The organism is Serratia sp. CY31944, from assembly GCF_052169175.1.
GTDB classification, from domain to species: Bacteria; Pseudomonadota; Gammaproteobacteria; order Enterobacterales; family Enterobacteriaceae; genus Serratia; species Serratia sarumanii.
The window spans coordinates 1-56,405 of the sequence record NZ_JBJNLG010000012.1 but is presented as its reverse complement, the minus strand read 5'-3'; the positions used below and the strand labels follow the sequence as shown (position 1 = coordinate 56,405).

Here is a 56,405-nt window from a genome sequence, read left to right as displayed (position 1 = left end):
CCGCGCCCCTCTCGCTAATCTGTTGATTCTGGGCTTTCTCGCCGGCGCTTTTATCGCCACCGGCTTTCTGCTGGATATTCACGTCATCGGCACCCTGCCGGCCGAATGGGGCTCTTTTGGCGCCCTGTTGGGTGCCGCGGTCTTTCCTATCGGGTTGATCCTGACCATTCTGGTCGGTGGCGAACTGCTGACCGGCAACATGATGACCTTGCCGATGGCCTGGTTTGCCCGCGAAATCCCCGCCATCGCCGTGCTGCGCAATTGGTTTTGGGTCACCCTGGCCAACCTGGCCGGCAGCCTGGCCGTCGCCTACTTCTTCGGCCATTTGCTGGGCCTGACCGAAGGCGCGTTCTTGCATAAGACGCTGGCGATCGCGCAGGCTAAAGTGGATGCGGACTTCCTGCACGCCTTTATTTCCGGCGTCGGCTGCAACTGGCTGGTGTGCCTGGCGGTATGGTTAGCCTTCGCCAGCAAGGATGTGCCGGGCAAAGTGATCGGCATGTGGTTCCCGGTCATGGCTTTTGTCGCCATCGGCTTCCAGCACGTGGTGGCGAATATGTTCATCATCCCGGCGGCCATCTTTGCCGGCGGCATGGGCTGGGAGCAGTATCTGCCCAATTTCGTCGCGGTATTTCTCGGCAACGCGCTGGGAGGCGCCGGCTTTGTCGGGCTGATGTATTTCCTCGCCTACCGCCCGGGGCTGCCGGCTAGCGAGCAAGCCTGACGCACCGCCATGAAAAAAGCCCCGGGATCGCTCCACGGGGCTTTTTTTTAAGGCGTATCAGCGAATCAGGCTTGCGCTTCGCGCTCGGCGATGTAAGCCAGCGCCATGTCGATGCGCTGCAGCGAACGCTTCTGGCCGATAGCATGCACGGTCACGTCCATGCCCGGCGACTGACCGGCGCCGGTCACCGCAACGCGCAGCGGCATGCCGACTTTACCCATGCCGACACCCAGCTCATCCGCCGTGCCCTGAATGGCGTCGTGCACGTTTTCCGGCGTCCAGACGGTGATGGCGGCCAGCTTGGCGCGCACCGCTTCCAGCGGCTGACGCGCAACCGGGCGCAGGTGCTTCTTGGCGGCGTCGGCATCGAACTCGCTGAAGTCTTCATAGAAGTAGCGGCAGGACTCCGCCATTTCTTTCAGCGTTTTGCAACGCTCGCCCAGCAGCTTGACGATGTCTTTCAGTTCCGGGCCGTTGCGGGTTTCAAGGCCCAGTTGCTCAACGTGCCACGCCAAATGCACCGCCACTTCTTCCGCCGGCATATGGTTGATGTAGTGGTGGTTCAGCCACTGCAGCTTCTCGGTGTTGAACGCGCTGGCGGATTTGTTGATCGCTTCCAGCGTGAAGAACTCTTTCATCTCATCGATGGAGAAGATCTCCTGATCGCCGTGGGACCAGCCCAGACGCACCAGGTAGTTCAGCAGCGCCTGGGGCAGATAGCCGTCGTCGCGGTACTGCATAACGCCCACGGCGCCGTGACGCTTGGACAGTTTTTTACCGTCGTCGCCGAGGATCATCGACACGTGCGCGTATTCCGGCACCGGCGCGCCCAGCGCTTTGAGAATGTTGATCTGGCGCGGGGTGTTGTTGATATGGTCTTCGCCGCGGATCACGTGGGTGATTTCCATGTCCCAGTCATCGACGACGACGCAGAAGTTATAGGTTGGCGAACCGTCGGTACGGCGGATGATCAGATCGTCCAGCTCCTGGTTGCTGAATTCGATCGGGCCGCGAATTTTGTCATCGAAGATCACCGAGCCTTCCTGCGGGTTGCGAAAGCGCACCACGTGCGGCTCGTCGTCGGTGTGGCTGCACTGGCTGTCGCGGCAGTGGCCGTCGTAACGCGGCTTCTCGCCGTTTTCCATCTGCTTCTCGCGCAGCGCTTCCAGACGTTCCTTGGAGCAATAGCATTTATAGGCAGTGCCCTGCTCCAGCATCTCGTCGATGACCGCGTTGTAACGATCGAAACGCTTGGTCTGGAAATACGGGCCTTCATCCCAATCCAGGTTCAACCAGTTCATGCCATCCATAATTGCGTCGATCGCGTCCTGGGTGGAGCGTTCCAGATCGGTATCTTCGATACGCAGAACGAACTCACCGCCCGCATGGCGGCTGAACAACCAGGAATAAAGTGCGGTACGCGCGCCGCCGACGTGAAGATAGCCGGTCGGGCTCGGTGCAAAACGGGTTTTGATTTTCATTGGGTTCACTGCCTTATTACGCAACGCGTGTCGGCGGTTGCCGACGATTGCTCGGAATTGAAAAAAGAGTGGACGACATTGTATCACCACGCGCTAATTCCTCAACGCCGACACGATATTGCGCCGGTCGATTTCGCGCGTTTTGCGGTGAGTTTCGCATAGCGTTGCGCAAAGAATCGGCGCCGTTGGCGATAATTATCGCGCCCTGCCTAAATTTGCGGCGAACGATTGAAATCATTTTAAAAACCGTTGACTCACTTTGAACTATCCCTATAATGCGACTCCAACAAGACGGGGCGATTAGCTCAGTTGGTAGAGCATCTCCTTTACACGGAGGGGGTCGGCGGTTCGAGCCCGTCATCGCCCACCATCTTGTTGAGAAAAATGAGAACGAATGAGGGTGATTAGCTCAGTTGGTAGAGCATCTCCTTTACACGGAGGGGGTCGGCGGTTCGAGCCCGTCATCACCCACCATCATTCTCTCGTTTAGCAGTGCCTGGAAGTCCTGAAGTGGGTGATTAGCTCAGTTGGTAGAGCATCTCCTTTACACGGAGGGGGTCGGCGGTTCGAGCCCGTCATCACCCACCACTTCTGCGGGTCGTTAGCTCAGTTGGTAGAGCAGTTGACTTTTAATCAATTGGTCGCAGGTTCGAATCCTGCACGACCCACCAATTCAGAGAAAAGCGCCTTTTGGCGCTTTTTTCGTTTCTGCGCCACCCAACTCTGACTTCATCTTCTTGCAGGCATGGCTTACCGAGTCGTGAAGGATGAAGAACCGTAGAGGTTCGAGCATCGCGCAGCGATACGACAACGCGCAGCGTTGCCCGCAGGGTGAGGCCAAAGGCCGAATCAATCCTGCACGACCCACCAATTCAGAGAAAAGCGCCTTTTGGCGCTTTTTTCGTTTCTGCCGATCGATATTCCTTTATTCTTCATTCACCACGCGCTGAGATACGAATGGTTATCATTTTGCCGGCTTGGATGGTAAATTAGCGGGCATCCACCACGCAGCCAATCCGCCGCCGGATTGATAAGCCTTAGTTCAAGGAAAGAAAGAGCCCGCTCATGACCCTATCCTTACGCCAGCTGTTCATTGCATTTATCGCCACTTCCAGCCTGCTGCTCAGCGGCTGCGGCCCGGACGACCAGAGCGACGGGCAGAAACCGTCCGCCCCCGCTGCCGACAGCAGTTGGCCGCGCACCATCGACAGCGTCAAAGGGAAATTCACGCTGGAAAAACCGCCGCAGCGCATCGTGTCCACCAGCGTCACCATCACCGGCACGCTGCTGGCTATCGACGCCCCGGTCGTCGCCAGCGCCGCCACCAGCCCAAATCCCCTGGTGGCCGATAAGCAAGGCTTCTTTACCCAGTGGAGCGAAGTGGCCAAACAGCGCCACGTCGAACGGCTGTACCAGGTGGAGCCCAATGCCGAAGCCGTCGCCGCCGCCGCACCGGATTTGATCGTCGTCGCCGCCACCGGCGGTGATTCGGCGTTGAAGCTGTATGACCAGCTGTCCGCCATTGCGCCGACGCTGGTGCTCGACTATGGCGACAAGAGCTGGCAGCAGCTGGCCAGCGAGCTCGGCGAGATCACCGGCCATGAAGCCGGCGCCAAACAGGCGGAGGATCGTTTCGAACAGCGCGTGGAGCAAGTGAAGCAGGCGATCGCGCTGCCGCCGCAGCCGACCACTCCGCTGGTGTATGCCGACAACGGCCGCGAGGCCATGCTGTGGACGCCGGGTTCCGCCCAGGGCAAGCTGCTGACGCAGCTCGGCTTCCAGCTGGCCACCCCGCCGGAAAGCGCCAAAGGCAACACCAGCATGGGTAAACGCCATGACATCATCCAGATCTCCGGCGAAAAAATGGCCGAGGGCCTGAACGGCAAAACGCTGATCCTGTTCGCCACCAACGAGCGCAAAGTGCAAGAGGTGCTGACCAACCCGTTCCTCAAACATCTGGAGCCGGTGGAACAGCGGCACGTCTATGCCGTCGGCAACGACACCTTCCGCCTCGATTACTACAGCGCCACCAACATGCTGAACCAAATCGAACGGCTGTTCAAAAAGCCCTGAACCACGCCGTCGGCGGGTCAGCATCCTGCCGACGTTTGCCATAAACAGGGCAACCGTTCACATTCAATCAATTGAAATATCAATAGTTATTAACATCGTCAACGCACCTGCGCCACCAACCGGCGGGTGCATGCGGGCGTAAACTCGTGCTACTATTAGCGCCCGCATGAACGCAAATAACAATGAGAATAAAAATCATACAGGAGTTACCGGTGTGAACGTACCCACTCCGACTGAGCGGACGCTTTCGTCCGCACCGCACGCAGCTTACGCCAGTGGCTTCAAACGCATCGCCGGGTTCGGTATCGGCTTGGCGCTGTTGCTGCTGTGCATCATTGCCAGCCTGATGCTGGGTTCCAAAGCCATCCCCTTCCACACCGTCTGGCTCAGCCTGCAGGGCGCCGCGAGCGGTTCCGACAGCACCATCATTCTCAACGCCCGGGTGCCCCGTACGCTGGCGGGCATCTTGGCCGGCATGGCGCTCGGCGCCGCCGGCGCGCTGATTCAGGCCTTGACGCGCAATCCGCTGGCCGATCCCGGCGTGCTCGGCATCAACGCCGGCGCCAGCTTCGCCGTGGTCATCGGCATCATGTTTTTCGGCGCCGCCACCACCGAAAGCTATATGGCCTACGCCTTTGTCGGCGCCGCCCTCACCACTCTGCTGGTCTACCTGATCGGCACGCTGGCGGGCGGGCGCATTAACCCGGTGCGGCTGACGCTGGCCGGCGTGGCGATCGGCGCGGTGCTGCTCGGCATCACCACCGGGCTGTCGCTGATCGATCCGCAAACCTTCGACCAACTGCGCTTCTGGCAGGCCGGCACGCTGGATATCCGCACGCTGTCCACGCTGCCGGTCACCGCCCCCGCCATTTTGCTCGGCTGCCTGCTGACGCTGCTCATCGCCCGGCCGCTGAATACCATCGGCATGGGGGAAGATCTGGCTATCGCGCTCGGCGCGCGCGTGGTGCTGACTCAGGTCATCGCGGTGATCGCCATCACGCTGCTGTGCGGCGCGGCAACCGCCACCGTCGGCCCAATCAGCTTCATCGGCCTGATGGTGCCGCACATCGCCCGCTGGTGGGTCGGCCCCGACCAGCGCTGGATCCTGCCCTACTCCATGCTGCTGGCGCCGATTTTACTGCTGTGCGCCGACGTGGTCGGCCGTCTGCTGGCGGCCGGTGAGCTGCGGGTTTCCATCGTGGCGGCCTTCATCGGCGCGCCGGTGCTGATCTGGCTGGTGCGCCGCAAGAAAACGCTGGGGGGGCTGTGATGAGTCTGCCCCACACGTTGCATATCGGCCGCCCGGACGGCGTCATCAACTGGCGCATGCCGCTGCGCCTGCTGCTGGTCAACCTTTCGCTGCTGGCGTTGTGCCTGGCGATGGCCGTTGCCGCGCTGTGCTACGGCACGCTGCAGCTCTCGCTGGAGCAGGTCTTTGCCGCGCTCAGCGGCGAGGCGCCGAAAAATCTGGTCACCGTGGTTACCCAATGGCGCTTGCCACGTATCGCCATGGCGCTGCTGTTAGGCGCCGCGCTCGGCATGAGCGGCGCCATCTTCCAGTCGATTATCCGCAACCCGCTCGGCAGCCCGGACGTGATTGGCTTTAACATGGGGGCTTACACCGGCGCGCTGATCGCCATCACCCTGTTCAACGGCGGCTATTACTACATCGCCGGCGGCGCGCTGGCCGGCGGCATTCTCGCCGCGCTGGCCATCTACCTGCTGGCCTGGCGGCAAGGCATCGCCGGCTTCCGGCTGATCATCGTCGGCATCGCCATCAGCGCGGTATTGGTCTCCACCAATACCTGGCTGATCATCACCGCCTCGCTGGAGCGCGCCATGGACGCCGCCATGTGGCAGGCCGGTTCGCTCAACGGCATGACCTGGCAGAAAGCCCAACCCGCCACGGCGTTCATCGTGCTGGCGGCCGCGGCCGCGCTGCTGATGGGCAAACGGCTGCAACTGCTGGAAATGGGCGACGATACGGCGCGCGCGCTGGGCGTGAACGCCGAAGGCAGCCGGCTGTGGCTGATGCTGTTCGGCGTCACCCTCACCGCCGCCGTCACCGCCACCGCCGGGCCGATTTCCTTTATCGCGCTGGCGGCGCCGCAGATCGCCCGCCGCCTGGCCGGCCAATCCTCGGTCACCCTGACGTCCTCGGCGCTGATGGGTGCGGCGCTGCTGCTCGGCGCCGACGTAGTGTCCCAACATCTTTTCGCACCGATCCAACTGCCGGTCGGGGTCGTGACCGTCTGCATCGGCGGCCTGTACCTGATTTGGCTGCTCATCCGTGAGGCCCGCAGATAATGAAGAATGACAATGCCATGAGCCACCGCCTGCACGCCTCGCATCTGAAGCTGGGCTACGACAATAAAATCATCGCTGACGATCTGAGCGTGGCGATCCCCGACGGCGCCTTCACGGTGATCGTCGGGCCGAACGCCTGCGGCAAATCGACGCTGCTGCGCGCCCTGTGCCGCCTGCTGAAACCCAGCGCCGGCGAGGTGATGCTGGACGGCAAGAACATCAGCAACTTCGCCACCAAGGCGCTGGCGCGCGAGCTTGGGCTGCTGCCGCAAACCTCGATCGCACCGGACAGCATTACCGTGGCGGATCTGGTGTCGCGCGGCCGCTACCCGCACCAGAGCCTGCTGAAACAGTGGACGCAAGCCGACAAACAGGCGGTGGAAGCCGCCATGGCGGCCACCAACGTCGGCCAGCTGGCGGACCGCAGCGTCGACGAGCTGTCCGGCGGGCAGCGCCAGCGCGTCTGGGTGGCGATGGCGTTGGCGCAGCAAACGCCGCTGCTGCTGCTGGATGAACCGACCACCTATCTGGACATCGCGCATCAGATCGAGCTGCTGGATCTGTTCCGCCAGCTCAACCGCGAGCACGGCCAAACCCTCATCGCGGTGCTGCACGATCTCAACCACGCCTGCCGCTATGCCGATCACATCATCGCTATGCGCGACGGCAAGATCGTGGCGGAGGGGAAACCGGCGGAGATCATCACCGCCGAGCTGGTGGAACGGGTATTCGGCATGCCGTGCATGATCATCGACGATCCGCTGTCCCACACGCCGCTGGTGATCCCGCGCGGCCGCTACCACTGCGACACGCCGCAGGCATGAAAAAGGCCGGGTTAGCCCGGCCTTCGTTTATCCATGACTAGGGAGCCAACAGCGCCCGCAATCCGTCGAGCAAACCGCCGCGCCAGCAGACGGCATCATGCCCGCCGGCGAATACGCGATAATCGACCCGATGCCCCGCCTCCACCAGCGCCCGATGCATTTGGCGATTGACCTGATGAATATCCCTCTCCCCTTCACCGGCTTCCTGAAAGACGCGCAGCGGCGTCGCGGCGCACAAGCCCTGCCGCACTTGTTCAGTCAACCAGCCGACGTCGGCGTCATACTCCTCAGCCGGGTTAATCATCGCTTCAATGTGCGGCCACCAGAAAGAACCCGACTGGGTCAATACGCAGCCGAAACGCTGCGGCCAATGCAACCCGGCATACAACGCCGCCAACCCGCCGTAACTCTGCCCCGCCACCACCGTGCGCTGCGGATCGTCGCTGTAAGGCGCACGCGCCGCCACCTGCGGCAGCAGCTCCTCTTGCACCGCCCGCCAGAAAGCCGCATTGCAGGCCAATTCTTCCGCACGCCGCGTCATGTCTATCACGTCGATAAACAGATAAAGCGCCGACGGCAGCCTTCCGTTAAGCGTCTCGGCGTCCAGTGCGGAAAAAATCGGTATGCCATGCAGCCAAAATTGCCCGTCCAGCAGTACGACTAACGGGCGGTCTTCCCCTGCGCCGGTGGCGTACAGCCAGATGTTGCGTCGGTTAGCCAATCGTTCGCTGTGCCAAAAGAAGTGCTGCAAACGCCCAGACGCGGCGGGCAATGCTTGCCCGGCGTCCAACGCCCGCCACGCTGATTGATCCGGCGCCGCCGGCAAATGTATCGCAGACAACGGGAAGCCGCGGCTGCTGCAGTGCGGCGCCACCGGATTGAGCGGATCATGGCGCATCAACGGAAACAACGAACACCACCACTGACGCTGCTGCTGCCGACGCTGAGCCGCATCGCCGGTAAAAGCGGGCGGCAGTTGCGCCGTCTCAATGGGTATAAAACTGTAACTGCCTCGCCAATCTTCGCGAACAGTGAACTGCCACCACCAAATATCGCTACCCGGCCGGCGTTCCAGACTCTGTGGCGAAGGGCTGTGATGGTCGGTCACGCAGTTGATATCGACATACACCTTTTTAATCGGCGAGCGCCGTTCATCGCCCCACGGGTCGCGCCAGAAAAAGGTAACGCGCACCTGCGCTGCGGGCAGCGATTCGACGAGCGGCGTTCCCAACTCCGCGACCTGACGCCACCAATCTTCTCCGCCGAGATCGGGCCTTTGCAGCAGGTTGAGCACCAGGCCATCGGCATGAAGCGAATGCATTTTTCCTTTTTCCCCTGTTCACCGCACCCGGCGTTTTTTGTTTTCTTGAATAATGCAAATGGTATTGAGAATCATTTGTATTTTCAATAAAATGTAACCAATTATAAATCAACGCGCCTGAGGTCAACAAGGCCACTTCGAAGCGTGGCTCTGCAAAACGGTAAGCGATTCGTCCACCGTTCATTTATGGCAAGGAACTGCGCAGCCCTTCTCGGCGGCGCCAAATGAAAAAAGACAGCAATAGCTTGATATAAAATTGTTTTTTAAGGGATGAAAAATGTCAGAACACCCCCAAAATACCGCCAATCAACCTCTGCGTCACCCAGTCGCCAAGCTCTTGCTGACCTCAGCCATGCTGCTGGCGCCGGGCGTACAGGCCGGAACCGACAACGTTGAGCGTGATATCACCGTCGTCGCCGGCGCACAGGAAAACGTCACCGCGCCGCTGCAGGGCATCGTCGCCAAAGAAAGCGCGGCGGGAACCAAAAGCGCCGCGCCGTTGGTAAAAACGCCGCAGGCCATCACCGTCGTCACGCGCGATCAAATGGATCAGCAGGATGCGGCTTCCGTCGCTCAGGCGCTGCGATACTCCAGCGGCGTCGTGGCGGAATACCGCGGCACCTCTAACCGCAGCGACGAAGTGATCGTACGCGGCTTTCGTTACGCCCCAAAATATCTGGACGGCCTGAGCTATCAAAGCGGCCAGATCGACCCCTGGCTGCTTGAACGCGTTGAGGTGGTGCGCGGCCCGGCTTCTGTGCTGTACGGCCAGGCCAACCCGGGTGGGCTGGTGGCGATGACCAGCAAGCGGCCCGTCGCCCAGGCTATTCGCAAACTGCAATTGAGCGCGGGCAACCTGCATCAAGGAGAGGCCGCTTTCGACTTCGGCGGCGCATTGGACGAAGATGCAAAACTGCTGTATCGCCTTAACGGCATCGCCGGCACCAAAGAGACCGGTATCAAAGATCACAAGGAAAAACGCTTCGCCATCGCACCGGCGCTGACCTATATCGCCAATGAAGACACGACGTTCACCCTGTTGACCAGCTATCAAAAGGAACCGGAGAACGGCTACCGCAACTTCCTGCCGACCTCCGGCGTGGCGATCAAAAGCAGCGCCGGCTATCTGCCGTATGATTTCAACGTCAGCGATCCCGGTTTCAATCAGGCTCGCCGCGAACAAACCTCGTTCGGCTATATCTTCGAGCACTATATTAACGACGTTTTCTCTTTCCAGCAGAACATGCGTTACACCACGGTGGATGAACGTTACAAATATCTGGTGTTCATGTCGCAAGCCAAAAACAGCACGCTGCTGCAGCGCCGTCCGCAAAAAGATATCGTCAAATCCCATGAGCTGGGGTTGGATAACCAACTGAAAGCGCAATTCAGCACCGGCGACGTCGAGCACAGCGTGTTGACCGGCCTTGACTACAAGTGGAGCAAGGTCAATACCCAAAACTGGCGCGGCGACAGCGCGGGCTATTTCCTCGACTGGACTCGGCCGGTTTACGGCATGCCGGTCAACGAAAGCGCATTGCCGAAGGTCACCGATAACCGCAAGGTGCTGGATCAACTCGGCGTTTATCTGCAGGATCAGATGAGCTACGGCGGTTGGAATTTGTTGTTGTCGCTGCGCAACGACTGGACCGAGCTGCGCACTCAGGACATGTTGAGATCCAGCGACAGTCAGCAAAACGACACCAAGCTGACTGGCCGCAGCGGCCTGCTGTACGCCTTTGACAACGGCATTGCCCCGTACATCAGCTACAGCACATCGTTTGAACCCAACCTCGATACCGGCGCGCCGGGCACCGATCCGTTCAAGCCCACCACCGGTGAACAAACCGAAATCGGCGTGAAATTCCAGCCGAAGAACAGCAACACGCTGCTGACGCTGGCGTTGTTCGATCTGACGCAGAAAAACGTCAGCTCCACCAACCCGGTAACCAAATACAAGGAGCAGATCGGCAAAGTGCGCTCCAAGGGGCTGGAAGCCGAAGTGCATTCACAGCTCACCCCGGCCATCGCGCTCATGGCGGCCTACACCTATACCGACATCGTTACCAAAGAAACCTATGTCGACGATCAGCGCGGCAAGACGCTGGTGATGGTGCCGACGCACGCCGCCTCCGCCTGGGGAACCTACAGCTTCCTGCAAGGGCCGCTGAAAGGCTTCTCCACCGGCGCTGGGGTACGCTACAACGGCGCCAGCCAAGGCGATGCGACCAACACCTACAAAGTGCCGGCCTTTACGCTGTATGACTGGATGGCGCGCTACGAATTGGCAGAAGTGGCTCCGAGCCTGGCAGGCGCCACGCTGCAGGTTAACGTCAACAACCTGACCGACAAGCATTACGTTTCGTCCTGCGGCGGCATGGACGCCTGTTTCTACGGCAGCGGCCGCACCGTCACCGCCACGGTCAGCTACAGCTGGTAAAACCTTTGGGCGCCGCATTGCCGCGGCGCCCTGCTTTATTTCTCCAGCGATACCTGCTTGAAGATGTGTTTGCCGAACGGGTCTATCTCGTAGCCTTTCACTTCCTTGCGCACCGGTTCGAAGATGGTCGAGTGCGCGATCATCAGCGCCGGCATCTGATCGTGCATCATCACCTGCGCCTGCTGGTACATCGCCACCCGCTTGGCATGATCGTTCTCTTCGCGCGCCTGCAGGATCAGCTGGTCGAACGGTTTATAGCACCATTTCGCCGAGTTCGAACCACCGAGCGAAGCGCAGGTGAACAGCGGCCCGAAGAAGTTGTCCGGATCGCCGTTGGCGGTGGTCCAGCCCATTAGCGCCGTCTGGTGCTCGCCGTTTTTAATCCGCTGCAAATATTCGCCCCACTCGAAGGTGACGATTTTGGCGCGCACGCCGATTTTGGCCCAGTCGGCCTGGATCATCTCCGCCATGCGTTTGGCGTTGGGATTATAGGGCCGCTGCACCGGCATCGCCCACAGATCGATGTCGAACCCCTGCCCCAGCCCGGCCTCCTGCAACAGCTGCTTCGCCCGCTCCGGCGAATACGGGTAATCTTCAAGCTGCGCGTTGCTGCCCCACTGGGTCGGCGGCAGCAGGTTCTTGGCAGGCTGGCCGGCGCCGTGGAACACCGCCTCGATGATCGCCGGCTTGTTGACCGCCAGCGCCAACGCCTGGCGCACCTTGACGTTATCCAACGGTTTCTTCTGGGTGTTGAACGCCAGGAAGCCGATATTCAAGCCGGATTTTTCCATCACCTGAAGGTTGCCGTCCTGCCGCATGCGCGCCAGATCCGCCGGATTGGGGAACGGCATCACCTGACACTCGTTCTTTTGCAGCTTGGCGTAACGCACCGTCGCATCCGGCGTGATCGAAAACACCAGCCGGTCGATCTTCGGTTTGCCTTCCCAGTAACGATCGAACGCCTTGTAGAGGATTTTCGCGTCTTTCTGATACTGCACCAGTTGGAACGGCCCAGTGCCGATCGGATCGTTGTCCACCCGCTGAGGCGTGCCGGCCTTCAGCATCGCGTCGGCATATTCCGCCGATAATATGGTGGCGAAGTACATGCCCAGATCGGCGACGAACGGCGCCTCGGCGCGGGAGAGCTCAAAGCGCACGGTGTTGTCGTCCACCTTGACGATCCGGTCGATCAGCGTGCCGAACTCCATCGACTCGAAGTTGGTGTAGGCACCGTTGGAGACCTTGTGATACGGGTTGTTGGCGTCCTTTTGCCGCATAAACGAGAAGATGACGTCATCGGCGTTGAAATCGCGGGTGGGCGTGAAATATTTATTGCTCTGGAATGCCACGCCCTTGCGCAGGTGGAAGGTATAGCGCTTGCCGTCCTCGCTCACCTCCCAGCTTTCCGCCAGGCTGGGTTGCAGCTCGACGGTGCCGGGTTTGAAGTCCACCAGCCGGTTGTAGATCGCCGCCGAACTGGCGTCCACCGTGGTGCCGGAGGTGAACAGCTGCGGGTTGAAGCCTTCCGGCGAGCCTTCGGAACAGTAGACCAGCGTATTGGCCCGCGCGCCGCCGGCAATCGCCAACGCCAGCAGCCCGATCGTTATTGCTTTTCTTTTCATTGCGCTATCCCCAGTGGTGAAAAAACAGCCCAACGGTTAGCAATAAATCATGCGGTTAGCGATGTAAAGGACAAATTCCGCGCATAAAAACGGGCAGGCGCGCATGCGGCCTGCCCGGTGAAACGGCGCGAGGATGGTGAAATTAAATCATCTGGCTGAAGTTCATCTGCGCCATCAGCTTATAGTTGTCGGCGTAGTCGACCGGAATGGCCACCACCACCGGCCCCTGGATCGCCATAGCCTTGCGCAGCATCGGCCGCAGATCGTCCACCGACTGCACGGCGAAACCGACCGCGCCGCAGGATTCCGCGTAGGCTTTGAAGTCGATCGGCCCAAACTCCACGCCGGATTTGCGCTGGTATTTGTTCACTTCCTGCATCTCCACCATGTTGTAGGCGTTATCGACCCAGATGACGTGCACGATGTTGTTTCTCAGCCGCACCGCGGTCTCCAGCTCCATGCTCGACTGCATGAACCCGCCGTCGCCGGAGATAGACACCACTTTATCGCCGGGGCGCACCAGCGCCGCGCCGATGGCCCACGGCAGCGCCACCCCCATGGTTTGCTGACCGTTGGAGATCAATAGCTGACGGGCGCGGAAGCTGTACAGGTAGCGGGCGATCCAGATGTGGAAGCTGCCCATGTCCACGCACAGGGTTACGTCGTCGCTGACGATGTCCTGCAGCTCCTTGACAATGCGCAGCGGGTGGATCGGCATGCCGCCGCGGCGGGCGGCGCGCTCCGCCAGTTCAGTGCGTTGGCGGCCGAGATCGGTGAGGATCAGCTCCACCTCCGGCGGCACGCAGACCGCCTCAGTGAACGTTTCGGTCATCATGTTCAGCGTGGCGCTGATGTTGCCCACCAGCTCGACGTCCGGCCGATAGCAGGTGTCAATATCCGCCGGCAGCACGTCGATGTGCACCAGTTTCAGCCGCCCGTGGCTGTTCCACATGCAGGGATCGTATTCGATCGGATCATAGCCGACGCTGACCACCAGATCGGCCTTCTGCAACAGCTGATCGGCCGGCTGGTTGTTGAACAGGCCGACGCGGCCGGCGAAACGGGCGAAGTGGTTGACGTCGATCACCCCCGCCGCCTGATAGGTGCCGACCACCGGCATATGGGTGCGGTACAGCAGATGGCGCACCGCCTCGCTGTTCTCCGGCCGGCTGGCCTGCAGGCCGAGCAGCAATACCGGGCATTTGGCCTGCCGGATCAGTTTCACCGCCGCCTGAATGTCGTCTGCCGCGGCGGCCCCCATGCGCGGCAAGCGGCAGCCGGCCAGCACCGGCGCGCTGACCGGTTCATTGACGATATCCATCGGCAGGCTGACGAACGACGCCCCCGGCCGGCCGAACTCGGCGCGGCGAAAGGCGTTGGCGATCACCTCGGAAATTGCCGAACCGGCATGCACTTCGGCGCAATACTTGGTCACCGGCCGGAACATGCTGACGGTATCCATGCTCTGGTGCGTCTGTTTCAGACTGTCGGCGCGCTTCACCGCCCCGCCGAAGGCCACCACCGCGTCCCCTTCCGAAGTGGCGGTGGCCAGCCCGGTGATCAGGTTGGAGCTGCCCGGCCCGGAGGTGACCAGCGCCACCCCGGCCTTACCGGTCAAGCGGCCGACCGCCGCCGCCATAAAGGCCGCGTTGGCCTCATGCCGCACCACCACCGTTTCAATCGATGGCGCGTCCTCCAGCGAGTCGAACACCCGGTCGATCTTGGCGCCCGGAATGCCGAAAACGTGTTTGACGCCCTGCGCTTCCAGGTTTTTCACCACCAAATCGGCGCCGCATTGCCAGTCATTGCCTGTTTTTTCCTGTGCCATGGTTCCACCTCCTAAGAAAACGATCGCCGGGGTTAGCCCTCGGCGGAACGAATCGCGCGATCCAAATCCTCTGGACAGAGATTGGCGCGCAAAAAATCCGCATCATGCGGTAACTGAAGATTGAGACGCGTGATGACGCCGAACTGCAGACGGCCATGATCGAGCTGGTAGTCCAGCACGTGGCCGCCGCCGCTACGGTCGTCGGTAACGAAGTGTTCGTGATAGCCGGCCACGCCGATGCCCTGCATGTAATCCGGCGAGCGGAAACCAACCAGCGTGCCGCGCCGCTGATGGAACGAGAAGGTCGGCTGCTCTTCTATCGCCTCCAGCATCGGGCGGTAGGGCCGCTCCTGGCGCGGCACGGTGCGGGTTTCCACGTGGCTGAACTCGCCGTCGACCCGCACCGCGCAAAACAGGTTCGGCGAGGCGACCTGCTCGTCGATGCACTGGTGCAGTTGCGCCTTGGTGATCGGCCGGTCGAATTGCTGGCTGACGCTGGGCTGGAAAAAGGTGACGACGGCGAAGGGGGTTTGCTGTTGCAGGCCGGCCGGCCGGGCGCTGCCGTCGGCGCGCAGCTGGTGTATTTCCTGGTCGAAAGCGATCAGTTCGCCATCCAGGTGATTGAAGGTGCCGAGGCCGAAATCGCCGTGCTTGAGCAGCTCGGCAATAGTTGTTTCACCCTCGTAGACCCCGTCGATGAGCGCGCTCATCAGCGAGATTTGATAGATTTCGCCCTCCCCGGCGTTGATCGACTGCCTGGCAAAACCCTGCGCCAAATGGCGCGCACAGGCACACCCGTGTTTTTCGTTCATGACTGACTCCTCCACCAGCGCGAAACCGCGGTTCCGCGCGTTCAAAAGACCCACCGACGGTGAGCCAAGATGCCCCCCAAGGCGCGTTCATCAGTTGGAACGATTCAGCCTGAGGAGACAAAAAAACCGGCACGGCTGGCCGGCCGATAACCAGGCATCAGATCAGAATGAGATAAAGTAAAGGCTTACTAATCATTAAGACTGAACCGGTTATCAAATTGAACGGTTAATCTGGTGTTGGAGCGGCAATCAACTCCGCAGGCGGCTCACGCGGCCTGGGAAAAACATCTGCTATTTGGTGCTAAGCGCCGCGAGTTTTATGCGTTTTCTCTCTATGCGGCCGGGATGGGACGGCGCCGAAGCCCGTCATCAACCCGCAGCCAGAGTAGCCGCCGCGCCGTCGGCAGAGAAGCGGGTATTCATAAGAAACGCTTTTGCATATAATGCAAAAATGAATGACGCCCGCTATGTAGAACATCTGCCAATTTTTCTCGACGTCGCCCGCCTGGGCAGCTTTTCCGCCGCCGCGCGCCGGCTGGGCATGGTGCCCTCCTCGCTGGTGCGCCACATCGACGCTCTGGAAAGCGCGCTCGGCGCCGCGCTGTTCGTGCGCTCCACCCGTGGCCTGCTGCTGACCGACGCCGGCGAACTGCTGCTGACGCGCGCCGCCGCGCTGATGACGGACATCACCGGCCTTCGCGCCGAGCTGAGCGCGCTGAACGAAACGCCGCAGGGCACGCTGCGCATCAGCTGCCTGCCAACTTTCGGCAAAACCTATGTGCTGCCGCTGCTGCCGACGCTGGCGGAACGCTACCCGCAGCTGTCGGTCGACCTCGATCTGACCGAACGCCAGACCGATCCGACGCAGGAGCGGCTCGACGCCGCCCTCCGCATCGGCGAACAGAAGGACAGCGCGCTGTATGCCAGCCGCATCGCCACCCAACGCTGGGTGATGTGCGCCAGCCCCGCCTACGTCGCCCGCTATGGCCTGCCGGCCGATCTGGAAGCGCTGCCGCAGCATCGGCTGATCGCCCGCTACCACAAGCAGCAGCCGGCCTGCTGGGCGCAGATCCTCGACGCGGCGCTGATGAACCGCTGCACCATGGCGCTGCGCTGCGACGACTTCACCGCGCAGCGCCAGGCCGCGCTGCTCGGGCTCGGCATCGCCTTTCTGCCCAACTGGGTGGTGGGGCCTGACGTGCAGCACGGGCAACTGGTGCAGATGCTGGAAGATCCGCGCCATGAGCAGCAAGGCATCTATCTGCTGCGCCCGATGGCGAAGGTGTCCGCCCGGCTGGCGGCCTTCACCGCCCTGCTGCAGCAAACCCTCGGTCAGCCGCCCAACTGGGGGTAAAGCGGCGTTACCCGGCCGCGCAGCGCCGGGTTGTCACTCTCGTCTTTCAGTTCGACGCCGGTCAGCCGGCGCTGGAACGCCTGCTCCAGCAGCCAGGCCAATTTGAACGCCGCCTGCGGGTAATCCAGCCCCTCGGGGCGCACGTTGGAGATGCAATTGCGCTCGGCGTCCGTTCTGCGCGCGTTCGGCCCCCAGGTCATATAGACACCCAGGCTGTCCGGCGACGACAGCCCCGGCCGTTCGCCGATCAGCACCGCCACCGCCCGGGCCTGCAGGCATTCGCCGATCTCATCCCCCAGCGCCACCCGCGCCTGATGCGCCAGCACCACCGGCGCAACGGTCAGCCCCAGCGTATCGAGATAGGGCCGCAGCGCCTGCAGCAGCGGCAGCGCCTGGCGGTGCACCGCCAGCGTGGGCCAACCGGCATCGTGCAGATCCGCCGCCAGCCGCTCGCTGTCGAAAGGCTGATGCACCGCGTCGCGCGCCTGGGCATGAGCCAGGCCGAAGCGCAGCAGTTCGTCGGTCGGCAGGCTGGCACCGGTGCGCCCCAGCGCGATGCGCGCATCGGTAAAGGCGCGCAGCGCGTCCCAGCTGTTGGCGTGAACCGGTTTGCTCATGTGCGTTCTCCCTGCAGCGCCAGCAACAGCGGATGATTGGCGGCGGCATCGCGCAGCCGCCCGCGTTCGTCGGTGATGTTCATCGCCGCCAGCCAGGCGGCGAACTCTGGCGCGTGCTTCAGCCCCAGCAGCTCGCGGATATAGAGCGCGTCATGGAACGACGTGCTTTGGTAGTTGAGCATGATGTCGTCCGCGCCCGGCACGCCGATCAGGAACGTTAACCCGGCGGCGGCCAACAGCGTCAGCAGCGTGTCCATGTCGTCCTGATCGGCTTCGGCATGGTTGGTGTAGCAGACGTCGCAGCCCAGCGGCAGCCCGAGCAGCTTGCCGCAGAAGTGGTCCTCCAGCCCGGCGCGGATAATTTGCTTGCCGTCATACAGGTATTCGGGGCCGATAAACCCTACCACGGTGTTGATCAGCAGCGGCGAGAAATGGCGCGCCACCGCATAGGCGCGCGCCTCGCAGGTTTGCTGATCGACGCCGTGATGGGCGTTGGCCGACAGGCAGCTGCCCTGCCCGGTTTCGAAATACATCACGTTGTCGCCCAGCGTGCCGCGCCTGAGGCTCAGCGCCGCCTGCTGCGCCTCCGCCAGCAGCGCCAAACTGATGCCGAAGCCGCGGTTGGCCGCTTCGGTACCGGCGATCGACTGAAACACCAGATCCACCGGCGCGCCGCGCTCTATCAGCCGCAGCGTGTTGGTCACGTGGGTCAGCACGCAGGATTGGGTGGGAATGGCAAAGCGCTGGATCACGTCGTCCAGCATGTAGTTGAGCTTTTCCAGCAGCGGCAGGCTGTCGCTGGCCGGATTGATGCCGACCACCGCGTCGCCGCTGCCGTACAACAGGCCGTCCAGCATGCTGGCGGCGATGCCCTGCAGGCTGTCGGTCGGGTGATTGGGCTGCAGCCGCACGCTGAGGTGGCCCGGCAGGCCAATCGTATTGCGAAAGCGCGTCACCACCCGGCACTTCTTGGCCACCAAAATCAGATCCTGATTGCGCATGATCTTGCTCACCGCCGCCGCCATCTCCGGCGTGATGCCGGCCGCCACCTGCGCCAGCATGGCGCTGTCCGCCTGCTCGCTCAACAGCCAGTCGCGAAAATCGCCGACCGTGAGGTGCGAGATGGGCTCGAAGGCGGCGGCATCGTGGCCGTCGATAATCAGGCGCGTCACCTCGTCCTGTTCGTACGGCACCAGCGCCTGCTGCAGGAATGCCTTGAGCGGCAAGTCCGCCAGCGCGATGCGCGCCGCCATGCGCTCTTCGGCGCTGTGCGCCGCCACCTCCGCCAGATAATCGCCGGAACGCGCCGGCGAAGCCTTCGCCATCAGCTGACGCAGATCGCCGAAGCGATAGCCGCGTTGGCCCACCGTTGCCTGATACATAGCCCCCTCCCTTGCCCCGAGTGACGAGATAAAAGCCCTGCACCAAGTGTAGTCAGTGAGAGAAGAAAATTAATTTGCCTGCGATCGCCGTCATCGCGCTTCCTGCCATTTCACCCGCCGCCGCTTCGGGTTACAGTAGCCGCGAAAACAGGAGGGGTGATGGATCCGCAACGGCAAATTATCGACTGGCTGCAACAAGATGACGCGCGCATGGCCGCCCTGCGCACCGTGCGCCGGCTCGGCCTGAATGACTGGTGCCTCGGCGCCGGCTTCGTACGCAATCTGGTTTGGGATCGGCGCCACGGCTATGTGGAGCCCACGCCGCTCAACGATATCGACGTGATCCACTTCGATGCGGAGCGTGCGGACGCCGAGCGCGATCGCATGCTGGAGGCGCGGCTGCAGCAATGGCTGCCGCAGCCGTGGTCGGTCAAGAATCAGGCGCGCATGCATCTGCGCGGCGGCCGGGCGCCTTACCGCAACAGCGAAGAGGCCATCAGCTTCTGGACCGAAGTGGAAACGGCGATCGGCGCGCGCCTGAACGCCGACGACAGCCTCACGCTGGTGGCTCCCTTCGGGCTCGCGGCGCTGTTCGGCGACACCATCACCTTCAACGTGAAAAACGGCGATCGCGCTGCCTATGCCCAGCGCGTGCTCGACAAAGGCTGGCTGCAGCGCTGGCCGCGCCTGCGGCAGGTAAAGATTTAGCCGCCGCTGCCGATACCCTGAACAGCGATATACCGACTCAGGGAGAGCATCCATGTCGACCAGCATCACCATGATCGTACCGATCAAAAATACCGTTCCCGGCGTCAGCAACGTCTTCAGCGCGCCGGGCCATCAGGGCGAATTGCTGATGGCCAAACCGGTCAACAACCAGCCGGAAGGCGGCAAGGCGAAGAAAAGCGAAGGTGCCAACGGCAATGACGAACCGGCAAATCTCAACGAAAGCCGCGCCTCGGCGCGCATCAAGGCGCTGAACCGGCAGATTCAGGCCCTGCAGCAAAAGCTGGTGGAGCTGAAGGACTCCAGCGCCGATCCCAAAGAGATCGAGAAGCAAAAGCAGCTGATTGAAGCGCAGATCAAGATGTTGCAGGCCGAGATCGCGCGCATCCAGAAAGAAGAAATGGAAAAGCAGCAGCAGGAGCAAATGAAGAAAGCCGCGGCGCAAGCCGGCGACGGCGTAAACCGCCCGACGCCGCTCAACGCGGTGGACGTCTATATCTGAATCAATATTCCGCGTTTTCCTGCCGGCGCTGGTGCAGCAGCGCCGCCTGCTGACGCGCGACCTGCCAGATGGCCTCCGCCGCCGGCGTCAGCGAGCGGTTCTTGCGCCGCACCAGCATCAGCGCGCGATTGATCTCCGGCACCAGCCGCCGCACCCGGAGCCGCCCCCCTTCCGGCAACGGCAGCGCCAACGCCGGGAAAATGCTGATGCCAATCCCTTCCGCCACCATCGGGAACAGCGTGGCCGGATGGCCGATTTCCTGCACCACCTGCGCCTCGACGCCCTGCTGCCTCAGCGCGCTGTCGATCAACGGCCGGCTACCCGATGCGTAATCCTGCAACACCAGGCGGCAGCCGTTTAACGCCGACCAACGCACCTCTTGCTGCGCAGCAAACGGGTGGTCGTCGCGGCACAGCAGCAGGAACGGTTCATGCAGCACCGCTTCGCACTCCAGATCCACCGCCTGCACCGGATCGACCACGATGCCGAAATCCACCTCGGCGTTGCGCACGCTGTGCAGCACCTGCTGCTGCGCCTGATCGCGCAGCATGATGCGGATCTCCGGGTATTCACGCTCGCCGGCGGCGATGCACTGCGGCATCAGGTGGGCGGAAATGGTCTGGCTGGTCGCCACCCGCACCGTGCCGCTGCGCTGTACGCCAAAGCTGCGCGCATCCAGCAACGCGGCCTGCAGTTCGTCCAGCAGCCGTTCGACCCGGTTGGCCAGCCGCAGGCCGGCGTCGGTCAACACCACTTCACGCGTGGTGCGATCCAGCAGGCGCACGCCGACCTCCGCCTCCAGCTCTTTCACGCTGTGGCTGACCGCCGATTGCGTCAGGCCGATCGCCTCGCCGGCGCGGCTGAAGCTGCCGTGGCGGGCGACAGCGACGAACACCCGCAGCTGTTTGAGTGAGTAATTCATGTGTTTTATTCATAGATGAATTAAATAAATCAATTTAATTATTATATGCCCACGCGGGAGAATAGCCCCAACGATTTTCTACCCGAGCGCATCGCCATGAGATTCCTGCCCGATCGTTTTACCCTGACGCTGATCGCCACCGTGCTGCTGGCTTCTTTCCTGCCGGCGCGCGGCGAGTTCGTCGGCTGGCTCAACGCCCTGACCATCGCCGCCATCGCCCTGCTGTTCTTCATGCACGGCGCCAAGCTGTCGCGCGAGGCCATCCTGGCCGGCAGCAATAACTGGCGGCTGCATCTGTGGGTGATGTTCAGCACCTTCATCATTTTTCCGGCGCTGGGGATGCTGTTCGCCTGGTGGGCGCCGATCGACGTCAGCCCCGAGCTGTACGCCGGTTTCATCTACCTGTGCATCCTGCCCGCCACCGTGCAGTCGGCCATCGCCTTCACCTCGCTGGCGGGCGGCAACGTGGCGGCGGCGGTGTGCAGCGCCTCCGCCTCCAGCCTGCTGGGGATCTTCGTGTCGCCGCTGTTGGTCGGCCTGCTGATGAACGTGCACGGCGATACCGGCAGCCTGCGGCAGGTGGGCTCGATCGTGCTGCAGCTGCTGGTGCCGTTCGTCGCCGGCCACCTGCTGCGGCCGCTGATCGGCGGCTGGATCGAGCGTCATCGCCCGCTGATCGGCAAAACCGACCAGACCTCGATTCTGCTGGTGGTGTACGCCGCCTTCAGCGAGGCGGTGACGCACGGCATCTGGCATCAGGTGGGGATCGGTTCGCTGGCGTTTATCGTCGGCGGCAGCATCGTGCTGCTGACGATCGTGCTGGTGGTGAACACCTACATGGCGCGCTGGCTGGGGTTCAGCAAGGCGGACGAGATCACCATCGTGTTCTGCGGCTCGAAGAAGAGCCTGGCGAACGGCATTCCGATGGCCAATATCCTGTTCCCGGCGGCGACGGTGGGGATCATGGTGCTGCCGCTGATGGTGTTCCATCAGGTGCAGCTGATGACCTGTGCGGTGCTGGCGAAAAGGTATCAGCGCAAGCAGCGGGCGCAACAGGCGGTACCCAACGCCAACGCGCAGGCGTCGCGCGGGTAAAAAAAGACGGGCCGGGGCCCGTCAGTTCAACTTTTCTTCAGCGGCTTGACCAGGTGGTCAAGCCCTTCGATTTTAATCGCCAGCGTCATCTCCATCAGCATGCCGAGCTTGCCTTTGGGGAATTCGCCCTTGCGGGCGAACCACAGCAGGTACTCTTCGGGCAGGTCGATCAGTACCCGCCCCTGGTACTTGCCGAACGGCATCACGGTATTGGCGATCTCCAGCAGGTTTTCCTTTTCCATCAGTCACTCAGCAGGCGGATCATTTCCGCTTCGTCGATCACGGCGATACCCAGCTCCTGCGCCTTCGCCAGCTTGGAGCCGGCCGCTTCGCCGGCGATCACCAAATCGGTTTTCTTCGACACGCTGCCGCTGACCTTGGCGCCCAGCGCCGTCAGGCGATCTTTGGCCTCGTCGCGCGACAGCTGGCTCAGCGAGCCGGTCAGCACCACGGTTTTGCCGGCGAACGGGCTGTCTATCTCTTCGGCGACCACCACCACCGGTGCCGGCCAGTGAATGCCGATCTCGGCGCCCACCAGCTCGTTGATCACCTGCTGATTGAGCGCTTCATCAAGGAAATTGCGGGTGTGTTTGGCCACCACTTCGCCGACGTCCGGCACCTCTTTCAGCGCCTCGATATCGGCGGCGAACAGCTTCTCGAGCGATCCGAAATGCGCCGCCAGATTGGCGGCGGTCGCTTCGCCGACCTCGCGAATGCCCAGCGCATACAGGAAACGGGCGAAGGTGGTCTGCTTGGATTTCTCCAGCGCATTGACCAGATTCTGCGCCGATTTCGGCCCCATGCGATCCAGGCCGGTCAGAATGCCGGCGGACAAGCGGAACAGATCGGCCGGGTTCTTCACGTACTCTTTGTCCACCAGCTGCTCGATGATCTTGTCGCCCATGCCTTCAACGTCCAGCGCGCGGCGGGAAACGAAGTGCTTCAACGCCTCTTTGCGCTGCGCGCCGCAGATAAGACCACCGGTGCAGCGCGCTACCGCCTCGCCTTCCACGCGCTCAACGTCTGAGCCGCACACCGGGCAGTGCAGCGGGAACACCACTTCGCGCGCATCCTGTGGCCGCCGGTCTTCCAGCACCCCCACCACCTGCGGAATCACGTCGCCGGCGCGGCGCACGATCACCGTATCGCCGATGCGCAGCCCCAAACGCTCAATTTCATCGGCGTTGTGCAAGGTGGCGTTGCTGACGGTCACCCCGGCCACCAGCACCGGCTCAAGGCGCGCCACCGGCGTAATCGCGCCGGTGCGGCCAACCTGAAACTCCACTTCGCGCACTACGGTGATCTGCTCCTGCGCCGGGAATTTGAACGCCGTCGCCCAGCGCGGCGCACGCGCCACGAAGCCCAGCGTTTCCTGCAGATCGATATCGTCAATCTTGATCACCACGCCGTCGATGTCGAAACCGAGCTGCGCGCGGTCCTGCTCGACCTGGCGATAAAACGCCAGCACTTCCTCGCTGCCGGTGCGGCGCTGGGCGCGATCGCTGACCGGCAGGCCCCAGGCCTTGAACTGCATCAGGCGCTCAAAGTGGCTGCGCGGCAGTTCGCCGCCTTCCAGCAGGCCGACGCCGTAGCAGAAGAAGGTCAGCGGGCGTTTGGCGGTAATGCGCGGATCGAGCTGGCGCAGCGAGCCGGCGGCGGCGTTGCGCGGGTTGGCGAACACCTTGCCGTCTTTGCGCCGGGCTTCTTCGTTCATCTGTTCAAAACCGGCCTGCGGCATGAACACTTCCCCGCGCACTTCCAGCCGGCGCGGGATGTTGTCGCCGGTCAGGCGCAGCGGAATGGCGCGAATGGTGCGCACGTTGGAGGTGATGTTTTCGCCGGTGGTGCCGTCGCCGCGCGTCGCCGCGCGCACCAGCTCACCGTCTTCGTACAGCAGGCTGACCGCCAGGCCGTCCAGCTTCAGCTCGCAGCAGAAGGTCAGCGGATCGCTGCTTTTGAGCCTGTCCTGCACGCGCTTGTAAAACGCTAGGAAGCTTTCTTCGTCGAACACGTTGTCCAGCGACAGCATCGGCACTTCGTGGCGCACCTGGTCAAACGCCGCCAGCGGTGCAGCTCCCACGCGCTGGGTCGGTGAATCGGCGGTGACCAACTCAGGATGCGCGCTCTCCAGTTCCCGCAGTTCGCGCATCAGGCGGTCATATTCCGCATCCGGCACTTCCGGCGCATCCAGCACATGATACTGGTATTCATGATGGCGCAGTGTGGCTCGTAGTTGATTGATTTGTTGGATTATCGATTCCATGGCTCACCATCAAAGATAAAAAACCCCCGGCTAGCGGGGGCTTTGTTGTTACGGATGTTCTGTGCGCGCGGCAACCCGGTCAGGCGTTGTTTTCCAACACTTCACGGATGCGCGCTTTGTAGGTTTCCAGCTTCTGCGGCGTCATCATGCGGCGCTCGTCGTCCAGCACCACGCCGCCCACGTCGTCGGCGATGCGCTGTGCCGACTGCAGCATCAGCTTGAAGTTCTGATTGGCGTCGCCGTAAGACGGCACCATCATGAACATCGACACGCCCGGCGTGGAGAAGTCGGACATCATGTCAGGATCGAACGATCCCGGCTTGACCATGTTCGCCAGGCTGAACAGCACCGGGCCGCTGCCGGCCGGGCTGATATGGCGGTGGAAGATGCCCATTTCGCCAAACTGGAAGCCGGCCTGCAACACGCTCTGCAGCAGCACTTCGCCGCCGATCACGCCGCCCTGGTGGGCCGCGACGTGCAGCACCAGCACGGTCTCTTTCAGCTTGGCCTGAATTGGCGCAGCCGCCGGCTGCGGTGCAGGTTCCGGCGCAGGCTTCACTTCCGGCGCTGGCTGCACAGGGGCCGGCTCGGCGTGGAATGCCGGTTCCGCCACCTGCGGCGCCTCATGTTCATGCGGCAGATCGTCGACGCGCGGCTCACGGCGCGCGGCCGGTTGCGGTTGCTGCGGTTCGGCCGGTTCTTCGTCCGGCGCGTAGTTGTTCAGCAGGATGTCATCATACTCCGGCCGCTGAGACAACGGAGGCGGCGTCTGATGGGCAGCCGGCTGAACGGCGCGGGGCGCTGGCGCAGCCGCCGGAGCGGGCTTCGGCGCGGCCACGGGTTCTTCGCGTGCGGCATCGAAATGGCCGAATGACGGCTCGTCTTGCGGGTGAGCGGCGCGTACGCGCACCTCACCGACGCCTTCTTCGAGATCGTCGATCGGAGTTTGTTCACGTTCCTTTTGGGAACGTTTGGCTGGGCGATCGCGGAAGAGCGCTGACCGTTCTTTGCGACTGGTCCACAGACCGTGCAATAACAGCGCTATTATGGCGATCGCGCCAACAACGATTAATATCAGACGCAAATCCTGCATCATTGCTATCTCTGTTGTTCCAATACATTGCCACCGCGGCAAACATTCACTCTTTAACTCTATTTGCCCGCGCACACAAGTGCAAGTCCGTGCTGAACTTTATGCCAATAAAGATGATTATACTGCCTTTTTCTGCTGGTTTTTCAGCCAACCCTACCCTAGCCAGTGGAAAATCATCCCTATATGATAATGATGCCTGTTCAGACAACGAGATAACTTAAGATATGTCCTATACGCAGCCCCCTTCCCGTTCGACCAGCGGCATTCACTATTTCGCCGAGGGTTGGCGCCTGATTTCGCGCCCGGGGATTAAACGCTATGTGGTCCTGCCGTTGCTGGTCAACGTGCTGCTGATGGGTTCCGCTTTCTGGTGGCTGTTCAGCCAACTCGGCGACTGGATCCCGGCGATGATGAGCCACGTTCCCGACTGGCTGCAATGGTTGAGCTACCTGCTGTGGCCGCTGGCGGTCATTTCGGTGCTGTTGGTGTTCAGCTATCTGTTCAGCACCATCACCAACCTGATCGCCGCGCCGTTCTGCGGCCTGCTGGCCGAGCAGCTCGAAGGCAGCCTGACCGGCAAACCGCTGCCGGACACCGGCCTGCTCGGCATCGCCAAAGATTTGCCGCGCATCATGGCGCGCGAATGGCGCAAGTTGATGTATTACCTGCCGCGCGCGCTGCTGCTGCTGGCGCTGTACTTCGTGCCCGGCATCGGCCAGACGGTGGCGCCGGTGCTGTGGTTCCTGTTCAGCGCCTGGATGCTGGCGATCCAGTATTGCGACTACCCGTTCGACAACCACAAGGTGAGCTTTGCCGACATGCGCCGCGCCTTGCGCCAGCACAAACCCGCTAACCTGCAGTTCGGCGCGCTGGTCAGCCTGTTCACCATGATCCCGATCCTCAACCTTGTGATCCTGCCGGTCGCCGTCTGCGGCGCCACCGCCATGTGGGTCGATCGCTACCGCTCACAGTTCGTCCGATAACCGCCGCTTTTTACCGCCGATAGCGCGGGAATTTTCGACAGGGGGCGCATTTCGCTCCCTTATCATTGTGCTTAAAACTTATTTCCTAATAACATATAGATATACCAATTCTTTACTTCCCTGCCGGTACTGTTAGCGTATGCTTTCGATGTTCCCCACATTTTCATAGAGTTAAAGGACGGGCTATGAGCAAGATATATGAAGACAACTCATTAACAATCGGCCATACGCCGCTGGTTCGTCTGAACCGTATCGGCAACGGACGCATTCTGGCCAAGGTTGAATCACGCAACCCGAGCTTCAGCGTCAAATGCCGCATCGGTGCCAATATGATTTGGGATGCGGAACAACGCGGCGTGCTGACCGCCGGCAAAGAGCTGGTGGAGCCGACCAGCGGCAACACCGGCATCGCGCTGGCCTTCGTTGCCGCCGCGCGCGGTTACAAGCTGACGCTGACCATGCCGGAAACCATGAGCATCGAGCGCCGCAAGCTGCTCAAGGCGCTCGGCGCCAATCTGGTGCTGACCGAAGGGGCGAAAGGCATGAAAGGCGCTATCGCCAAAGCCGAAGAGATCGTCGCCACCGATCCGAACCGTTACCTGATCCTGCAGCAGTTCAGCAACCCGGCCAACCCGGCGATCCATGAAAAAACCACCGGCCCGGAAATCTGGGAAGACACCGACGGCGACGTCGACGTATTCATCTCCGGCGTCGGCACCGGCGGCACGCTGACCGGCGTCAGCCGCTACATCAAGAACACCAAAGGCAAGGCCATCACCACCGTGGCGGTCGAGCCGACCGACTCGCCGGTCATCAGCCAGGCGCTGGCCGGTGAAGAGCTGAAACCGGGCCCGCACAAGATCCAGGGCATCGGCGCCGGCTTCATTCCGGGCAACCTCGATCTGGACCTGGTGGATCGCGTCGAGAAAGTCTCCAACGACGAGGCCATCAGCATGGCGCGCCGCCTGATGGACGAAGAAGGCATCCTGGCGGGCATTTCCTCCGGCGCAGCGGTCGCGGCGGCGGTGAAACTGGCCGAAGAACCGGCGTTCGCCGACAAGACCATCGTGGTGATCCTGCCCTCTTCCGGCGAACGTTACCTGAGCACCGCGCTGTTTGCCGATCTGTTCACCGAGCAGGAATTGCAGCAGTAATTCCGCCACTGCACAAATCGCTAAAAAAGCACCCTGCGGGGTGCTTTTTTGTGGACTGGATCAAACTTTATAGCAGTCCAAGATTGCTTTTGCCCGCCGGCTTTAGTATTTAACGGTGCATTATTTCGATGCGCAAAATTAATCCCCCCTGAGCCCAGTCAAGGCTGAATCGATTTACTCATCTGTCGCCGACGCGGCGAATCGGGCATAATGGGGAGCGGATTGGAACGACGTCTAAAGCCGAGTTTTTTGATCTGAAGTGCCTAACGCGTCGTTTTCTGTTGCATCAACGTTCGCCCCTGTCCATAGTCAGGCGCTATAACCAGACAAGCTAAAGTCAGGCCCCTGGGCTAAACTTTAGCTCCACAACATTAATCCAATAAGTTGGGGAAACATCAATGTTCCAGCAAGAAGTTACTATTACCGCTCCGAATGGTCTGCATACTCGCCCTGCCGCTCAGTTCGTTAAAGAAGCCAAAGGCTTCGCGTCTGACATCACCGTGACCTCCAACGGCAAAAGCGCCAGCGCTAAAAGCCTGTTCAAACTGCAAACTCTGGGGCTGACTCAAGGGACCGTAGTGACAATCTCCGCTGAAGGTGAAGACGAGCAGAAAGCCGTTGAGCACTTGGTAAAACTGATGGCAGAGCTTGAGTAATCGGCCCGTCTTTTTAGTTAACACCAGTCAAGAGTAAGGTAGGGTTATGATTTCAGGCATTTTAGTATCACCGGGCATCGCTTTTGGTAAGGCTCTCTTGCTGAAAGAAGACGACATCGTCATCAACCGGAAGAAAATCTCTGCTGATCAAGTAGAGCAGGAAGTCTCGCGTTTTCTGGCCGGCCGCGCGAAAGCGTCCGAACAGCTGGAAGCGATCAAGACCAAAGCTGGCGAAACCTTCGGCGAAGAGAAGGAAGCTATCTTCGAAGGCCACATCATGTTGCTGGAAGACGAAGAGCTTGAGCAGGAAATCATAGCCCTAATCAAAGACGATCTGGCCTCCGCAGACGCCGCCGCCTACACCGTGATCGAAGGTCAGGCGAAAGCGCTGGAAGAGCTGGACGACGAGTATCTGAAAGAACGCGCCGCCGACGTGCGCGACATCGGCAAGCGCCTGCTGCAGAACATTCTGGGCATGCCGATCGTCGATCTGGGCTCCATTCAGGACGAAGTGATCCTGGTGGCCACCGATCTGACCCCGTCCGAGACCGCGCAGCTGAACCTGGACAAAGTGCTGGGCTTCATTACCGATCTCGGCGGCCGGACTTCCCACACCTCTATCATGGCGCGCTCCCTGGAGCTGCCGGCGATCGTCGGCACCAGCGACGTGACCAAGCAGGTGAAGAACGACGACTACCTGATTCTGGATGCGGTTAACAACCAGATTTACGTTAACCCGACCGCTGACGTTATCGATCAGCTGAAAGCCGCCCAGAACCAATACATCACCGAGAAAAACGATCTGGCCAAGCTGAAGGACCTGCCGGCGATTACGCTGGACGGCCATCAGGTTGAAGTCTGCGCCAACATCGGCACCGTGCGCGACGTCGCGGGTGCAGAGCGCAACGGCGCGGAAGGCGTCGGCCTGTATCGTACCGAATTCCTGTTCATGGACCGCGACTCGCTGCCGACCGAAGACGAGCAGTTCCAGGCTTATAAAGCCGTGGCGGAAGCCATGGGCTCGCAGGCCGTGATCGTCCGCACCATGGACATCGGCGGCGACAAAGACCTGCCGTACATGAATCTGCCGAAGGAAGAGAACCCGTTCCTCGGCTGGCGCGCCATCCGCATCGCGATGGACCGCCGTGAAATCCTGCACGCCCAGCTGCGCGCCATCCTGCGCGCCTCGGCGTTCGGCAAACTGCGCATCATGTTCCCGATGATCATCTCCGTGGAGGAAGTGCGCGATCTGAAAGGCGAAATCGAGACGCTGAAGGCGCAGCTGCGCGAAGAAGGCAAGGCGTTTGACGAGAGCATCGAAGTGGGCGTGATGGTGGAAACACCGGCTGCGGCGGTCATCGCTCACCACCTGGCGAAAGAAGTCGACTTCTTTAGTATTGGGACAAACGATCTAACCCAGTATACTCTGGCGGTAGATCGCGGCAACGAGCTGATTTCTCATCTCTATAACCCGATGTCCCCATCAGTGCTAGGCCTGATCAAACAGGTTATTGATGCATCTCACGCGGAAGGCAAGTGGACCGGCATGTGCGGCGAACTGGCTGGCGATGAGCGTGCTACACTGTTGTTATTGGGCATGGGGCTGGATGAGTTCAGCATGAGTGCGATTTCAATCCCGCGCATCAAGAAAATTATTCGTAACACGAATTTCGAAGATGTGAAGGCGTTGGCAGCGCAGGCCTTGGCACAGCCAACGGCACAAGACCTGATGAATTGCGTCAATAAATTCATCGAAGAAAAAACGCTCTGCTAAACTTCCACGACACTGGAACGCCGCCCAATTTAATGCTTAGGAGAAGATCATGGGTTTGTTCGATAAACTGAAATCTCTGGTTTCTGATGACAAGAAAGACACGGGCACTATCGAGATCGTCGCTCCCCTTTCTGGCGAAATCGTCAATATCGAAGATGTGCCGGACGTAGTGTTCGCTGAAAAAATCGTTGGCGACGGTATCGCCATCAAACCGGCCGGCAACAAAATGGTTGCTCCGGTTGACGGCACCATCGGCAAGATTTTCGAAACCAACCATGCATTCTCTATCGAATCCGACAGCGGCATTGAGCTGTTCGTCCACTTCGGCATCGATACCGTAGAACTGAAAGGCGAAGGCTTCAAACGCATCGCCGAAGAAGGCCAGCGCGTCAAGAAAGGTGACGTCGTTATCGAGTTCAACCTGCCACTGCTGGAAGAGAAAGCCAAGTCTACCCTGACGCCGGTCGTTATCTCCAACATGGACGAGATCAAAGAGCTGATCAAACTGTCCGGCAGCGTGACCGTTGGCGAAACCCCGATTATCCGCATCAAGAAGTAAGCGCGGATGAGCAAGAAAAACGGCGCCCTCGGCGCCGTTTTTTTATCCCCTTCGTCGTATCCCAATCTCGCTACGTTATGACGACCAGCGCGGGATGCGCAGGGTAATGACAAGCCCCTCTTTGTCGCCGTTGCGCGCCTCAACCTGGCCGCCGTGCGCCAGCACCACCTTGCGGGTAATCGCCAGCCCCAGGCCGTAGCCCTTACCCGACAGCGCCGACTTCACGCGCACGAACGGATCGAAGATGCTCGACAGCTTCGCCTCCTCGACCCCCGGCCCCTGATCGCTGACGGCGATCTGGAACTGGTTATCGACGCGCGTCAGCGCTACCGTTACCCGCTGGCCGTGGCTGGAAAAGCGCAGCGCATTGCGCACGATGTTGTCCACCGCACGCCGCATCAGCTCCGCATTGCCCTTGACGGTGTACTCCACGTCCGATTCGGCCTGCAGTACGATATCCACGCCGGGCACCTGCGCCTCGTAGCGTGCATCGCTCACCACCGCGTCCACTAACCCATAGAGATCGAAATACTCTTCGTCCGGCAGGCTACTGTTTTCGGTACGCGACAACGCCAGCAGCTCGCCGATCATTTTGTCCAGCCGCCCCGACTCGTGTTCGATGCGCTTGAGCGAGGTTTCGACATTGCCGGCATTCTGCCGCGCCAGGCCGATCGCCAGCTGCAGGCGCGCCAGCGGCGAACGCAGCTCATGCGAAACGTCGTGCAACAGCTGCTCGCGGGCGCTGACCAGCAGCTCCAGCCGCTCGGCCATGGTGTCGAAATCGCGCGCCACGTCGGACAGCTCGTCATGGCGGCGCCGCATCTTCGGGAACAGCCGCACCGAGAGATCGCCCTGCGCCACCCGATCCAGGCCGCCGCGCAGCTGACGCATCGGCCGGGTCAGGTTCCAGGCCAGCACGGCGCTGAACAGCAAACCGCCCAGCCCGCCGACCCACAGCATCGGCGCAGGAATGTTGAAGAAGTGGGAACGCCGCTCCGGCCGATACTCTTCCCGCAGCCCGCGCACGTTATAACTCAGCCAGTATCCCTGCCCTTCCCCGGTCTGCACCCAGGCAGAGATCTCTTTCGGCATCCGCCGCCCTTCAAACGCCGGTTCTTCCGGCGCGGGCGGCGGCGGTTGGGTCATCGGCGTCACCGACAGCAAACGCCTGTCGTCCTCGGGCCAGTCGCGCATCAGGGCTTCCAGCGCCGGCATGCCACCGCTGCGCAACTGGGTGGCGGCCGAGGCCAGCTGCAGGCCGATCACCCGCCGCGCCATGGCGTTCTCCGGCGGCACATAGCGATCGCCATAGAGAGAAAACGCCACCCACAGCGCCTGCGTCATGATGAGGAAAGTCAGCCAAAAGCCGAGCAAAATTTTCCAGAACAGTCTTCCGCGCATGTCAGATTACCGAATGCGATAGCCGATGCTGCGCACCGTCTCGATAATGAGCTTACTGCCGGCCAACGCGCTCAGCTTCTGGCGGATATTGCTGATGTGCACGTCCACGCTGCGGTCATAGGCCTCGCGCGGGCGCCCCAGCCCCTTCTCGGACAGTTCGTCCTTCGACACCACGCGATCCGGCGCGCGCAGCAACAGCTCCAGCAGATTGAATTCCGAAGCGGTCAAATCAAACGCCTTGCCGCGCCATTCGCTGCTGCGGGTTGAAGGGTTCAGCGTCAGCTCGCCGAAGCTGATGGCGGCCTCGTCGTCCGCCTCTTGCGGCCGCTCTTCGAACCGGCGCAGCACCGCGCGCAGACGCGCCACCAGTTCGCGCGGGTAGCACGGCTTGGGCATGTAATCGTCGGCGCCCATCTCCAGGCCAATCACCCGATCGATGTTGTCGCCTTTGGCGGTCAGCATGATGATCGGCAGCCGGCTCTTTTTACGCACGTCGCGCAGCACGTCGATGCCGCTCATGTCCGGCAGCATGATATCGAGGATCATCGCGGTATAGTCGCCCGACAGCGCGCCCTCTACTCCCGCCTTGCCGGTCAGCACCAGCGTGGCGTCGAAGCCTTCGCCCGTCAGGTATTCGCTCAGCATGGTGCCAAGCTCCAGGTCATCGTCGACCAGTAAAATTTTCATGCCTTGCTCCTTCACCGATTTTCGTTATTTTCCCGCCAATTCCGCCGGCCCGCAGCCGGTTTTACTCAATCCTTACACATCGCCGTTCGCGTCTCGCCACCGTTAGTGTGGCTGCTGTCGCGCGATTTCTCTACTTCTGTCAGGGCATTGGCATGCAGGCAGGCGCCAGCCGCCATGCTGGCGGGGCGGATATGCCGTCGGTCAAAAGGGAAGTGAGAGGGGGTTTCCCGGCGGAACGCGCCGCCGGGACGGAGCGCTCAGTCGAACACGCCGGTGGAGAGGTAACGGTCACCGCGATCGCAGACGATCGCCACCACGACGCTGCCGGGGTGGGCCGCCGCGACGCGCAGGGCGCCGGCCACCGCGCCGCCGGAGCTGACGCCGCAGAAGATGCCTTCACGCTGCGCCAGCTGGCGCATGGTCTGCTCGGCATCGCGCTGCTCGATATCCAGCACCTGATCCACCAGCTCCGGGCGGAAAATGCCCGGCAGGTAAGCGGGCGCCCAACGGCGAATGCCGGGGATGCTGCTGCCTTCCGCCGGCTGCAGGCCGATGATCTGCACCTGCGGATTCTGGCTCTTCAGGTAACCGCCTACGCCGGTAATGGTGCCGGTGGTGCCCATGCTGGAAACAAAGTGGGTGATGCGCCCTTCGGTCTGGCGCCAGATCTCCGGGCCGGTGGTGGTGAAGTGGGCGTAGGGGTTGTCGAGGTTGTTGAACTGGTCCAGCACCTTGCCCTGCCCCTGGCGCTGCATCTCCAGCGCCAGATCGCGCGCCCCTTCCATTCCCTGCTCACGGCTGACCAGGATCAGCTCGGCGCCGTAGGCGCGCATCGCCGCCTGCCGCTCCAGGCTCATGTTCTCCGGCATCAGCAGCTTCAGCGTATAGCCTTTGAGCGCGGCGATCATCGCCAGCGCGATGCCGGTGTTGCCGCTGGTGGCCTCGATCAGCACGTCGCCGGGTTTGATCTCGCCGCGCAGCTCCGCCTGCTGGATCATCGCCAACGCAGCGCGATCCTTCACCGAGCCCGCCGGGTTATTGCCTTCCAGTTTGACCCATACCTCGCTGCCCGCCTGGGCGGCCAGCCGTTGCAGTTGTACCAGCGGGGTATTCCCGATGCATTGTTCGAGCGTTGTCACGATCTTTGCCTGTGTGTTGGTGTGCGTAAAGTAAAAAGGCAACCCGGGGGTTGCCTTGAATAAAAGGGCAGCTAAAACCTATCAGGCGCTTTTGGCTAACGCAACAGGTTGCAGCAGTTGATCGCCGGCATACAGCCGCGCATTGAGGCTGCCGACGTAATAACGGCCGCCGCGCACCGGGGTTGGGTTGCCTTCCGGCAACACCACGCCGATCGGCTCCTGATGCCAGCCGATTGGCTGCACCGTCAACTGCCAGAAGTGGCCACGCGGGCTGACTTCCAGCACCTGCACCGGCAGCGGGCAGCGCTCGCTGCTTTCGGTCGCCACTTCCATTTCCCACGGGCGCAGGAACAGATCGACGCTGCCCTGGTGCATCGGCTGGAACGACAGCGGCCACTGGTGCGCGCCGACGAACAGCTGGGAGCCGCGGATCTCGCCGTTCAGGCGGTTCACTTCCCCCATGAACTCCAGCACGAAGCGGCTGGCCGGTTCGCGCATGATCTCTTCCGGCGAGCCTACCTGTTCGATATTGCCCTGGCTCATCACCACGATGCGGTCGGCCACTTCCATCGCCTCTTCCTGATCGTGGGTGACGAACACGCTGGTGAACTTCAGCTCTTCGTGCAGCTGACGCAGCCAGCGGCGCAGCTCTTTGCGCACCTGCGCATCCAGCGCGCCGAACGGTTCGTCCAGCAGCAGAATTTGCGGTTCCACCGCCAGGGCGCGCGCCAACGCCACGCGCTGTTTCTGGCCGCCGGACAGCTGCGACGGATAGCGGTTGGCCAGGTGGGCCAGCTGCACCATTTCCAGCAGCTGGGTGACTTTCTGTTTGATCGCCGCGGCGTTCGGCCGCTCGCGACGCGGCAGCACGGTCAGGCCGAAGGCGATGTTGTCGAACACCGTCATATGGCGGAACAGCGCATAGTGCTGAAATACGAAGCCCACGCGCCTGTCGCGCGCGTGCATGTGGCTGACGTCGGTGCCGTGGAAGCCCAGCTTGCCGCCGCTCTGGCTTTCCAGCCCGGCGATAATGCGCAGCAGCGTGGTCTTGCCGGAGCCGGACGGCCCGAGCAGCGCCACCATCTCGCCGGAAGCAATATCGAGCGAGATATCGTTCAATACCTTGGTGCGACCGAAGTACTTGTTGATGCCGTTAATCTCAATGCTCATGATTTTCCTCCCGCTCGAGACGCGCATTTTGACGTTCCAGACGCCACTGCAGCGCGCTCTTCAAAAATAGGGTAACGATCGCCATCAGGGTCAACAGGGCGGCGGCGGTAAAGGAGCCGACGGTGTTGTAATCCTGCTGCAACAGCTCGACCTGCAGCGGCAAGCTGTAGGTTTCGCCGCGAATCGAACCGGACACCACCGACACCGCGCCGAACTCGCCGATGGCGCGCGCGTTGGTCAGCACCACGCCATACAGCAGCGCCCAGCGAATGTTGGGCAGCGTCACGCGGCGGAACATTTGCCAGCCGGACGCCCCCAGCAGAATGGCAGCCTCGTCTTCCTGGCTACCCTGGCTGAGCATCATCGGCACCAGCTCGCGCACCACGAAGGGGCAGGTGACGAAAATGGTCACCAGCACCATGCCCGGCCAGGAGAACATGATCTGGATGTTATGCGCATCCAGCCAGCCGCCCAGCAGGCCGTTGCTGCCGTAAAACAGCAGGTAAATCAGCCCCGCCACCACCGGTGAAACGGCGAACGGGATATCGATCAGCGTCAGCAGCAGCTGGCGGCCGGGGAAAGTGAAGCGCGTCACCAGCCACGCCAGCAACGTGCCGAACACCAGGTTGAACGGCACGGTGATCAGCGCGATCAACACCGTCAGCCAAATGGCGTGCAGCATGTCCGGATCGAGCAAGTTGCTCCACATCGCGCCGAATCCTTTGGAAAAGGCCTCGGCGAAAATCGATATCATCGGCACCACCAGCAGCAGCACCGAGAACAGCGCGCCGATGGCGATCAGCGTCCACTTGCCCCAGTTGACGCGCGGGCGCTCGGCGCCGTTGAAGGCGGAAACATCAGCCATCAGTGCCCTCCTCCCAAGCGTCTGCCGAAGCGGCTTTGCAAGACGTTAATGCTGAACAGCAGCAGCAGCGACGCCGCCAGGATCACCGAGGCGATGGCGCTGGCCGCCGGGTAATCGAACTCCTGCAAACGCACAAAAATCATCAGCGAGGTCACTTCCGTCTTCCAGGCGATGTTGCCGGCGATGAAAATCACCGCGCCAAACTCGCCCAGGCTGCGGGTAAAGGAGATGGCGGTGCCGGCCAGCAGCGCCGGCGCCACCTCAGGCAATACCACGCGGCGGAAGCTCTGCCAGCGCGTGGCGCCCAGCGTCTCGGCCGCCTCTTCGTATTCCGGCCCCAGCTCTTCCAGAACCGGCTGCACGGTGCGCACCACAAACGGCAGGCTGGTGAACGCCATCGCTACCGCGATCCCAAGCCAGGTAAAGGTGACCTTGATGTCGAAGTGCGCCAGCCACTGACCGTACCAGCCGGTGGTGGAAAACAGCCCCGCCAGCGTCAGGCCGGCCACCGCGGTCGGCAGCGCGAACGGCAGATCGATCAGGCCATCCAGCAGCGAGCGGCCGGGAAAACGGTAGCGCGTCAGGATCCAGGCCATCAGCATACCGAACACCGCATTGAACAGGCTGGCGACGCCGGCCGCCAGCAGCGTCACTTTATACGCCGCCACCACCTGCGGGTTGGAAATCACTTCCCAGTATTGCGCCAGGCTCATCTGCGCCAGCTGCATCACCAGCGCGCTGAGCGGCAGCAGCAGGATCAAACAGGTATAAAATAGGCTGCTGCCGAGGCTGAGGCCAAATCCGGGCAGCACCCGCTTACTGGACGACAACGCCAACATTTACTTGCGCCCTGCCGCTAACAGCTGATCCAGCTCGCCGCCGGTGGCGAAGTGGGTTTTCATCACCTGCGGCCAGCCGCCGAATTGATCTTCCACGCGGAACAGTTGGGTGTCCGGGAATTGCCCCTTCGCCGCCGCCATCGCTTTCTGGTCATACACGCGATAGTAGAAACTGGTGATCACCTGCTGCGCCGCTGGGCTGTAGAGATAGTTCAGATAGGCTTTGGCCGCCTGTTCGGTGCCGTTGCGCTCGACGTTTTTGTCGATCCAGGCCACCGGGAACTCCGCCAGAATATCGACCGGCGGCACAATCACTTCGTACTTGTCTTCACCGTACTGCTTGCGGATGTTGTTCACTTCGGACTCGAAGCTGATCAGCACGTCGCCCAAGCCGCGCTCGACGAAGGTGGTGGTCGCGCCGCGGCCGCCGGTATCGAACACCAGCACGTTTTTCAGGAAGCGGGTCATGAAGGCGCGGGTCTTGGCCGCGTCGTTGCCGTCGGCCTGGCTGGCGGCGCCCCAGGCGGCCAGATAGGTGTAACGGCCGTTGCCGGAGGTTTTCGGGTTCGGGAACACCAGCTTCACGTCGTCGCGCACCAGATCGTTCCAGGTGTGGATGCCCTTCGGGTTGTCCTTGCGCACCAGAAACGCCATGGTGGAATAGAACGGCGAACTGTTGTTCGGCAGGCGCGCCTGCCAGTCCGCCGGGATCAGCTGCCCGCGATCGTGCAGGATTTGCACGTCGGTGACCTGGTTATACGTCACCACGTCGGCGCGCAAACCCTGCAGGATCGCCAGCGCCTGCTTCGACGAGCCGGCATGCGATTGTTTGATGGTCAGCTTGTCGTTCGGATGCTGTTGATTCCACTGCTGTTCAAAGCCGGGATTCAGCGCGACGAACAATTCACGGGAAACGTCATAAGAGCTGTTCAGCAATTCCGCCGCCGACGCGGCGCCGCTCGCCAACAGCGCAGCCGCCAGCCAACCTTTCAGCACGAGATTTTTAACCCGGTTTTGTTTCATTCTGCACCTTATCACTGAGTCATTCCTTCAGGCTTTCGCCTTATTGACGACCAGTGTATTTATAACTCGGTGCGGAGCTGTAACGCTTTTATATACCGTTTAGTGATTTACAAGCATCAAACGCTATAAGGCAGGGAATGCGAGGCGTTTTGGGGCGGGAAAACGGACCGAAGCCGGGCGAGCCGGCTTCGGCAACGGCGTCAAAGTGACAGCAGGCGCGTCAGCGATGGCGCGAAGTAGTAGCTGCCGGTCACCGCACGGCTGAAACGCAGCATCGCGTCGCGTTTGCCGTCCAGATCGCCGAACATGCTCAGCAGCTGCTGCTCGATATTGTGCAGGCGCGCGCAATAGGCGATGAAGAACAGGCCGTGCTTGCCGCTGGCGGTGCCGTAAGGCAGGCTCTGGCGCAAAATTTTCAGGCCTTTGCCATCCTCTTTCAGATCGACGCGGCTGACGTGCGAGGTATCCGGGCGCTGGTCGGCCGGCAGCTCTTCGCTGTCGTGCTTGGTGCGGCCGATAATCTGTTCCTGCTGTTCAGTGGTAAAGCGCTGCCACTGGCGCAGGTTGTGCTCGTAGCGCTGCACCAGCACGTAGCTGCCGCCTGCGTCCTCTTCGCCTTCGGCGATCGTCGCCACTGCCGGGCGCTGCTCGCCCTGCGGATTTTCGGTGCCGTCGATGAAGCCGCTCAAATCGCGCTCTTCCACCCAGCGGAAACCGTGGGTTTCTTCTTCAATCTTGATGGCGTTGCCAAACGCCGCCAGCGCGGCCTGCGCCAGCGTGAAGTTGACGTCATGGCGCAGCGACTGGATGTGGATCAACATGTCGCGCTGGGTGGCCGGCGCCAGCCCTTTGCCGAGCGGCGTGAACGGCTTCAGCTCTTGCGCGCCCTGGCCGCTGGAGAGATCGTGCCAAACGTCGTAGCCGAAAGCGATCACCGCGCCGAGGCGCGCATCGGGGAACTGCTGCTGCAGCTCGCTCAGCGTTTGACAAAACTGCTTGCAGCCCTGGCGCAAGTCGGCGAATTCGCCCTGTACGCTGGCTTCCATAAAAATGGCGAAACGGCAGTGCTCCAGCAGAATGCCGCTCTGAACCTGTGTCATGTTGTTATCCTCAATACCAGAATCCGGCAACAGGTAAGGTATGGCGGTTGACGCGCGGGTTCCCTGTTACAAACGCGCGCTATCATACCGCAAGCACGGGCGATTGCCTTGCAGCAGCGCAAAGAAAATAGGGGTAATGGCTTGAAAAGACAGGCGCCGCGAACCGACGCCCGTTGAACGCGTTACTGCTGCGGCTTGGCGTGCCAGATGATTTTGCTGACCGTCCAGCTTTTCAGGGTGTCGTCCGGCGGGATGATGTCCTGCGCCCCGGCCCACTTGCCGCTGAAGATGTAGGTGACGTACTTGCTCTGCTCCGCCACGCACTCCACTTTACCGGCGTCTTCGCCGCTGCCCGGTTTACAGGAACCGAACGCCTTGCTGTACATGTCGCCGAACGGCGTGCCGAGCTTGTTGCCCCACTCCGTCGCCACTTGCGGATCCAGCACGTCTACCCGCTGCAGGCGCCCTTTCGGTTCGCCGGTGATCACCAGCTTCACCTCGTCGCCGGACAGCGCCTGGTAATAAGAGACGATCTGGCCGTTGCTGGTCGCCATGCCGCCGCGCAGGCGGTAGTTGCCGTCCAGCCCGTCGTTGATGGCGCTTTCCGACATCGGCGTGCCGGCGTTGAGCTTGCCGACGCCCTTGGCGCCGACCTCCAGGCTGCTGCCGAACCAGTTGAACGGCGACAGGCTGGACCAGGAGAAATTGGACATGCTCGAACAGCCGGTCAGTAACAGCGGAAGCCCTAACAGCAGGGGGCGAATATTCATCTCTAGCTCCTTAAACATCAATGGCACGGGGCGGTAACCCGCCCCCGCCGCACTCGGCATTTTGCTGCGTGCCAGCCTCTCACAACGGCCCGCACTACGCCAACGGTTGCCAGCTTGGAGTGCGGAAAATGCGAAAAGTGCCGCACTTCTCGGCAATTAGTCGGCGTGCTCCGCCGGCGCAAAGCAGGCTTTCAGGCGCGCATTCAGCAACAGATAGCTTAGCGCCAGCGCATCGAGCAGCGCCAACGCCAGTTCCAGCCCCGGCGCATCGCCGTCCTGGCGCCACAGGCTGAACAGCGAGCCGCCGAGCGACGCCAGCAGGGAGACAGCCAGCCCCCAGCGCCAGCCGCGCCACAGCCGCGGCCATTGGTGGCGGCGGCCGCTCAGCAAAAACGCCAGCGCCGCCGGCAGGCCGAGCAGCATGCCGTACCAAAAACGTTGGGTATCCGGATAAAATAGCGCCAGCAAGCTTTCGCCCTGCTCGCGCGAAGCGCCGGCCATCACGAACAGCAGCCAGGTGCGCGCCTGCAAAATCAGCACGGCCCAAAATCCCAGCGGCAGCCGCAGCGCGCCGTGCTGGTCGTAATCGTCCGGGGAAAACCGGGGTGAGAATGGCTTCAACGATCGTTCCTTGCCAACAGAATAAAGACTATGGCTACAGATGGGCACCGGCGGCGGGAATTTCAATGCGTCGGCTTAAGAAGCTCTTAAGATCGGTGTGTTTTAATCGTTAGCACTTAACAAGCAGCCCGATATCAGCGGGATGTGATTTTCGATAACGATGATAAGGAAGCGCAACATGAAAAAACTGACTCTGGCCGCCCTGATCGCGCTGTGCAGCGCACCGGTACTGGCGCAGCAAGGCGGGTTCCTCGATCCGGCCGCGCCGCAGGCCCAAACGCAACCCGCGCCTCAGGGCGGTTTCTCCGGCCCCAGCGCGGCGCTGACCACCGTGGACAAGGTGAAATCGCTGAGCGACGACACCTGGGTGATGCTGCAGGGCAATATCGAGCAGCGCATCGGCGACGACACCTATACCTTCCGCGATGCCACCGGCACGCTGACGGTCGAAATCGATCGCAAGCGCTGGAACGGCCAAACCGTTACGCCGAAAGACAAGGTGCAGTTGGAAGGCAAAGTGGATAAAGACTGGAGCAGCGTCGAAGTGGACGTGAAAACCGTCAAAAAACTGCCGTAATGCACTGCGGCGGGCGGTGCAACGCCGCCGCCCGCCGCCCACTCAATATTCCTGATCTTCGATCAGCCGCTTGCCCAGGCTGGTGATGCCCTGGATCTCGTAGCCGAGTTTCTCGTACATCTCGACCACCGTGTCGTTGTCTTCGCGCACCATAATCTGGATTTTCGGGCAGCCACGGGCGATCAATTTCTTCTCCAGACGGTTGATCAACGCATTGGCGATGCCGCGCCCGCGATAGTCGGGATGCACCCCGAGGTAATACGCCGAGCCGCGGTGGCCGTCATAGCCGCCCATCACCGAACCGACCACTTCGCCGCCGACTTCCGCCACCAGGAACAGCTCCGGATCGTGGTTCAGCTTGCGCTCGATGTCCATTTCCGGATCGTTCCAGGGCCGCAGCAGATCGCAGCGCTCCCACAGGGTAATGACTTCTTCAAAGTCGTCTTGTCGAAATACGCGAATTTCCATCGATGTTGGCCGCTGTTAATTAAGGTGTTTATCTGATTATCGCGTGATTATTCACTTACGCAATATCAAACTGCGATTTACCGCGCTATTTGCCCAGAAATCGCCGGTAACAGGCGTAATAAATGGAAATAGTTATCGGGTCGATTAATGATTATCAATACGATATAACGTCGCAAAATAGAAACGTCGACGGAGCGTTGCGTAATGAAAAAGCAGGGTAAACCCTTCCTCAATTTTAAACCGCTTGCCGTTTCCCCGACGCGACGCCAACTTTTGCTTTCCGGCCTGGCGGTGGCGCTGCTCGGCGTGAAAAGCCAACGCGCCAGGGCGGAAGGCCTGCTGCGCAATCAGCACAGCAAGCCGGCGGCGAAACCGGCCGGTGCCAAGAAGCTGGTGATGATCGATCCCGGCCACGGCGGCATCGACTCCGGCGCGGTCGGCCACGAAGGCTCGCAGGAAAAACACATCGTGCTGGAAATTGCCAACCACGTGCGCCGTTTCCTGCATGAGCGCGATCACGTCGAGGCGCGCCTGACGCGTGAAGAAGACGAGTTCATTCCGCTGTTCCAGCGGGTGGAGATCGCCCACCAGCACCAGGCCGACCTGTTCATTTCGATTCACGCCGACGGCTTCACCAGCCCGTCGGCCTCCGGCGCTTCGGTGTTCGCCCTGTCCAACCGCGGCGCCAGCAGCGCCATGGCGCGCTACCTGTCCAACCGTGAAAACGCCGCCGACGATGTGGCGGGCGGTAAATACAAGGATCAGGACAACTACCTGCAGCAGGTGCTGTTCGATCTGGTGCAAACCGACACCATCAACAACAGCCTGACGCTCGGCCGCCACGTGCTCGGCCAAATTCGCCCAGTACACCATCTGCACAGCGACAGCACCGAACAGGCGGCGTTTGCGGTGTTGAAATCGCCGTCCATTCCCTCGGTGCTGGTGGAAACCTCGTTCATCACCAACCCGAACGAAGAGCGGCTGCTGGGCACCACCGCGTTTCGCGAGAAAATAGCCCGCGCCATCGCGGACGGCATCGTCAACTTCTTCGACTACTTCGACGCCCACCAGCGCAAACCCCGCTGATGCCGCGGGCGGCGAATAAGAGTATACTCAGCGCCTTGTTCAGCCAGACGCTATAAAGACCCCGCATGAGTTTACCTAACATCGCTGAAGTAAAATCCTTCCTGCTGGCGCTGCAGGATCACATCTGCGCGCAGCTCGCCCAGGCCGACGGCGGCGCCGTGTTCACCGAAGACCAATGGACGCGTGAAGAAGGCGGCGGTGGCCGCAGCCGCGTGCTGACCAACGGCGCGGTGTTCGAACAGGCGGGGGTCAACTTCTCGCACGTCTCCGGCGCCACCCTGCCGGCCTCGGCGACCGCGCACCGTCCGGAGCTGGCCGGGCGCAGCTTCCAGGCGATGGGCGTCTCATTGGTTATCCACCCGCTCAGCCCCTACGTGCCCACCAGCCACGCCAACGTGCGCTTCTTCATCGCCGAAAAGCCGGGCGAGGTGCCGGTGTGGTGGTTCGGCGGCGGCTTTGATCTGACGCCGTTCTACGGTTTCGCAGAGGATGCCGTGCATTGGCACCGCACCGCGGCCGAGCTGTGCGCGCCGTTCGGCGACGAGGTCTACCCCAAATACAAACAGTGGTGCGACGATTACTTCTTCATCAAGCACCGCAACGAAGCGCGCGGCATCGGCGGCCTGTTCTATGACGATCTGAACACCCCGGACTTCGACCACTGCTTCGCCTTCACCCGCGTCGTGGGCCAGGGCTTCCTCGACGCCTATCTGCCGATCGTCGAAAAACGCAAGGCCTTGACCTGGGGCGAGCGCGAGCGCCAGTTCCAGCTGTATCGCCGCGGCCGCTACGTGGAGTTCAACCTGGTGTGGGATCGCGGCACGCTGTTCGGGCTGCAAACCGGCGGGCGCACCGAGTCCATTCTGATGTCGATGCCGCCGTTGGTGCGTTGGGAATATAACTACCAGCCGGACGCCGATAGCCCGGAAGCGGCGCTGGCGCGCGATTTTCTGCCGGTGCGCGACTGGCTGCAGGAGCCGAAATGATGCAGATTTGGGTCGATGCAGACGCCTGTCCGAACGTGATCAAAGAGGTGCTGTTCCGCGCCGCCGATCGTACCGCCATCACCGTAACGCTGGTGGCGAACCAGCCGCTGCGCACGCCGCCGTCGAAGTACATCCGTTCGCTGCAGGTGGCGGCCGGCTTCGACGTGGCCGACAACGAGATCGTGCGCCGCTGCGCAGCGGGCGATCTGGTGATCACCGCCGACATTCCGCTGGCGGCGGAGGTGATAGAGAAAGGCGCGGTGGCGCTGAACCCGCGCGGCGAACGCTACACGCCGGACACCATCCGCGAGCGCCTCAACATGCGCGATTTTATGGATACCCTGCGCGCCAGCGGCATCCAGACCGGCGGCCCGAACGCCCTGAACCAGCGCGACCGCCAGCAGTTCGCCAACGAGCTGGACAAATGGCTGCTGCAGGCAAAGCGGGCGCAGTGATGAATGAACTGCGCCCTGCTCTGCTGCGGTTTAGAAGCGCAACTCCCCCCCGAAGATATAAGTCCGCCCACGGGCGGTGTTGGTCGGCGTGAAATCTTGTGACTGCGAAGGCAGCGAATTCATCTTGTTCAGCGCGTCCGAGTAGTCCTTGTCCATCAGGTTTTGCACGCTGAGCTTCAGCAGCAGATTGCGATTCACCTGATAGGTGCCGTACAGATCGATAATGGTCGGAATATGCGGCGCCGGCTCCTTCATCAACTGTTCGTTTTCATCGAGAGTGGAATCAGGCGACAGGCGCACCGATTTGCCGGTGTATTTCACCACCCCGCCCAGCGTCAATGTCTCGTCCAGCAGGCGCACCCCGCTGTCCAGCGTGAAGTAGAATTCCGGCAGTTCACTGACATCACCCGCGCCGAACACGTTGCTGGCCTGGTTGGTCGGCTGGGAGGTATGCTCCTTGCTTAACGACAGCTTGGTAAAGGCGAAACCGGCGTCGTACAGCGCTTCGAGCTCCACCCCGCGCATTTTGACCGGTTCTGGGGCGTTGCTGTACATGGTCATGCTGACGTTGACGTCCGCGTTATCCCACTCTTCCTGCGTCGCCTGCGAACGGTTGCATTTCTGGCGGTTTTTACACACTAGGTAGGTTTGGCTGGATATGTAGTTTTTGATCCTGGTTTCGAAATAGACCGCTTTCAGTTGGAAGCTGTCCTGCTTGAACAACAGATCGTGGGCATTGGCGTTGAAACCGCCCTGCCAGGTCTCCGCTTTTTCGCCTTTCAGGAACGGGTTCATCGACTGGCCGCCGCTGTTGGCGAAGAACACCTCCTGGATATTCGGCCCGCGCATCGACTTGCTGTAGCTGACGAACGGCTGCAGCCACGGCGTCACCTGCGCCGACAGCATGACCGACGGATTGAAACCCTGTTCATTGCGAGTGATATTGCTGGCGCCCTGCGGGAAGCACTCTACGCGTTCGTCACAGGCCGGCTTATAGCCGGAGAGGCGATAGGCGGTGTAGTTCAGATCGAAATTCCCCTGCCAGATGCCGTAATTGGCCTGCAACCCACTGTACAGGCTGGAGATATCTTGTTTGCCGGCAATGCCCACCGGCATGCTTTCCGCCTGATTGTCATCCGTCACCAAACCGGAGGCCTTTTTCTTATACTCGTTGCGCACCAGCTTGCCGCCGTAGCTGAAGGCGAAATCGACATCCTGCAGGCTGAAACGGCTGGTGTTGTTGATATCCAGCGCATCGGAGATGTTTTTCGCCGTGCTGTCGCTGAATCCCGCCATGTTGTCGGACATAAATTGCTGCTTGCCGCGGCTGGTACTGGCGGTCAGGTTGAAATCGATCAGTTCCGAGAACGGCGCGTAGTGATATTTAAGGTAAAAATCGTCGCTGTCGATGTGGCGGCGGGTGATTTTATTCTGGTAGCTGCGCGCCGACAGTTCGATGCTGTTAAAGGCATCCGGCTTGATGTCCACCTTGAACAGCTGGGATTTCGGGTTCTGGCGGTAGGTTTTATCGACGTTGAACACCTCGCTGTCGAAACCGGCGCCGTTTTTGTAGTTGGAGGTGATGGAGCTGCCGCTGATGGCCGCCATCGCCCCCAGGCTGCCGCCATCGGCAAAGGCGGCGGTTTTGGCACCCACGGCGATCATGCCGCTGCGGCCGATGCCGTTATTGCCCACCGAGAATTTGGTGCGCACGCCGAACGGGTTATCGGAAAATACTACGTCGTCCACGCCGATAGTGCGGAAGTTGGCGCTGCCCGCCAGGGCGTTCACCCCAGCGGAGCCGGTGGCATTGCCGCGCGCCACGTCGACGCCGACGATAAAGTTAGGATCGATCAGCGCCCCGAACTGGCTGGTGGGCAATCCCCCGTGCGCTGCGTCGCTCGGCGAGTTGCCGTAGTAGTTTTGGGTGATGCCGTCGACCATGGTGTTGACCCGGCCAAAGCCGCTCAGGCCGCGGATATTGACGCTGACCGATCCCTGGCCGGGATCGATCTGGGTATAGGTGCCCGGCATGCTGCGCAGAATGCTGTCCACCGACTCCAGATTCTTGTTTTCGTCGCGCGAGCTGAACGCACCTGGCCTCGCCAACGCGTCTTTTTCGCTGCTGTTGCCGCTGTCGGCGGCCGAGACGTTGAGCGGGCTGAACGCCACGCTGCCTTTATTATTTTCCGCCTGTTCCTGCGCGGCCGCAGCCGGCCCGTACAGCGCCAGTCCCGCGCCGATCAGGCTCGCTATCATTTTGATTTTCATATATCCCCAGAAATAGCCAATAAGGTTTGATGGCCGACAATGCCCAGCAAAAAGCCCGCCGAAAGCGCGGTAAAAGATTGTTATTGTTTTATTGCGCCGCAGCGTGCCGCGGCGCTGAAGGTTATTTCTGCGCCTGTCGATCCGCCGCCAAAATAAAGGCGTACTCCAGCGCGCCGTTTTCCAGCCGCGCCAGGCGGCCCGATTTGCCGCCGTGGCCGGCGGTCATGTCGGTGGAGAGCAGCAGCAGCGAATCGCCCTGCTTGAAGCGCCGCAGCTTCGCCACCCATTTGGCCGGTTCCCAATACTGCACCTGCGAGTCGTACAAGCCGCTGGTAACCAGCAGGTTCGGGTAACGCTGCTTGCGCACGTTGTCGTACGGACTGTAGGACTTCATCAGCGCATAGGCGGCCGGCTGGTGCGGGTTGCCCCACTCCTCGTATTCGCCGGTGGTGAGTGGAATGCTGTCGTCCAGCATGGTGGTCACCACGTCGACGAATGGCACCTGCGCCACTACCGCGTTGTACAGCTGCGGCGCCTGATTGATCACCGCTCCCATCAGCAAGCCGCCGGCGCTGCCGCCCATGGCGTAGATGCGCCCCGGTTGGCCGTAGCCGTCTTTGATCAGCGCCTGGGTGGCGTCGATGAAGTCGTTGAAGCTGTTCGGTTTGTGCGTCAGCTTGCCCTGTTTGTACCAGCTCTGCCCCAGCTCGCCGCCGCCGCGCACGTGGATCAGCGCATAGACGAAGCCGCGATCCAGCAGGCTGATGCGGTTGGCGCTGAACGCCGGATCCATGCTCATGCCGTAAGCGCCGTAGCCGTACACCAGCAGCGGGTTATGCCCGTTTTTGAACAGCGATGTGCGGTACACCAGCGAGACCGGCACCTTCACACCGTCGCGCGCCGTTACCCAGATGCGCTCGCTGTGATACAGGCTCGGATCGACGCCTTTCACCTCTTGCTGCTTCAGCAGGGTGCGCTCGCCCTTGTTCAGATCCCACTCATAGGTGCGGGTCGGCGTGGTCATCGCCGAATAGCCGTAGCGCAACCGATCGCTGTCCGGCTCGGGGTTATAGCCCAGCCAGGCCATGTAGCTGGCGTCGTCGAACGGGATGGCGCGCTCGGTTTTGCCGTCCCAGCTGATTTGCCGCAGCTGCACCAGCCCGTTGGCGCGCTCCTGCACCACCAGCCAGTCGCGGAACAGGCTGAAGTTCTCCACCTCGTGCTGCGCCTGCGGCGCGATCAGCGTCTGCCAAGGCTTGCCCGCCGCCGCCGTGCGGTACAGGCCAAAGTTCGGATCCTGATGGTTGGAACGCAGATAGAACTCGCCGCGGTAGTGATCGAGGTAATACTCGCGGCCGTTCTGCCGGGCGGCGAACAGCTGCGGCTCGCGCTGCGGCTGATTGGCGTCGATCAGGCGCACTTCGGAGGTGGTGTTGCCGCTGATGGTCAGAATCAGGTAATCGCGCGAGGACGAGCGGCCGAGGCTGAGGTAGAACGCCGGATCGTTTTCCTGGTACACCAGCTTATCTTCCGCCGTCGGCGTACCGTACTGATGGCGATAAACCTGGTATGGCAACAGCGTTTGCGGGTGGTTGCGCACGTAGAACAGGGTTTGGTTGTCGTTGGCCCACACCATGTTGCCGGAGGTGTTTTCCAGCGTTTCCGGCGACCAGCGTTCGCTGCCTATCTCGCGCAGGGAGATGCGGTATTGGCGGCGGCCCTGCAGATCTTCGGCCACCGCCAGCCGGCGGTTGTCCTGGCTGACGTCCATCGCCCCCAGGCGATAGTAGGCGTGGCCGGCCGCGCGCTGATTGGCGTCCAGCAAGGTTTGCCACGGCGCGTCGGCGGTCAGCGCCTGGCGCTGATACCGCGCGAAATCTTTACCGGCGGCGTAGCTTTCCTGATAGCGATAGCCGTTGAGCTGATACGGCACCGAACGATCGTCAGGGTTCATGCGGCCCAGCATCTCCTGATACAGCGTGGCGCGCAGCTTCTGGTACGGCGCCATCATCTGCTCGGTGTAGCGGTTCTCCGCCTTCAGGTAGTCCAGCACCTTCTGCTCTTTTCGGCTGTCGTCGCGCAGCCAGTAGTAATCGTCGGTGCGCGTCTCGCCGTGGGCGGTCAGCGCTTTCGGCACGCGCTCCGCCAACGGCGGCTGCGGTTGCGCCAGCGCGGCGCCGGCGATGCCTAAAGAAAGCCAGAGCGCGGCCACGATGCGACGGCGCGGAGTGGATAACAGCGGATTCATAATCCCTCACGAAGTTTGAAAAGGCGGACGACGGCGATACGGCGCCTGCGGGCATTAACGGCGGGCGCTCAGCTCCGCCAGATTGAAATCGATCGGCATCGTCACCCTGACGGCCCCCTGCTGCAGCATCTCCGGCGGCGGCGGCGGCAACGGCTGGGCGCGCGACACCACCGCTACCGCTTCCCGATCCAGCGACGCAGTGCCGGAGCGCACCAGCAGCGCGACGTTCGAGACCCGTCCCTGCGCGTCAACGCTGAAGCTGACCTGCGGCATGCCGCTGCGCCGGCGGCTGCGGGCATCCAAAGGGTAATCCTTGATGCGGTTCAGTTTGCCTTTCACTAGGCTCTCCCACGACAGTTTGGCCTGCGCGTTGCTGTTGGCGTCGCTGTTGATCGGTGCGGCGGTCTGGTGAGAGAGCGTCTGCGCCTGCGGTGCGGCGGCGCTGGACGCGGCGGCGTTGCGTGTCTCTTTGGCCTGTTCCTGCGGCTTAGGCTGCGGCTGCGTTTTTTGCGGGGGGCGGCGTTCGGCGCGCTTCTTCTCCGCCGTCACGATTTTCGCTTTCTCGGCGCGTGCCAGCTTGGGCTGATCCGGCTGTTGCTGCTGCTCCGCCGGCTGCGCCGCAGCGGATTCCGCCTGCTGCAGGCCCAGCGGCAGCGGCTTGCTTTCCGGCGCTTCAATCTGCACCGCCCAACTCATCATCACCGCCGGCGGTGGCAACACCACCGGCTCCAACGCCGTCTGCGGCCAGTAAAACAGCAGCACCAACGCCGCGTGCGCCGCCAGAGCGAGCAGCAGGCCGCGCACCCAGCGCGGCTGCGGCAGTTCAAAGGCCGGGAGGGAGTAAGACTGACTTAACATAGGGGCATTAGCTTGCTTAATTGCGAATGATTGCAGATCACATTTACTAATGATAATCATTTGCAACTATAATTAATACCCCTTTTCACTCTCTTAACGTATTCATTTCACTGATGGTGTGATCCACAGGTAGTCTGCGGTGTTCGCATCGACCTGTACGCCCGGCTCCGCCAGCATCAGCACCGTCAGCGCCGCCGCCGGTTGCAGATCCCGCACGTGCAGCGGCACCCCCACCGATTTGGCGGCGTGATAGCCACCGGCGATCAACAGCGCGGGCGTGGGCGCCGCCAGCAGGCGCTCAGCCATGCGCCGGTCGCGCTGCTGCTGGATCGCCAGCATCGCACGCAACTGGTCGGCCTCAATCTTGCCGCCGTGCGAAGTGCGGATGGTCTCTTCCAGCGCCTTGCGCACCGCCGGCTGCGCCGATAGCTGCCCCGCCGGGAATTGCGGCTGCTGATAGAACGCCGTAATCTCGCTGCGATCCAGGTTGGCCGACCACAGCGGGTAAGGCGCGCGCATCGCCGCCATCGTCACCCCGCCATACAGCTCCCACTTCCAGCCCGGCTGCCAGGCGATCAGCTCCGCTACGCGGCCGTCGCGCACCGTCGGATCGCTCTGCAACCACTGCTTGACCTTGTCGACCTGCGCCTGTTGGTTCGGGTTGATCATCTCCATCAGCACGCTGCCCTGCGGCCGCCGCTGCGGCAGCTGCTGCACCAGCCATTGCTCAATCTGATGGTGGTAAGGATTGTCATGTTTCTCACCCAGGATCACCCGCGGCTGCTGCGCCAATCGCGTCAACAGCTGCTCCGGCGTCAGGGTCGCGCCGCTGTGCAGATCGGTGATGCTCCCCAAACTCGCGACGTCGTTGGCCGGCGCCTTCACCGGCGCCTGGCTGCAGGCGCCGAGCGCCAACGCCGCCAATAAAATCAGGTATCTCATCATGTTGCCCCATTATCGAAAATGGCGACATTATAGATAATAATTATCATTTGCATATAGATCCGGCTTAACGATTTTTTTACGCGGCGATCGCCGGCTGCGCATTGCGTTGAAAAAGCATTGCGGGTATAACCAATAGCCATTCAGATATTTAGACGTCTATACGGATAGATTATTATGCAACCATCGGCACCCGCCGCAGGACAGTTCAAACGCAGCATGAAGGCCCGGCACCTGGTGATGCTGTCGCTGGGCGGCGTGATCGGCACCGGGCTGTTTTTCAACACCGGCTACATCATCTCCACCACCGGGGCGCTCGGCACGCTGCTGGCCTACCTGATCGGCGCGCTGGTGGTGTATCTGGTGATGCTGTGCCTGGGCGAGCTGTCGGTGGCGATGCCGGAAACCGGCGCTTTTCACGTCTATGCTTCGCGCTATCTGGGGCCGGCAACCGGCTATACCGTCGCCTGGCTGTATTGGCTCACCTGGACGGTGGCGCTCGGCTCCAGCCTGACCGCCGCCGGATTCTGCATGCAGTACTGGTTCCCGCAGTCGCCAGTGTGGCTGTGGTGTTTGATCTTCTGCGTGGCCATTTTCCTGCTTAACGTGGTGACCACCCGCTTTTTCGCCGAAAGCGAATTCTGGTTTTCGCTGATCAAAGTGGTGACCATTCTGGCGTTTATCATTCTGGGCGGCGCCGCCATGTTCGGCCTGCTGCCGATGAAAGACGGTACCCCGGCGCCGTTCCTGCATAACCTGACCGCTTCCGGCTGGCTGCCGCACGGCACGCTGCCGATCCTGATGACCATGGTGGCGGTGAACTTCGCCTTCTCCGGCACGGAACTGATCGGCATCGCCGCCGGCGAAACCGAGAACCCGGAAAAAGTCGTGCCGCTGGCGATCCGCACCACGGTGATCCGCCTGATGCTGTTCTTTATCGGCACGGTCTTCGTGCTGGCGGCGTTGATCCCGATGGATCAGGCGGGGATCGTCAAAAGCCCGTTCGTGCTGGTGTTTGAACGCATCGGCGTGCCTTACGCCGCCGATATCTTCAACTTCGTGATCCTGACCGCCATCCTGTCGGCGGCCAACTCCGGCCTGTACGCCTCGGGGCGCATGCTGTGGTCGCTGGCCCACCAGCGCACCCTGCCGGCCTACTTTGCGCGCGTCAATGCGCGCGGCATTCCGATCAACGCCCTGACCTTCAGCATGCTCGGCGGCGTGCTGGCGCTGCTGACCAGCGTGATCGCGCCGGACACGGTATTTGTCGCCCTGTCGACGATCTCCGGTTTTGCGGTGGTGGCGGTGTGGCTGAGCATCTGCGCGGCCCACCTTGCTTTCCGCCGCGCCTACCTGCGCAGCGGCCAGCCGATAAGCGGCCTGAAATACCGCGCGCCCGGCTACCCATTGACGCCGATCCTCGGCTTTGCGCTGTGCCTGCTGGCCTGCATCGGGCTGGCGTTCGATCCGGAGCAGCGCATTGCGCTCTACTGTGGGCTGCCGTTCGTCGCCCTGTGCTACCTCATCTATTTCCTGACCCGGCGCGCCGGGCAAAAAACCGCTTTGGGAGAACAACATGTCGGTTAACAACCCCGTCGCCCGCCTGCTGGCCGAACATCCCACGCTGATCCTGGACGGCGCGCTGGCCACCGAGCTGGAAGCGCGCGGCTGCGATCTGACCGATCCGCTGTGGTCGGCCAAGGTGCTGATTGAAAATCCCGAGCTTATCTATCAGGTGCATCTCGATTATTTCAACGCCGGCGCCCAATGCGCCATCACCGCCAGCTATCAGGCCACGCCGCAGGGCTTCTTGCGCCGCGGCCTGGATCAGGAGCAATCGCTGGCGTTGATCGCCAAAAGCGTGCAACTGGCGCAGCGGGCGCGCCGCGATTATCTGGCCGAACACCCGCAGGCGGCGCCGCTGCTGATCGCCGGTTCGGTAGGCCCGTACGGCGCCTATCTGGCCGACGGCTCGGAATACCGCGGCGACTACCGGCTGGCGCAGGATGACATGATAGCCTTCCACCGCCCGCGCATCGCCGCCCTGGCGGCCGCCGGCGTCGATCTGCTGGCCTGCGAAACGCTGCCGTCGTTCGCCGAACTGCAGGCGCTGCTGACGCTGCTGCAGGAATTCCCGATGCTCGGCGCCTGGTTCGCCTTCACCCTGCGCGACAGCCAACACCTCAGCGACGGTACGCCGCTGACGGAGGTCCTGTCCGCGCTGCGCGGCAACCCGCAGGTGTTGGCCATCGGCATCAACTGCATCGCGCTGGACAAGGTCGCCCCGGCGCTGCGTCAGCTGAACGCGCTGGCCGACAAGCCGCTGCTGGTTTACCCGAACTCCGGCGAGCACTACGATGCGGTAAGCAAAACCTGGCACGCCTGCGGCGGCGAGCACGGCAGCCTGGCCGATCAGGCGACGGAGTGGCGCACGCTCGGCGCACAATTGATCGGCGGCTGTTGCCGCACCACCCCGCAGGATGTCCGCGCCATCGCTGCGCGCTGCAAGAAATGAGAAAGGCGGGGTTATTCGGTTAGCAGGCGCAGTTGCTCCACAACCTGTTCAACGTTGAGGCGGCCTTGGGTGGCCTCGACCGTCGTAAAGTACAGGCAATAAATTAAACATCGAATCAGTTTGGATGTCTAAACCGCATAACAAAACGCTCGACAATACTTAAATTGTCGAGCGGAGTAGATGCTAATGATATTTTTCTATTACCATTTATCTCTATAATTGAATGAAAGGAAGTAGTCAAATTTCTCGGTCGATATCTTACTTGTGAAATAGGGTTGAATCAAAGCTACCCAGCTCTCCTTTACATCAAACTCACCATTATTCATTGTATCGTCCAAGGGGAGGCCTAAAGCATCGATGAGAGAGTCATCGTCCCCAAAATCTTTTGAATACTCTTCGCCCTTAAAATCATCATTATTTTTGTCAAACCATGTAAGACGTAATTTTAATCCCATGACACTATCTCCCCTATAAATACTTTTTGATATTTCGTTTTGGATCTGGACTTTTCAACTGCTTACCCGTTTTGGGATCAAAAGCCCCCAGATGTTCACCGTCGCTGGCACGATATCCTTCCAACTCACCATGCTGTGAGTCCCACTCATAAATTTTACGCCCCTTGTCGCCATACCACCGAGCCCGGCGGCCCCCTCCTGACTGCTTGGGAGTTTTTGGTCTACCTGCTTTAAGCTCTCCCAACCCCTTAATTTCATCAGTTTTTGGGGCAGGATGATATTTGTGCCCGCGCTCCGGAGTTCCTTCTCGAGGTTTAATAAGCTCTGGCTTGTCTTCTCGAGCTGGTTTTTTCCGTGGTTTGTTGAACATGACATAAATCGGATCAAGACCACTTTCAACCGGTGGAACCAAAATATAGTCATGGATCTGCTGAACATCACCATTGGGCAATGCAGTCAGCGTTCCTTTCCCTGACACATCGACACTGCCTCCCGTCGAAAGCTTGCCTGCAGGCGCACCAACCGGCGTGACGGTAATAATATAACCGGATACGCCCTTGTCATTCGCCGGTGTCCAGGTCAGAGAGATAGCACCGTCATCAGTGGTAAAGCGTAACTCCCTTTTCACCGCATCCCATGATAGTGGCCTTAGTGGCACCGCACCTTTTACGTTCCGCTCATCAGGGCAAACGATGTTGATGTGGATTTTCTCTTCCCCGACATCCCCCGTCTCACGAGAAACCAGCCGATAGGGTAACCGCACCGAATTATAGTTGCCGAGTGCATTCCTCACATCGTCTCGCGTCAATCCGAACCGACCGACACCCAGGGATGACATGACGCTCAATGCAGGCACATCCAGACTCTCGGAAAAGACAAAAGAGAGCTGAGCAAACTCGGCCGTGGTGACTTGCCCGTTGGCATACAGTTTTTCCGCAGGTATCTTCGTCAACGTCGCCGAGGCCCGGGCAAACGCGCCACGGATACCGGCTTCCAGTGTCTCCGTCGCCGCCACCGAATTATAGTTGCTGATAGCAAATCCGCTTTCTCGCCAGAAGTAGGCCGGTTGATCCAGAAACAGCGGACTGGGTTTGCTGCCCATAACCGGAGGATATTTGGGCAAATCGCTATCGCCAACCGTAAGAACAAACTCTTTCTTTGCCTGGTTGCGCCAGAACGCCGCTTGCGCTTGCGGTGACAACGAAGCAATATCCGGATCAGTCGGCTGCCGAGCACGAATTTTGCTCATATTTTCTCGTGCTCTGCGCTCGAATTCGGCAATTTCTGCACGTTTGTCGGTTTCCGCCTGTCGTTGCGAGGCCAGCTGATTATTCAGTGCTTCCGTAGACGCATTGGTCCGGGTCAGCTCGCGGCGATACTGGTCAGCCTGAGCCGGTTGGTTACGGGCTCTGGCATTCGATTCCTGAACCGACTGGCGTTGCGCGGTAGCTTGCCCGAGAACAATTTGCGCCTGCGTTTCCGCAATTTGCTGCTGTATGATTGCCAGATCTTCTGGCAACAGCCAACCAAATTTCTTGGATTTTTCCTCGCGCGCCTTTTGCATTGCTTCACGCTCCTGGCGGATTTCCTGATAACTCAGAAGCGCTTTGCGTTCGGTCTCGCGGGCATTGACTTCATTTTGCGGAATGATCTCCACCACGGCAACATAAGCCGGCGGCAGATTACTGCCTGGAGGGAACACCACGATACCATCGTGCGTGTTGCCACCCGGTTGCGTCGCAGGCAACGGTTTGGCTTCAGCATTATTTATCTCGGTAACACCGTCCACAGGTTTCGCCGTGGTTGGCGGCGCCGGCGCATTGACGCGAATATGAATATCAGGCATGCCCGGTACAATTCCTACCGTATAGACGTCCGGTCGCTTGGTGGGCTTGGCCTCCACAACCGGAACGCTCATCGGTAACGACGGTGAACGAACAACGGCTACTTTTTGCTGCCCCTCATCAACGAGGTCAGCAATACGAGCGCTGACCAGGGTTGCCGGTTGAGTGGGAAGTTGGCCCGGCGGCGTCTGAGTGACCAAATCCGCAGGGAGTGTCGTCACAATATGTCGCACCATAGACATATCATCAGGAGCAATCTTGGTTGGCGTAATGGCTTCCACGACCAATCCCCACAGACTAGTTCGCCACAATGTGCCTACCGTGGGAATATCGAGCGTTTTCACTTTGGCTATCGATTTCGTAATAAACGATTGCACCGTTTTGGATTTCAGTAGGCTGAATCCCCATGCGCCATCGAACAGCGAAAGATTAAATTGTGCCCCCACCGCGACGGACGCTTGTGCTTCCGGAAACAGACTCAGGTTAACATTGCCGCCACTGTTGGCGGGATCCCTGTCCCCTCCATTGTTGCCACCGCCAGTATGCCCGCCAGTGTCCTTATCCTTGCCTCCCCATGGATTATTCTCCGAACTCCAGCCGGAGTGATCGGAAGCATCAACCCCGCCCCCTTTGCTGCCATTGCCACCGATGCCGGTTGGCCCACCATTTACACCACCGCTAGGACCGCGGCTGTTTTTACCATCACCACCACTCATAACTCATCTCCTGTTGAAATTGCACACAAACACTGTATGCATGCACAGTAATTTAGAAGGATTTAAGAGGAGGTGCAATTCATTAACCCAGCAAGCTGTTGTGCTGTATATCAGACAAAACAGAGAGGGGATTTGCGTGAGTAAGTTCTTCGTCATGAAAACGGATACTATAAGTATGATATTTATTTTTATGATATGAACATCAAGCATTTTTAAAACTAAATAAGTTGTCGTCATAAGGACGAACAATGCAGATAAGATGGGGCGGCTAGGCATTACGCGAAGGAATTAAGCGAAGTCAATGAGCTGAAGTTTAACAGGCAAAATATGAGTTTAACGTACAATAACTATCAATATTGACACTCTCCCCTAAGCACGCGGTTGGCTACAGCCTCAACTTTGCTGCCATCCTGGCGGCCGTGAGGCACAATTTCAGCATTGAATTCCGCAATATCCTCTGCGGTCAAAAAGATCATCTATTCGCCAGCGCCTTAATCGTATCCGCGTGTTTAGCCTGAATACGCGCTTTCACCTTGGCTTTGACCAAAACCTCATAGTCGGCCTTACTGATGATGTAAACCTCATCGTGTCCGCGGCGCGTCACTTCCACCGGCTGTTTTTGCGCTTCCAAAAGCACCTCGGCCAAATTGTTTCTCGCCGCCGTGTAGCTAATCGTAGTCATTTTCTTTACCTGTACATGTACATGTTTGACGATTATTTGTACCACGTTCGCTGAAAATGTAAAAGACCACCTCCTGAGGAGGTGGTTTTACACGACGCCCCCTAAAAGGGGGCCATTTTCGAGTTAATCCTGCAACAGCTCCATCTGCTGTTCGATCTCTTGGTCCTTCTTATCC

General features: G+C 60.9%; 50 protein-coding genes, 4 tRNA genes and 1 other RNA gene (1 of these 55 running past the window's edge). 26 read left to right on the top strand and 29 right to left on the bottom strand.

Going from position 1 to position 56,405, the window contains the following annotated elements; all coding sequences use genetic code 11:
* Nucleotides 1–724 carry the 3' portion of a formate/nitrite transporter family protein gene (locus tag ACJ8IN_RS13845; protein ID WP_308325944.1) on the top strand. 62 nt of this gene lie to the left of the window's left edge, so the window shows 724 of its 786 coding nt (coding positions 63–786); its start codon lies off the left edge, out of view; it ends in the stop codon at nt 722–724.
* 65 nt (nt 725–789) lie between these two features.
* Here the strand turns inward: ACJ8IN_RS13845 and gltX are convergent, their stop codons facing one another.
* Nucleotides 790–2,205: a glutamate--tRNA ligase gene (gene gltX / locus ACJ8IN_RS13840; protein ID WP_015378659.1), complete on the bottom strand. Its 1,416-nt coding sequence runs from the start codon at nt 2,203–2,205 to the stop codon at nt 790–792.
* Nucleotides 2,206–2,499: 294 nt separating this feature from the next.
* On the opposite strand from gltX, the gene ACJ8IN_RS13835 reads away from it, so the two are divergent.
* From ACJ8IN_RS13835 to ACJ8IN_RS13795, 9 genes are all read left to right on the top strand, one after another.
* Nucleotides 2,500–2,575: transfer RNA gene (locus ACJ8IN_RS13835), tRNA-Val, on the top strand.
* A gap of 28 nt (nt 2,576–2,603) precedes the next feature.
* A tRNA-Val gene (locus ACJ8IN_RS13830) sits at nt 2,604–2,679 on the top strand.
* Between the two features lie 38 nt (nt 2,680–2,717).
* A tRNA-Val gene (locus ACJ8IN_RS13825) sits at nt 2,718–2,793 on the top strand.
* A gap of 7 nt (nt 2,794–2,800) precedes the next feature.
* Nucleotides 2,801–2,876: transfer RNA gene (locus ACJ8IN_RS13820), tRNA-Lys, on the top strand.
* A 75-nt stretch (nt 2,877–2,951) separates the two neighbouring features.
* Nucleotides 2,952–3,075, top strand: a non-coding RNA gene (locus ACJ8IN_RS13815) — RtT sRNA.
* A 195-nt stretch (nt 3,076–3,270) separates the two neighbouring features.
* Entirely contained in the window at nt 3,271–4,278 is a 1,008-nt protein-coding gene (fepB, locus tag ACJ8IN_RS13810) for a Fe2+-enterobactin ABC transporter substrate-binding protein (protein ID WP_033649828.1), read from the top strand.
* Between the two features lie 214 nt (nt 4,279–4,492).
* Nucleotides 4,493–5,548: a Fe(3+)-siderophore ABC transporter permease gene (gene fepD, locus ACJ8IN_RS13805; RefSeq protein WP_033635435.1), complete on the top strand. Its 1,056-nt coding sequence runs from the start codon at nt 4,493–4,495 to the stop codon at nt 5,546–5,548.
* Complete coding sequence (fepG, locus tag ACJ8IN_RS13800; protein WP_033635436.1) at nt 5,548–6,585, top strand: iron-enterobactin ABC transporter permease; 1,038 nt, start codon at nt 5,548–5,550, stop codon at nt 6,583–6,585. Before fepD ends, fepG begins: the two co-directional genes overlap by 1 nt.
* A gap of 17 nt (nt 6,586–6,602) precedes the next feature.
* Nucleotides 6,603–7,409, top strand: a complete 807-nt coding sequence (locus ACJ8IN_RS13795) for an ABC transporter ATP-binding protein (protein ID WP_033655005.1) — start codon at nt 6,603–6,605, stop codon at nt 7,407–7,409.
* Between the two features lie 37 nt (nt 7,410–7,446).
* Here ACJ8IN_RS13795 and fes read toward each other — a convergent pair whose 3' ends face one another.
* Entirely contained in the window at nt 7,447–8,730 is a 1,284-nt protein-coding gene (gene fes, locus ACJ8IN_RS13790; protein ID WP_060424409.1) for an enterochelin esterase, read from the bottom strand.
* A 277-nt stretch (nt 8,731–9,007) separates the two neighbouring features.
* Between fes and ACJ8IN_RS13785 the strand changes: the two genes are divergently transcribed.
* Nucleotides 9,008–11,170, top strand: a complete 2,163-nt coding sequence (locus ACJ8IN_RS13785; protein WP_060424411.1) for a TonB-dependent siderophore receptor — start codon at nt 9,008–9,010, stop codon at nt 11,168–11,170.
* A gap of 35 nt (nt 11,171–11,205) precedes the next feature.
* Here the strand turns inward: ACJ8IN_RS13785 and ACJ8IN_RS13780 are convergent, their stop codons facing one another.
* The 3 genes from ACJ8IN_RS13780 to budA all read right to left on the bottom strand — a co-directional run bounded on the left by ACJ8IN_RS13780 (nt 11,206) and on the right by budA (nt 15,432).
* Nucleotides 11,206–12,792 carry an ABC transporter substrate-binding protein gene (locus tag ACJ8IN_RS13780; RefSeq protein ID WP_060424413.1) on the bottom strand — a complete coding sequence of 529 codons (1,587 nt, stop codon included), beginning with the start codon at nt 12,790–12,792 and terminating at the stop codon, nt 11,206–11,208.
* 142 nt (nt 12,793–12,934) lie between these two features.
* Nucleotides 12,935–14,620 (bottom strand): acetolactate synthase AlsS, encoded by a 1,686-nt coding sequence (alsS, locus tag ACJ8IN_RS13775; RefSeq protein ID WP_060424414.1) that lies wholly within the window; start codon nt 14,618–14,620, stop codon nt 12,935–12,937.
* A 32-nt stretch (nt 14,621–14,652) separates the two neighbouring features.
* Nucleotides 14,653–15,432: an acetolactate decarboxylase gene (budA, locus tag ACJ8IN_RS13770; RefSeq protein ID WP_033635443.1), complete on the bottom strand. Its 780-nt coding sequence runs from the start codon at nt 15,430–15,432 to the stop codon at nt 14,653–14,655.
* A gap of 451 nt (nt 15,433–15,883) precedes the next feature.
* Here budA and ACJ8IN_RS13765 point away from each other — a divergent pair, with 451 nt between their 5' ends.
* Complete coding sequence (locus ACJ8IN_RS13765; RefSeq protein ID WP_033635445.1) at nt 15,884–16,786, top strand: LysR family transcriptional regulator; 903 nt, start codon at nt 15,884–15,886, stop codon at nt 16,784–16,786.
* Here ACJ8IN_RS13765 and ACJ8IN_RS13760 read toward each other — a convergent pair.
* Together ACJ8IN_RS13760 and ACJ8IN_RS13755 are read right to left on the bottom strand one after the other, a co-directional pair.
* Nucleotides 16,765–17,403, bottom strand: a complete 639-nt coding sequence (locus tag ACJ8IN_RS13760) for an ethanolamine ammonia-lyase subunit EutC (protein WP_060424416.1) — start codon at nt 17,401–17,403, stop codon at nt 16,765–16,767. The genes ACJ8IN_RS13765 and ACJ8IN_RS13760 overlap by 22 nt on opposite strands.
* Nucleotides 17,400–18,785, bottom strand: a complete 1,386-nt coding sequence (locus tag ACJ8IN_RS13755) for an ethanolamine ammonia-lyase subunit EutB (protein WP_049195494.1) — start codon at nt 18,783–18,785, stop codon at nt 17,400–17,402. Before ACJ8IN_RS13755 ends, ACJ8IN_RS13760 begins: the two co-directional genes overlap by 4 nt.
* Nucleotides 18,786–18,944: 159 nt before the next feature.
* On the opposite strand from ACJ8IN_RS13755, the gene ACJ8IN_RS13750 reads away from it, so the two are divergent.
* Nucleotides 18,945–19,493: a nucleotidyltransferase family protein gene (locus ACJ8IN_RS13750; protein ID WP_033649834.1), complete on the top strand. Its 549-nt coding sequence runs from the start codon at nt 18,945–18,947 to the stop codon at nt 19,491–19,493.
* Nucleotides 19,494–19,545: 52 nt separating this feature from the next.
* Nucleotides 19,546–20,013 (top strand): FlxA-like family protein, encoded by a 468-nt coding sequence (locus ACJ8IN_RS13745; RefSeq protein WP_060424418.1) that lies wholly within the window; start codon nt 19,546–19,548, stop codon nt 20,011–20,013.
* Between the two features lies 1 nt (nt 20,014).
* On the opposite strand, the gene ACJ8IN_RS13740 is transcribed toward ACJ8IN_RS13745, so the two are convergent.
* Nucleotides 20,015–20,935 carry a LysR family transcriptional regulator gene (locus ACJ8IN_RS13740; RefSeq protein ID WP_033654986.1) on the bottom strand — a complete coding sequence of 307 codons (921 nt, stop codon included), beginning with the start codon at nt 20,933–20,935 and terminating at the stop codon, nt 20,015–20,017.
* Between the two features lie 96 nt (nt 20,936–21,031).
* On the opposite strand from ACJ8IN_RS13740, the gene ACJ8IN_RS13735 reads away from it, so the two are divergent.
* A complete protein-coding gene (locus ACJ8IN_RS13735) occupies nt 21,032–22,030 on the top strand; it encodes a bile acid:sodium symporter family protein (protein ID WP_048321860.1) in 999 nt (332 codons plus the stop codon).
* Between the two features lie 26 nt (nt 22,031–22,056).
* Here the strand turns inward: ACJ8IN_RS13735 and ACJ8IN_RS13730 are convergent, their stop codons facing one another.
* The 3 genes from ACJ8IN_RS13730 to zipA all read right to left on the bottom strand — a co-directional run bounded on the left by ACJ8IN_RS13730 (nt 22,057) and on the right by zipA (nt 25,389).
* The gene (locus ACJ8IN_RS13730) at nt 22,057–22,272 is read right to left on the bottom strand and encodes a DUF3820 family protein (protein ID WP_004936441.1); all 216 of its coding nucleotides are present in this window, start codon (nt 22,270–22,272) and stop codon (nt 22,057–22,059) included.
* On the bottom strand, nt 22,272–24,293 hold the full coding sequence (gene ligA / locus ACJ8IN_RS13725; RefSeq protein ID WP_197847020.1) for an NAD-dependent DNA ligase LigA: 2,022 nt from the start codon (nt 24,291–24,293) through the stop codon (nt 22,272–22,274). The genes ACJ8IN_RS13730 and ligA overlap by 1 nt, the downstream gene beginning before the upstream one ends.
* A 79-nt stretch (nt 24,294–24,372) precedes the next feature.
* On the bottom strand, nt 24,373–25,389 hold the full coding sequence (zipA, locus tag ACJ8IN_RS13720; protein ID WP_041036178.1) for a cell division protein ZipA: 1,017 nt from the start codon (nt 25,387–25,389) through the stop codon (nt 24,373–24,375).
* Between the two features lie 221 nt (nt 25,390–25,610).
* On the opposite strand from zipA, the gene cysZ reads away from it, so the two are divergent.
* From cysZ to crr, 5 genes are all read left to right on the top strand, one after another.
* Nucleotides 25,611–26,369, top strand: coding sequence for a sulfate transporter CysZ (cysZ, locus tag ACJ8IN_RS13715; RefSeq protein ID WP_033635453.1), 759 nt, complete (start codon nt 25,611–25,613; stop codon nt 26,367–26,369).
* Nucleotides 26,370–26,554: 185 nt separating this feature from the next.
* Entirely contained in the window at nt 26,555–27,523 is a 969-nt protein-coding gene (gene cysK, locus ACJ8IN_RS13710) for a cysteine synthase A (protein WP_033635454.1), read from the top strand.
* Between the two features lie 398 nt (nt 27,524–27,921).
* The gene (gene ptsH / locus ACJ8IN_RS13705) at nt 27,922–28,179 is read left to right on the top strand and encodes a phosphocarrier protein Hpr (RefSeq protein WP_033635455.1); all 258 of its coding nucleotides are present in this window, start codon (nt 27,922–27,924) and stop codon (nt 28,177–28,179) included.
* Between the two features lie 46 nt (nt 28,180–28,225).
* The gene (gene ptsI / locus ACJ8IN_RS13700; protein ID WP_004936461.1) at nt 28,226–29,953 is read left to right on the top strand and encodes a phosphoenolpyruvate-protein phosphotransferase PtsI; all 1,728 of its coding nucleotides are present in this window, start codon (nt 28,226–28,228) and stop codon (nt 29,951–29,953) included.
* A gap of 49 nt (nt 29,954–30,002) precedes the next feature.
* Nucleotides 30,003–30,512, top strand: coding sequence for a PTS glucose transporter subunit IIA (gene crr, locus ACJ8IN_RS13695; RefSeq protein ID WP_004936467.1), 510 nt, complete (start codon nt 30,003–30,005; stop codon nt 30,510–30,512).
* Nucleotides 30,513–30,587: 75 nt separating this feature from the next.
* On the opposite strand, the gene ACJ8IN_RS13690 is transcribed toward crr, so the two are convergent.
* From ACJ8IN_RS13690 to ACJ8IN_RS13645, 10 genes are all read right to left on the bottom strand, one after another.
* Entirely contained in the window at nt 30,588–31,913 is a 1,326-nt protein-coding gene (locus ACJ8IN_RS13690) for an ATP-binding protein (RefSeq protein WP_047571068.1), read from the bottom strand.
* A 6-nt stretch (nt 31,914–31,919) separates the two neighbouring features.
* Entirely contained in the window at nt 31,920–32,600 is a 681-nt protein-coding gene (locus tag ACJ8IN_RS13685; protein WP_033635459.1) for a response regulator transcription factor, read from the bottom strand.
* 257 nt (nt 32,601–32,857) lie between these two features.
* A complete protein-coding gene (cysM, locus tag ACJ8IN_RS13680; protein ID WP_033638551.1) occupies nt 32,858–33,739 on the bottom strand; it encodes a cysteine synthase CysM in 882 nt (293 codons plus the stop codon).
* An 81-nt stretch (nt 33,740–33,820) separates the two neighbouring features.
* Nucleotides 33,821–34,909 carry a sulfate/thiosulfate ABC transporter ATP-binding protein CysA gene (cysA, locus tag ACJ8IN_RS13675; protein ID WP_033635460.1) on the bottom strand — a complete coding sequence of 363 codons (1,089 nt, stop codon included), beginning with the start codon at nt 34,907–34,909 and terminating at the stop codon, nt 33,821–33,823.
* Entirely contained in the window at nt 34,899–35,774 is an 876-nt protein-coding gene (gene cysW, locus ACJ8IN_RS13670) for a sulfate/thiosulfate ABC transporter permease CysW (protein ID WP_033635461.1), read from the bottom strand. Before cysW ends, cysA begins: the two co-directional genes overlap by 11 nt.
* Complete coding sequence (cysT, locus tag ACJ8IN_RS13665; RefSeq protein WP_004936486.1) at nt 35,774–36,613, bottom strand: sulfate/thiosulfate ABC transporter permease CysT; 840 nt, start codon at nt 36,611–36,613, stop codon at nt 35,774–35,776. The genes cysW and cysT overlap by 1 nt, the downstream gene beginning before the upstream one ends.
* The gene (locus tag ACJ8IN_RS13660; protein ID WP_033635463.1) at nt 36,614–37,636 is read right to left on the bottom strand and encodes a sulfate ABC transporter substrate-binding protein; all 1,023 of its coding nucleotides are present in this window, start codon (nt 37,634–37,636) and stop codon (nt 36,614–36,616) included.
* 200 nt (nt 37,637–37,836) lie between these two features.
* Complete coding sequence (locus ACJ8IN_RS13655; RefSeq protein WP_033635464.1) at nt 37,837–38,736, bottom strand: Dyp-type peroxidase; 900 nt, start codon at nt 38,734–38,736, stop codon at nt 37,837–37,839.
* A gap of 182 nt (nt 38,737–38,918) precedes the next feature.
* Nucleotides 38,919–39,506 (bottom strand): RpoE-regulated lipoprotein, encoded by a 588-nt coding sequence (locus tag ACJ8IN_RS13650; RefSeq protein WP_033635465.1) that lies wholly within the window; start codon nt 39,504–39,506, stop codon nt 38,919–38,921.
* Between the two features lie 156 nt (nt 39,507–39,662).
* Nucleotides 39,663–40,127, bottom strand: coding sequence for a DUF2919 domain-containing protein (locus ACJ8IN_RS13645; RefSeq protein ID WP_041036188.1), 465 nt, complete (start codon nt 40,125–40,127; stop codon nt 39,663–39,665).
* A gap of 178 nt (nt 40,128–40,305) precedes the next feature.
* On the opposite strand from ACJ8IN_RS13645, the gene ACJ8IN_RS13640 reads away from it, so the two are divergent.
* On the top strand, nt 40,306–40,704 hold the full coding sequence (locus ACJ8IN_RS13640) for a YgiW/YdeI family stress tolerance OB fold protein (protein ID WP_004936500.1): 399 nt from the start codon (nt 40,306–40,308) through the stop codon (nt 40,702–40,704).
* Between the two features lie 42 nt (nt 40,705–40,746).
* Here the strand turns inward: ACJ8IN_RS13640 and ACJ8IN_RS13635 are convergent, their stop codons facing one another.
* Complete coding sequence (locus ACJ8IN_RS13635; RefSeq protein WP_004936504.1) at nt 40,747–41,172, bottom strand: GNAT family acetyltransferase; 426 nt, start codon at nt 41,170–41,172, stop codon at nt 40,747–40,749.
* Between the two features lie 204 nt (nt 41,173–41,376).
* Between ACJ8IN_RS13635 and amiA the strand changes: the two genes are divergently transcribed.
* From amiA to ACJ8IN_RS13620, 3 genes are all read left to right on the top strand, one after another.
* Nucleotides 41,377–42,258, top strand: a complete 882-nt coding sequence (gene amiA / locus ACJ8IN_RS13630; protein WP_033654993.1) for an N-acetylmuramoyl-L-alanine amidase AmiA — start codon at nt 41,377–41,379, stop codon at nt 42,256–42,258.
* 65 nt (nt 42,259–42,323) lie between these two features.
* Nucleotides 42,324–43,244 (top strand): oxygen-dependent coproporphyrinogen oxidase, encoded by a 921-nt coding sequence (gene hemF / locus ACJ8IN_RS13625; RefSeq protein ID WP_308325945.1) that lies wholly within the window; start codon nt 42,324–42,326, stop codon nt 43,242–43,244.
* On the top strand, nt 43,244–43,699 hold the full coding sequence (locus ACJ8IN_RS13620) for a YaiI/YqxD family protein (protein ID WP_041038074.1): 456 nt from the start codon (nt 43,244–43,246) through the stop codon (nt 43,697–43,699). Before hemF ends, ACJ8IN_RS13620 begins: the two co-directional genes overlap by 1 nt.
* 30 nt (nt 43,700–43,729) lie before the next feature.
* On the opposite strand, the gene ACJ8IN_RS13615 is transcribed toward ACJ8IN_RS13620, so the two are convergent.
* The 4 genes from ACJ8IN_RS13615 to ACJ8IN_RS13600 form a co-directional block, all read right to left on the bottom strand.
* On the bottom strand, nt 43,730–45,970 hold the full coding sequence (locus tag ACJ8IN_RS13615) for a TonB-dependent receptor domain-containing protein (protein ID WP_060424426.1): 2,241 nt from the start codon (nt 45,968–45,970) through the stop codon (nt 43,730–43,732).
* A gap of 121 nt (nt 45,971–46,091) precedes the next feature.
* Nucleotides 46,092–48,218 (bottom strand): S9 family peptidase, encoded by a 2,127-nt coding sequence (locus ACJ8IN_RS13610; protein WP_308325946.1) that lies wholly within the window; start codon nt 48,216–48,218, stop codon nt 46,092–46,094.
* A gap of 54 nt (nt 48,219–48,272) precedes the next feature.
* Nucleotides 48,273–49,076, bottom strand: a complete 804-nt coding sequence (locus ACJ8IN_RS13605) for a TonB family protein (RefSeq protein WP_308325947.1) — start codon at nt 49,074–49,076, stop codon at nt 48,273–48,275.
* 102 nt (nt 49,077–49,178) lie between these two features.
* Nucleotides 49,179–50,018: a ChaN family lipoprotein gene (locus ACJ8IN_RS13600; RefSeq protein ID WP_041038076.1), complete on the bottom strand. Its 840-nt coding sequence runs from the start codon at nt 50,016–50,018 to the stop codon at nt 49,179–49,181.
* Between the two features lie 177 nt (nt 50,019–50,195).
* On the opposite strand from ACJ8IN_RS13600, the gene mmuP reads away from it, so the two are divergent.
* Nucleotides 50,196–51,605 (top strand): S-methylmethionine permease, encoded by a 1,410-nt coding sequence (gene mmuP, locus ACJ8IN_RS13595; protein ID WP_308325948.1) that lies wholly within the window; start codon nt 50,196–50,198, stop codon nt 51,603–51,605.
* Nucleotides 51,595–52,533: a homocysteine S-methyltransferase gene (gene mmuM, locus ACJ8IN_RS13590; protein ID WP_308325949.1), complete on the top strand. Its 939-nt coding sequence runs from the start codon at nt 51,595–51,597 to the stop codon at nt 52,531–52,533. Before mmuP ends, mmuM begins: the two co-directional genes overlap by 11 nt.
* Before the next feature lie 200 nt (nt 52,534–52,733).
* Here mmuM and ACJ8IN_RS13585 read toward each other — a convergent pair whose 3' ends face one another.
* The 3 genes from ACJ8IN_RS13585 to ACJ8IN_RS13575 form a co-directional block, all read right to left on the bottom strand.
* On the bottom strand, nt 52,734–52,988 hold the full coding sequence (locus tag ACJ8IN_RS13585) for a colicin E3-like toxin immunity protein (RefSeq protein WP_047571055.1): 255 nt from the start codon (nt 52,986–52,988) through the stop codon (nt 52,734–52,736).
* A gap of 13 nt (nt 52,989–53,001) precedes the next feature.
* On the bottom strand, nt 53,002–55,548 hold the full coding sequence (locus ACJ8IN_RS13580; RefSeq protein ID WP_047571053.1) for a colicin-like bacteriocin tRNase domain-containing protein: 2,547 nt from the start codon (nt 55,546–55,548) through the stop codon (nt 53,002–53,004).
* A gap of 472 nt (nt 55,549–56,020) precedes the next feature.
* Nucleotides 56,021–56,230 carry a type II toxin-antitoxin system Phd/YefM family antitoxin gene (locus ACJ8IN_RS13575; RefSeq protein ID WP_004936539.1) on the bottom strand — a complete coding sequence of 70 codons (210 nt, stop codon included), beginning with the start codon at nt 56,228–56,230 and terminating at the stop codon, nt 56,021–56,023.
* Between the last annotated feature and the right edge of the window lie 175 nt (nt 56,231–56,405).

Bases quoted from the DNA above. Each gene is read 5' to 3' on its own strand.
- ACJ8IN_RS13780 (WP_060424413.1), bottom strand. From the start codon at position 12,792: ATGAAAAGAAAAGCAATAACGATCGGGCTGCTGGCGTTGGCGATTGCC.
- ACJ8IN_RS13640 (WP_004936500.1), top strand. From the start codon at position 40,306: ATGAAAAAACTGACTCTGGCCGCCCTGATCGCGCTGTGCAGCGCACCG.
- fes (WP_060424409.1), bottom strand. From the start codon at position 8,730: ATGCATTCGCTTCATGCCGATGGCCTGGTGCTCAACCTGCTGCAAAGG.
- gltX (WP_015378659.1), bottom strand. From the start codon at position 2,205: ATGAAAATCAAAACCCGTTTTGCACCGAGCCCGACCGGCTATCTTCAC.
- ACJ8IN_RS13730 (WP_004936441.1), bottom strand. From the start codon at position 22,272: ATGGAAAAGGAAAACCTGCTGGAGATCGCCAATACCGTGATGCCGTTC.
- ACJ8IN_RS13750 (WP_033649834.1), top strand. From the start codon at position 18,945: ATGGATCCGCAACGGCAAATTATCGACTGGCTGCAACAAGATGACGCG.
- ACJ8IN_RS13755 (WP_049195494.1), bottom strand. From the start codon at position 18,785: ATGTATCAGGCAACGGTGGGCCAACGCGGCTATCGCTTCGGCGATCTG.
- ACJ8IN_RS13795 (WP_033655005.1), top strand. From the start codon at position 6,603: ATGAGCCACCGCCTGCACGCCTCGCATCTGAAGCTGGGCTACGACAAT.
- ACJ8IN_RS13760 (WP_060424416.1), bottom strand. From the start codon at position 17,403: ATGAGCAAACCGGTTCACGCCAACAGCTGGGACGCGCTGCGCGCCTTT.
- cysW (WP_033635461.1), bottom strand. From the start codon at position 35,774: ATGGCTGATGTTTCCGCCTTCAACGGCGCCGAGCGCCCGCGCGTCAAC.
- ptsI (WP_004936461.1), top strand. From the start codon at position 28,226: ATGATTTCAGGCATTTTAGTATCACCGGGCATCGCTTTTGGTAAGGCT.
- crr (WP_004936467.1), top strand. From the start codon at position 30,003: ATGGGTTTGTTCGATAAACTGAAATCTCTGGTTTCTGATGACAAGAAA.
- hemF (WP_308325945.1), top strand. From the start codon at position 42,324: ATGAGTTTACCTAACATCGCTGAAGTAAAATCCTTCCTGCTGGCGCTG.
- ACJ8IN_RS13575 (WP_004936539.1), bottom strand. From the start codon at position 56,230: ATGACTACGATTAGCTACACGGCGGCGAGAAACAATTTGGCCGAGGTG.
- cysA (WP_033635460.1), bottom strand. From the start codon at position 34,909: ATGAGCATTGAGATTAACGGCATCAACAAGTACTTCGGTCGCACCAAG.
- ACJ8IN_RS13745 (WP_060424418.1), top strand. From the start codon at position 19,546: ATGTCGACCAGCATCACCATGATCGTACCGATCAAAAATACCGTTCCC.
- ACJ8IN_RS13600 (WP_041038076.1), bottom strand. From the start codon at position 50,018: ATGAGATACCTGATTTTATTGGCGGCGTTGGCGCTCGGCGCCTGCAGC.
- ACJ8IN_RS13765 (WP_033635445.1), top strand. From the start codon at position 15,884: ATGAATGACGCCCGCTATGTAGAACATCTGCCAATTTTTCTCGACGTC.
- ACJ8IN_RS13650 (WP_033635465.1), bottom strand. From the start codon at position 39,506: ATGAATATTCGCCCCCTGCTGTTAGGGCTTCCGCTGTTACTGACCGGC.
- ACJ8IN_RS13615 (WP_060424426.1), bottom strand. From the start codon at position 45,970: ATGAAAATCAAAATGATAGCGAGCCTGATCGGCGCGGGACTGGCGCTG.
- ACJ8IN_RS13635 (WP_004936504.1), bottom strand. From the start codon at position 41,172: ATGGAAATTCGCGTATTTCGACAAGACGACTTTGAAGAAGTCATTACC.
- ptsH (WP_033635455.1), top strand. From the start codon at position 27,922: ATGTTCCAGCAAGAAGTTACTATTACCGCTCCGAATGGTCTGCATACT.
- ACJ8IN_RS13610 (WP_308325946.1), bottom strand. From the start codon at position 48,218: ATGAATCCGCTGTTATCCACTCCGCGCCGTCGCATCGTGGCCGCGCTC.
- ACJ8IN_RS13605 (WP_308325947.1), bottom strand. From the start codon at position 49,076: ATGTTAAGTCAGTCTTACTCCCTCCCGGCCTTTGAACTGCCGCAGCCG.
- fepG (WP_033635436.1), top strand. From the start codon at position 5,548: ATGAGTCTGCCCCACACGTTGCATATCGGCCGCCCGGACGGCGTCATC.
- cysK (WP_033635454.1), top strand. From the start codon at position 26,555: ATGAGCAAGATATATGAAGACAACTCATTAACAATCGGCCATACGCCG.
- ACJ8IN_RS13685 (WP_033635459.1), bottom strand. From the start codon at position 32,600: ATGAAAATTTTACTGGTCGACGATGACCTGGAGCTTGGCACCATGCTG.
- ACJ8IN_RS13660 (WP_033635463.1), bottom strand. From the start codon at position 37,636: ATGAAACAAAACCGGGTTAAAAATCTCGTGCTGAAAGGTTGGCTGGCG.
- amiA (WP_033654993.1), top strand. From the start codon at position 41,377: ATGAAAAAGCAGGGTAAACCCTTCCTCAATTTTAAACCGCTTGCCGTT.
- fepB (WP_033649828.1), top strand. From the start codon at position 3,271: ATGACCCTATCCTTACGCCAGCTGTTCATTGCATTTATCGCCACTTCC.
- ACJ8IN_RS13785 (WP_060424411.1), top strand. From the start codon at position 9,008: ATGTCAGAACACCCCCAAAATACCGCCAATCAACCTCTGCGTCACCCA.
- ACJ8IN_RS13585 (WP_047571055.1), bottom strand. From the start codon at position 52,988: ATGGGATTAAAATTACGTCTTACATGGTTTGACAAAAATAATGATGAT.
- ACJ8IN_RS13655 (WP_033635464.1), bottom strand. From the start codon at position 38,736: ATGACACAGGTTCAGAGCGGCATTCTGCTGGAGCACTGCCGTTTCGCC.
- zipA (WP_041036178.1), bottom strand. From the start codon at position 25,389: ATGATGCAGGATTTGCGTCTGATATTAATCGTTGTTGGCGCGATCGCC.
- mmuP (WP_308325948.1), top strand. From the start codon at position 50,196: ATGCAACCATCGGCACCCGCCGCAGGACAGTTCAAACGCAGCATGAAG.
- ligA (WP_197847020.1), bottom strand. From the start codon at position 24,293: ATGGAATCGATAATCCAACAAATCAATCAACTACGAGCCACACTGCGC.
- cysZ (WP_033635453.1), top strand. From the start codon at position 25,611: ATGTCCTATACGCAGCCCCCTTCCCGTTCGACCAGCGGCATTCACTAT.
- mmuM (WP_308325949.1), top strand. From the start codon at position 51,595: ATGTCGGTTAACAACCCCGTCGCCCGCCTGCTGGCCGAACATCCCACG.
- ACJ8IN_RS13580 (WP_047571053.1), bottom strand. From the start codon at position 55,548: ATGAGTGGTGGTGATGGTAAAAACAGCCGCGGTCCTAGCGGTGGTGTA.
- budA (WP_033635443.1), bottom strand. From the start codon at position 15,432: ATGAACGAAAAACACGGGTGTGCCTGTGCGCGCCATTTGGCGCAGGGT.
- ACJ8IN_RS13740 (WP_033654986.1), bottom strand. From the start codon at position 20,935: ATGAATTACTCACTCAAACAGCTGCGGGTGTTCGTCGCTGTCGCCCGC.
- ACJ8IN_RS13735 (WP_048321860.1), top strand. From the start codon at position 21,032: ATGAGATTCCTGCCCGATCGTTTTACCCTGACGCTGATCGCCACCGTG.
- ACJ8IN_RS13690 (WP_047571068.1), bottom strand. From the start codon at position 31,913: ATGCGCGGAAGACTGTTCTGGAAAATTTTGCTCGGCTTTTGGCTGACT.
- alsS (WP_060424414.1), bottom strand. From the start codon at position 14,620: ATGGCACAGGAAAAAACAGGCAATGACTGGCAATGCGGCGCCGATTTG.
- cysT (WP_004936486.1), bottom strand. From the start codon at position 36,613: ATGTTGGCGTTGTCGTCCAGTAAGCGGGTGCTGCCCGGATTTGGCCTC.
- ACJ8IN_RS13620 (WP_041038074.1), top strand. From the start codon at position 43,244: ATGCAGATTTGGGTCGATGCAGACGCCTGTCCGAACGTGATCAAAGAG.